The organism is Aeromicrobium piscarium, assembly GCF_007421815.1.
Lineage (GTDB): Bacteria > Actinomycetota > Actinomycetes > Propionibacteriales > Nocardioidaceae > Aeromicrobium > Aeromicrobium piscarium.
The window spans coordinates 344345-399271 of the sequence record NZ_VLNT01000001.1; the positions used below are offsets into that span (position 1 = coordinate 344345).

The 54927-nt window shown below is 68.8% G+C and carries 64 protein-coding genes, 1 tRNA gene and 1 riboswitch (2 of these 66 only partly in view); of the genes, 40 read left to right on the forward strand and 25 right to left on the reverse strand.

The features are described 5' to 3' along the window. The 3 genes from FNM00_RS01750 to FNM00_RS01760 form a co-directional block, all read left to right on the forward strand. Window positions 1–2762 carry the 3' portion of an RHS repeat-associated core domain-containing protein gene (locus FNM00_RS01750; RefSeq protein ID WP_143911291.1) on the forward strand. Its footprint begins 544 nt before the window's first position, so only the last 2762 of its 3306 coding nucleotides appear in the window; its start codon lies off the left edge, out of view; the stop codon is at window positions 2760–2762. 296 nt (window positions 2763–3058) lie between these two features. Beyond that, complete coding sequence (locus tag FNM00_RS01755; RefSeq protein ID WP_143911292.1) at window positions 3059–3271, forward strand: hypothetical protein; 213 nt, start codon at window positions 3059–3061, stop codon at window positions 3269–3271. Between the two features lie 453 nt (window positions 3272–3724). Continuing rightward, window positions 3725–4060, forward strand: a complete 336-nt coding sequence (locus tag FNM00_RS01760; RefSeq protein ID WP_143911293.1) for a hypothetical protein — start codon at window positions 3725–3727, stop codon at window positions 4058–4060. Window positions 4061–4219: 159 nt separating this feature from the next. On the opposite strand, the gene FNM00_RS01765 is transcribed toward FNM00_RS01760, so the two are convergent. After that, complete coding sequence (locus tag FNM00_RS01765) at window positions 4220–4594, reverse strand: META domain-containing protein (protein WP_143911294.1); 375 nt, start codon at window positions 4592–4594, stop codon at window positions 4220–4222. A gap of 147 nt (window positions 4595–4741) precedes the next feature. Between FNM00_RS01765 and FNM00_RS01770 the strand changes: the two genes are divergently transcribed. The 8 genes from FNM00_RS01770 (at window position 4742) to FNM00_RS01805 (ending at window position 12208) form a co-directional block, all read left to right on the forward strand. Then, on the forward strand, window positions 4742–6703 hold the full coding sequence (locus tag FNM00_RS01770; RefSeq protein ID WP_143911295.1) for a S1 family peptidase: 1962 nt from the start codon (window positions 4742–4744) through the stop codon (window positions 6701–6703). Between the two features lie 111 nt (window positions 6704–6814). After that, complete coding sequence (locus FNM00_RS01775) at window positions 6815–7615, forward strand: sugar phosphate isomerase/epimerase family protein (RefSeq protein WP_143911296.1); 801 nt, start codon at window positions 6815–6817, stop codon at window positions 7613–7615. A gap of 34 nt (window positions 7616–7649) precedes the next feature. Then, window positions 7650–8468, forward strand: a complete 819-nt coding sequence (gene proC / locus FNM00_RS01780; protein WP_246065025.1) for a pyrroline-5-carboxylate reductase — start codon at window positions 7650–7652, stop codon at window positions 8466–8468. Then, a complete protein-coding gene (locus FNM00_RS01785; RefSeq protein WP_143911297.1) occupies window positions 8465–9652 on the forward strand; it encodes an acetoin utilization protein AcuC in 1188 nt (395 codons plus the stop codon). The genes proC and FNM00_RS01785 overlap by 4 nt, the downstream gene beginning before the upstream one ends. Before the next feature lie 88 nt (window positions 9653–9740). Next, the gene (locus FNM00_RS01790) at window positions 9741–9926 is read left to right on the forward strand and encodes a helix-turn-helix domain-containing protein (protein WP_143911298.1); all 186 of its coding nucleotides are present in this window, start codon (window positions 9741–9743) and stop codon (window positions 9924–9926) included. A 66-nt stretch (window positions 9927–9992) separates the two neighbouring features. Beyond that, entirely contained in the window at window positions 9993–10094 is a 102-nt protein-coding gene (locus tag FNM00_RS01795) for a 30S ribosomal protein bS22 (protein WP_012359487.1), read from the forward strand. A gap of 12 nt (window positions 10095–10106) precedes the next feature. Continuing rightward, window positions 10107–11081 carry an NAD-dependent epimerase/dehydratase family protein gene (locus tag FNM00_RS01800; RefSeq protein WP_143911299.1) on the forward strand — a complete coding sequence of 325 codons (975 nt, stop codon included), beginning with the start codon at window positions 10107–10109 and terminating at the stop codon, window positions 11079–11081. Further along, window positions 11078–12208, forward strand: coding sequence for a lysophospholipid acyltransferase family protein (locus FNM00_RS01805; RefSeq protein ID WP_143911300.1), 1131 nt, complete (start codon window positions 11078–11080; stop codon window positions 12206–12208). The genes FNM00_RS01800 and FNM00_RS01805 overlap by 4 nt, the downstream gene beginning before the upstream one ends. Window positions 12209–12372: 164 nt before the next feature. On the opposite strand, the gene FNM00_RS01810 is transcribed toward FNM00_RS01805, so the two are convergent. The 3 genes from FNM00_RS01810 to FNM00_RS01820 are packed head-to-tail and all read right to left on the reverse strand — an operon-like array spanning window position 12373 to window position 15177. Further along, a complete protein-coding gene (locus FNM00_RS01810) occupies window positions 12373–13491 on the reverse strand; it encodes a DUF5667 domain-containing protein (protein WP_143911301.1) in 1119 nt (372 codons plus the stop codon). Window positions 13492–13547: 56 nt separating this feature from the next. Then, the gene (locus FNM00_RS01815; RefSeq protein WP_143911302.1) at window positions 13548–14243 is read right to left on the reverse strand and encodes a sigma-70 family RNA polymerase sigma factor; all 696 of its coding nucleotides are present in this window, start codon (window positions 14241–14243) and stop codon (window positions 13548–13550) included. Between the two features lie 49 nt (window positions 14244–14292). Then, a complete protein-coding gene (locus FNM00_RS01820) occupies window positions 14293–15177 on the reverse strand; it encodes an HAD family hydrolase (RefSeq protein ID WP_143911303.1) in 885 nt (294 codons plus the stop codon). 52 nt (window positions 15178–15229) lie between these two features. Between FNM00_RS01820 and FNM00_RS01825 the strand changes: the two genes are divergently transcribed. Next, the gene (locus tag FNM00_RS01825; RefSeq protein ID WP_143911304.1) at window positions 15230–16765 is read left to right on the forward strand and encodes a class I adenylate-forming enzyme family protein; all 1536 of its coding nucleotides are present in this window, start codon (window positions 15230–15232) and stop codon (window positions 16763–16765) included. After that, window positions 16762–17013, forward strand: coding sequence for a glutaredoxin family protein (locus FNM00_RS01830; protein ID WP_246065026.1), 252 nt, complete (start codon window positions 16762–16764; stop codon window positions 17011–17013). The genes FNM00_RS01825 and FNM00_RS01830 overlap by 4 nt, the downstream gene beginning before the upstream one ends. Before the next feature lie 159 nt (window positions 17014–17172). Here the strand turns inward: FNM00_RS01830 and FNM00_RS01835 are convergent, their stop codons facing one another. Both FNM00_RS01835 and FNM00_RS01840 read right to left on the reverse strand, forming a co-directional pair. Next, a complete protein-coding gene (locus FNM00_RS01835) occupies window positions 17173–17871 on the reverse strand; it encodes a hypothetical protein (protein WP_143911305.1) in 699 nt (232 codons plus the stop codon). A gap of 186 nt (window positions 17872–18057) precedes the next feature. After that, window positions 18058–19416 (reverse strand): cryptochrome/photolyase family protein, encoded by a 1359-nt coding sequence (locus FNM00_RS01840; protein ID WP_143911306.1) that lies wholly within the window; start codon window positions 19414–19416, stop codon window positions 18058–18060. Between the two features lie 75 nt (window positions 19417–19491). On the opposite strand from FNM00_RS01840, the gene FNM00_RS01845 reads away from it, so the two are divergent. Together FNM00_RS01845 and sigJ are read left to right on the forward strand one after the other, a co-directional pair. After that, window positions 19492–20181, forward strand: coding sequence for an iron-dependent transcriptional repressor DtxR (locus FNM00_RS01845; protein WP_143911307.1), 690 nt, complete (start codon window positions 19492–19494; stop codon window positions 20179–20181). A gap of 7 nt (window positions 20182–20188) precedes the next feature. Continuing rightward, window positions 20189–21109 carry an RNA polymerase sigma factor SigJ gene (gene sigJ / locus FNM00_RS01850; protein ID WP_143911308.1) on the forward strand — a complete coding sequence of 307 codons (921 nt, stop codon included), beginning with the start codon at window positions 20189–20191 and terminating at the stop codon, window positions 21107–21109. Here the strand turns inward: sigJ and FNM00_RS01855 are convergent. Then, entirely contained in the window at window positions 21042–21626 is a 585-nt protein-coding gene (locus FNM00_RS01855) for a carboxymuconolactone decarboxylase family protein (RefSeq protein ID WP_143911309.1), read from the reverse strand. The two genes, sigJ and FNM00_RS01855, sit on opposite strands and share 68 nt — an antisense overlap. Window positions 21627–21701: 75 nt before the next feature. Continuing rightward, window positions 21702–22991 (reverse strand): SAM-dependent methyltransferase, encoded by a 1290-nt coding sequence (locus FNM00_RS01860; RefSeq protein WP_143911310.1) that lies wholly within the window; start codon window positions 22989–22991, stop codon window positions 21702–21704. Between the two features lie 65 nt (window positions 22992–23056). Between FNM00_RS01860 and FNM00_RS01865 the strand changes: the two genes are divergently transcribed. Next, window positions 23057–23554 carry a PGPGW domain-containing protein gene (locus FNM00_RS01865; RefSeq protein WP_143911311.1) on the forward strand — a complete coding sequence of 166 codons (498 nt, stop codon included), beginning with the start codon at window positions 23057–23059 and terminating at the stop codon, window positions 23552–23554. Here the strand turns inward: FNM00_RS01865 and FNM00_RS01870 are convergent. Both FNM00_RS01870 and FNM00_RS01875 read right to left on the reverse strand, forming a co-directional pair. Next, the gene (locus FNM00_RS01870; protein WP_143911312.1) at window positions 23497–24489 is read right to left on the reverse strand and encodes a DNA topoisomerase IB; all 993 of its coding nucleotides are present in this window, start codon (window positions 24487–24489) and stop codon (window positions 23497–23499) included. The two genes, FNM00_RS01865 and FNM00_RS01870, sit on opposite strands and share 58 nt — an antisense overlap. A 1-nt stretch (window position 24490) precedes the next feature. Next, a complete protein-coding gene (locus FNM00_RS01875) occupies window positions 24491–25579 on the reverse strand; it encodes an acyltransferase family protein (protein WP_185972919.1) in 1089 nt (362 codons plus the stop codon). Between the two features lie 78 nt (window positions 25580–25657). Beyond that, window positions 25658–25721: riboswitch (guanidine-III (ykkC-III) riboswitch) on the forward strand. A gap of 9 nt (window positions 25722–25730) precedes the next feature. Between FNM00_RS01875 and FNM00_RS01880 the strand changes: the two genes are divergently transcribed. The 3 genes from FNM00_RS01880 (at window position 25731) to FNM00_RS01890 (ending at window position 28313) form a co-directional block, all read left to right on the forward strand. Continuing rightward, window positions 25731–26051, forward strand: a complete 321-nt coding sequence (locus FNM00_RS01880) for a DMT family transporter (protein WP_143911314.1) — start codon at window positions 25731–25733, stop codon at window positions 26049–26051. Between the two features lie 142 nt (window positions 26052–26193). Further along, window positions 26194–27816, forward strand: coding sequence for an MDR family MFS transporter (locus FNM00_RS01885; protein WP_143911315.1), 1623 nt, complete (start codon window positions 26194–26196; stop codon window positions 27814–27816). Between the two features lie 2 nt (window positions 27817–27818). After that, window positions 27819–28313 (forward strand): MarR family winged helix-turn-helix transcriptional regulator, encoded by a 495-nt coding sequence (locus tag FNM00_RS01890; RefSeq protein ID WP_246065039.1) that lies wholly within the window; start codon window positions 27819–27821, stop codon window positions 28311–28313. An 18-nt stretch (window positions 28314–28331) separates the two neighbouring features. On the opposite strand, the gene FNM00_RS01895 is transcribed toward FNM00_RS01890, so the two are convergent. The 3 genes from FNM00_RS01895 to FNM00_RS18965 are packed head-to-tail and all read right to left on the reverse strand — an operon-like array spanning window position 28332 to window position 29324. Continuing rightward, a complete protein-coding gene (locus tag FNM00_RS01895; protein ID WP_143911317.1) occupies window positions 28332–28790 on the reverse strand; it encodes a hypothetical protein in 459 nt (152 codons plus the stop codon). Further along, complete coding sequence (locus FNM00_RS18710) at window positions 28787–29104, reverse strand: RNA polymerase sigma factor (protein WP_185972920.1); 318 nt, start codon at window positions 29102–29104, stop codon at window positions 28787–28789. Before FNM00_RS18710 ends, FNM00_RS01895 begins: the two co-directional genes overlap by 4 nt. Beyond that, window positions 29019–29324: an RNA polymerase sigma factor gene (locus FNM00_RS18965; RefSeq protein ID WP_221933558.1), complete on the reverse strand. Its 306-nt coding sequence runs from the start codon at window positions 29322–29324 to the stop codon at window positions 29019–29021. The genes FNM00_RS18710 and FNM00_RS18965 overlap by 86 nt, the downstream gene beginning before the upstream one ends. Before the next feature lie 143 nt (window positions 29325–29467). On the opposite strand from FNM00_RS18965, the gene FNM00_RS01905 reads away from it, so the two are divergent. From FNM00_RS01905 to FNM00_RS18720, 6 genes are read left to right on the forward strand one after another with little or no spacing between them, the layout of a single operon-like run. After that, complete coding sequence (locus FNM00_RS01905; RefSeq protein WP_143911319.1) at window positions 29468–29908, forward strand: Asp23/Gls24 family envelope stress response protein; 441 nt, start codon at window positions 29468–29470, stop codon at window positions 29906–29908. After that, complete coding sequence (locus tag FNM00_RS01910; protein WP_143911320.1) at window positions 29889–30182, forward strand: Asp23/Gls24 family envelope stress response protein; 294 nt, start codon at window positions 29889–29891, stop codon at window positions 30180–30182. The genes FNM00_RS01905 and FNM00_RS01910 overlap by 20 nt, the downstream gene beginning before the upstream one ends. A 31-nt stretch (window positions 30183–30213) precedes the next feature. Continuing rightward, a complete protein-coding gene (locus tag FNM00_RS01915) occupies window positions 30214–30393 on the forward strand; it encodes a DUF2273 domain-containing protein (protein WP_185972921.1) in 180 nt (59 codons plus the stop codon). Continuing rightward, window positions 30386–30775 (forward strand): Asp23/Gls24 family envelope stress response protein, encoded by a 390-nt coding sequence (locus FNM00_RS01920; RefSeq protein WP_185972922.1) that lies wholly within the window; start codon window positions 30386–30388, stop codon window positions 30773–30775. The genes FNM00_RS01915 and FNM00_RS01920 overlap by 8 nt, the downstream gene beginning before the upstream one ends. Then, complete coding sequence (locus FNM00_RS01925; protein WP_143911323.1) at window positions 30772–31293, forward strand: DUF6286 domain-containing protein; 522 nt, start codon at window positions 30772–30774, stop codon at window positions 31291–31293. Before FNM00_RS01920 ends, FNM00_RS01925 begins: the two co-directional genes overlap by 4 nt. After that, window positions 31290–31883, forward strand: a complete 594-nt coding sequence (locus FNM00_RS18720; protein WP_185972923.1) for a hypothetical protein — start codon at window positions 31290–31292, stop codon at window positions 31881–31883. The genes FNM00_RS01925 and FNM00_RS18720 overlap by 4 nt, the downstream gene beginning before the upstream one ends. A gap of 45 nt (window positions 31884–31928) precedes the next feature. Here the strand turns inward: FNM00_RS18720 and FNM00_RS01935 are convergent, their stop codons facing one another. After that, window positions 31929–32330 (reverse strand): cyclic nucleotide-binding domain-containing protein, encoded by a 402-nt coding sequence (locus tag FNM00_RS01935; RefSeq protein ID WP_143911324.1) that lies wholly within the window; start codon window positions 32328–32330, stop codon window positions 31929–31931. Between the two features lie 112 nt (window positions 32331–32442). On the opposite strand from FNM00_RS01935, the gene FNM00_RS01945 reads away from it, so the two are divergent. Beyond that, on the forward strand, window positions 32443–33969 hold the full coding sequence (locus FNM00_RS01945) for an adenylate/guanylate cyclase domain-containing protein (RefSeq protein ID WP_143911325.1): 1527 nt from the start codon (window positions 32443–32445) through the stop codon (window positions 33967–33969). Window positions 33970–34333: 364 nt separating this feature from the next. Here FNM00_RS01945 and FNM00_RS01950 read toward each other — a convergent pair. After that, window positions 34334–34406 (reverse strand) — tRNA-Arg (locus tag FNM00_RS01950). 69 nt (window positions 34407–34475) lie between these two features. On the opposite strand from FNM00_RS01950, the gene FNM00_RS01955 reads away from it, so the two are divergent. From FNM00_RS01955 to FNM00_RS18725, 4 genes are read left to right on the forward strand one after another with little or no spacing between them, the layout of a single operon-like run. Continuing rightward, window positions 34476–35405, forward strand: a complete 930-nt coding sequence (locus tag FNM00_RS01955) for a CE1 family esterase (protein WP_143911326.1) — start codon at window positions 34476–34478, stop codon at window positions 35403–35405. 14 nt (window positions 35406–35419) lie between these two features. Then, window positions 35420–36205, forward strand: coding sequence for an HAD-IIA family hydrolase (locus tag FNM00_RS01960; protein ID WP_205196626.1), 786 nt, complete (start codon window positions 35420–35422; stop codon window positions 36203–36205). A gap of 4 nt (window positions 36206–36209) precedes the next feature. Next, window positions 36210–37106: an NAD-dependent epimerase/dehydratase family protein gene (locus tag FNM00_RS01965; RefSeq protein ID WP_143911328.1), complete on the forward strand. Its 897-nt coding sequence runs from the start codon at window positions 36210–36212 to the stop codon at window positions 37104–37106. Continuing rightward, window positions 37099–37269 (forward strand): hypothetical protein, encoded by a 171-nt coding sequence (locus FNM00_RS18725; protein ID WP_185972924.1) that lies wholly within the window; start codon window positions 37099–37101, stop codon window positions 37267–37269. The genes FNM00_RS01965 and FNM00_RS18725 overlap by 8 nt, the downstream gene beginning before the upstream one ends. Before the next feature lie 6 nt (window positions 37270–37275). On the opposite strand, the gene mscL is transcribed toward FNM00_RS18725, so the two are convergent. The 3 genes from mscL to FNM00_RS19505 form a co-directional block, all read right to left on the reverse strand. Next, window positions 37276–37707, reverse strand: coding sequence for a large conductance mechanosensitive channel protein MscL (mscL, locus tag FNM00_RS01970; protein WP_143911329.1), 432 nt, complete (start codon window positions 37705–37707; stop codon window positions 37276–37278). Window positions 37708–37775: 68 nt separating this feature from the next. Then, window positions 37776–38345: an SAF domain-containing protein gene (locus FNM00_RS01975; protein ID WP_143911330.1), complete on the reverse strand. Its 570-nt coding sequence runs from the start codon at window positions 38343–38345 to the stop codon at window positions 37776–37778. 67 nt (window positions 38346–38412) lie between these two features. After that, the gene (locus FNM00_RS19505; protein ID WP_143911331.1) at window positions 38413–38751 is read right to left on the reverse strand and encodes an FmdB family zinc ribbon protein; all 339 of its coding nucleotides are present in this window, start codon (window positions 38749–38751) and stop codon (window positions 38413–38415) included. A gap of 70 nt (window positions 38752–38821) precedes the next feature. Between FNM00_RS19505 and FNM00_RS01985 the strand changes: the two genes are divergently transcribed. The 5 genes from FNM00_RS01985 (at window position 38822) to FNM00_RS02005 (ending at window position 44850) form a co-directional block, all read left to right on the forward strand. Further along, complete coding sequence (locus FNM00_RS01985) at window positions 38822–40222, forward strand: hemolysin family protein (protein WP_246065027.1); 1401 nt, start codon at window positions 38822–38824, stop codon at window positions 40220–40222. Then, entirely contained in the window at window positions 40219–41271 is a 1053-nt protein-coding gene (locus tag FNM00_RS01990) for a hemolysin family protein (RefSeq protein ID WP_143911332.1), read from the forward strand. The genes FNM00_RS01985 and FNM00_RS01990 overlap by 4 nt, the downstream gene beginning before the upstream one ends. After that, complete coding sequence (locus FNM00_RS01995) at window positions 41268–41750, forward strand: GNAT family N-acetyltransferase (protein WP_143911333.1); 483 nt, start codon at window positions 41268–41270, stop codon at window positions 41748–41750. Before FNM00_RS01990 ends, FNM00_RS01995 begins: the two co-directional genes overlap by 4 nt. Window positions 41751–42084: 334 nt before the next feature. Further along, window positions 42085–43650: a glutamine-hydrolyzing GMP synthase gene (gene guaA / locus FNM00_RS02000; RefSeq protein ID WP_143911334.1), complete on the forward strand. Its 1566-nt coding sequence runs from the start codon at window positions 42085–42087 to the stop codon at window positions 43648–43650. Between the two features lie 147 nt (window positions 43651–43797). Then, complete coding sequence (locus tag FNM00_RS02005) at window positions 43798–44850, forward strand: glycerophosphodiester phosphodiesterase (protein WP_143911335.1); 1053 nt, start codon at window positions 43798–43800, stop codon at window positions 44848–44850. On the opposite strand, the gene FNM00_RS02010 is transcribed toward FNM00_RS02005, so the two are convergent. The 3 genes from FNM00_RS02010 to FNM00_RS02020 are packed head-to-tail and all read right to left on the reverse strand — an operon-like array spanning window position 44783 to window position 46550. Next, window positions 44783–45022 carry a PspC domain-containing protein gene (locus tag FNM00_RS02010; RefSeq protein ID WP_143911336.1) on the reverse strand — a complete coding sequence of 80 codons (240 nt, stop codon included), beginning with the start codon at window positions 45020–45022 and terminating at the stop codon, window positions 44783–44785. The genes FNM00_RS02005 and FNM00_RS02010 overlap by 68 nt on opposite strands. Next, window positions 45019–45204 (reverse strand): hypothetical protein, encoded by a 186-nt coding sequence (locus FNM00_RS02015; protein ID WP_143911337.1) that lies wholly within the window; start codon window positions 45202–45204, stop codon window positions 45019–45021. Before FNM00_RS02015 ends, FNM00_RS02010 begins: the two co-directional genes overlap by 4 nt. Further along, window positions 45201–46550: a PspC domain-containing protein gene (locus tag FNM00_RS02020; protein WP_185972925.1), complete on the reverse strand. Its 1350-nt coding sequence runs from the start codon at window positions 46548–46550 to the stop codon at window positions 45201–45203. The genes FNM00_RS02015 and FNM00_RS02020 overlap by 4 nt, the downstream gene beginning before the upstream one ends. Window positions 46551–46682: 132 nt before the next feature. On the opposite strand from FNM00_RS02020, the gene FNM00_RS02025 reads away from it, so the two are divergent. The 3 genes from FNM00_RS02025 to FNM00_RS02035 all read left to right on the forward strand — a co-directional run bounded on the left by FNM00_RS02025 (window position 46683) and on the right by FNM00_RS02035 (window position 49106). Further along, window positions 46683–47927: an ATP-binding protein gene (locus FNM00_RS02025; protein WP_143911339.1), complete on the forward strand. Its 1245-nt coding sequence runs from the start codon at window positions 46683–46685 to the stop codon at window positions 47925–47927. Further along, a complete protein-coding gene (locus tag FNM00_RS02030) occupies window positions 47920–48561 on the forward strand; it encodes a LuxR C-terminal-related transcriptional regulator (protein WP_143911340.1) in 642 nt (213 codons plus the stop codon). The genes FNM00_RS02025 and FNM00_RS02030 overlap by 8 nt, the downstream gene beginning before the upstream one ends. A 218-nt stretch (window positions 48562–48779) precedes the next feature. After that, window positions 48780–49106, forward strand: coding sequence for a helix-turn-helix domain-containing protein (locus FNM00_RS02035; RefSeq protein WP_143911341.1), 327 nt, complete (start codon window positions 48780–48782; stop codon window positions 49104–49106). Between the two features lie 175 nt (window positions 49107–49281). Here the strand turns inward: FNM00_RS02035 and FNM00_RS02040 are convergent, their stop codons facing one another. The 3 genes from FNM00_RS02040 to FNM00_RS02050 form a co-directional block, all read right to left on the reverse strand. After that, window positions 49282–49875, reverse strand: coding sequence for a ClpP family protease (locus FNM00_RS02040; protein ID WP_143911342.1), 594 nt, complete (start codon window positions 49873–49875; stop codon window positions 49282–49284). Further along, entirely contained in the window at window positions 49872–50492 is a 621-nt protein-coding gene (locus tag FNM00_RS02045) for a ClpP family protease (RefSeq protein WP_143911343.1), read from the reverse strand. The genes FNM00_RS02040 and FNM00_RS02045 overlap by 4 nt, the downstream gene beginning before the upstream one ends. Window positions 50493–50623: 131 nt before the next feature. Continuing rightward, a complete protein-coding gene (locus FNM00_RS02050; protein WP_143911344.1) occupies window positions 50624–50971 on the reverse strand; it encodes a GntR family transcriptional regulator in 348 nt (115 codons plus the stop codon). Between the two features lie 130 nt (window positions 50972–51101). Between FNM00_RS02050 and pcrA the strand changes: the two genes are divergently transcribed. Together pcrA and FNM00_RS02060 are read left to right on the forward strand one after the other, a co-directional pair. Continuing rightward, entirely contained in the window at window positions 51102–53435 is a 2334-nt protein-coding gene (gene pcrA / locus FNM00_RS02055) for a DNA helicase PcrA (protein ID WP_143911345.1), read from the forward strand. 87 nt (window positions 53436–53522) lie between these two features. After that, window positions 53523–54701, forward strand: a complete 1179-nt coding sequence (locus FNM00_RS02060; protein ID WP_185972926.1) for an MFS transporter — start codon at window positions 53523–53525, stop codon at window positions 54699–54701. Window positions 54702–54790: 89 nt separating this feature from the next. Here the strand turns inward: FNM00_RS02060 and FNM00_RS02065 are convergent, their stop codons facing one another. Beyond that, a protein-coding gene (locus FNM00_RS02065; protein ID WP_143911347.1) for a sulfate/molybdate ABC transporter ATP-binding protein crosses the window boundary here: on the reverse strand, window positions 54791–54927 show its 3' end. It continues 832 nt past the right edge of the window; the window shows 137 of its 969 coding nt (coding positions 833–969); the start codon falls outside the window, past its right edge; its stop codon occupies window positions 54791–54793.

Here is a 54927-nt window from a genome sequence, read left to right on the forward strand (position 1 = left end):
ACTTCACCGAGGCTGACGGCGGCTGGCAGACGCCCCCAGGGTTGCAGGCCGATCTCGCCCAGCAGGACAACGGCGAATGGGTGGTGACGTACCGTCAGAACGGCGAGCGGCTGGTGTTCACCGCGGGCGGATTCCTCCTGCGAAACGAGGACCGTAACGGCAATGCGCTGACCTATGCCTACGGAGCGAACAACCGCGTCGCCTCGGTGACGGATGCTGCCGGGCGTGTGACGAGCTATGAGTACACCGGCGTGCGGGTTTCGACGATCACCGACCCCGCGGGCCGGGTGTTCGAGTTCGGTTACGACGACGACCAGCGGCTCACGAGCGTGAAGGGCGCCGACGGCGCGACCCGTCACTATGGCTACGACGACTCCGGACGGCTCACTCGTATCACGACTGCCGAAGGCTCGGTGACGTCCTTCGGGTACGACGATCGGAATCGTGTCAGCTCAGTCGACCGTCACCTCACATCCGGTGAACCGGACAGCACGGCTGCGACGACGAGCTTCTCGTATGCCGCTGGTCAGACGACGCTGACCGACCCCGATGGCAACGACTCGACCATCGAGCTCGATGACGACGGCCGGGTGACCTCGGTGACCGACCCGTTGGGACGGACGCGTTCACAGGAGTGGACCCCGAATTCGCAGGTCGCGACGCAGACCGATGCGATGGGCGGCGGCACGGGTGAGGGCAATGTCACCAGCTACAGCTACGACGATGCCAACAACCCGACCCAGGTCCAGCTGCCGACTGGCGCTGCGGCGAATGCGACCTATGGGATCGACGACGGCTGTGCGTCGCCGACATCGGGCCATCCGCACCTGGTCAAGTGCTCGACCGACCCGGAGGGCGGTCAGAAGACTTTTGCCTATGACGGGCCCGGGAATCTGACGCATCAGACCGACACGACGAACGATTCCGGAGGGCAGGAACTGTCCTACACCCACCACGGCATCGACGGTGCGAGCTGTGGCGGGAAGCAGGGGCAGCAGTGCTCGTCGACCAATGGCAACGGTCACACCACGCAGTACACCTACGATGGCGACGGCAATCTCGCCACCGTCACGCCGCCGGGGCCTGTCGCGCCGACGACGTACAGCTACGACTCTGTCGGGCGCGTCACGCAGACCGAGCAGGGCGATCAGGTCATCGGATACGTGTACGACGCGGCCGATCGGCTGGTTCAGCAGACCGAGGAGGTCGCCGGTGAGGGAGCCTGGGAGTCCGACACGGTCTACGACTTCGACAACGACGGCCAGCTGACTGCCGAGGTGCGGTCGGGGGAACCGATCGGCGGGGGAGCCTACGGTGCCCAGTCGCGGCGCGACCACAGTTACGACACTCGAGGCAACACGACAGCGGTGCAGACGCGCGTTCCCGCGGACGGGTCCGAGTTCGATGTGACCATCGCGATGGGTTACGACTCGCGGGGCAACATGACGAGCCACGATGACGGGGTCACGGGTGCTCGGACCTATGCCTATGACGCGGCGAGCCAGTTGACGCAGCTGACGGACCCGGGTGGATCGGTGACCTTCACCTATGACGACAACGGGAATGAGACCGGCCGATCCCTGCCCGGTGGCGCGAGCATCAGCAAGGAATACGACGATTCCTCGCGCCCTACCCGCATCAGCTCGGTCGACGGAGATGAGGAGTCCGTGTCGGACTATTCCTATTCCTTCGATGACGACGGGGTGGACCGCAGCAAGATCCAGGCCCGCACCGACCATGTCGGCATCCACGCCCCGACCGGCTCCACGATCAGCTATAGCTACGACAGTCTCGGCCGACTCGTCGACGCCAATGAGAGCGGTGGTGAGCACTGGACCTACGAATACGACCTCAACGGAAATAGAACCAAGTCCGGCGGTGCGACGACAACGTACAACGAGGCCGATCAGATCACCGGCGAGGATAGCAACTCGACGACACAGTTCGCCTACGACAACCGCGGCAACTTGGAGCAGGCATTCATGACCGGTAGCTATGGTTTCGCCAGTAGCAATCAACTCGACGCCGTAGGCTACGTGGGTAGCTCGTGGGCGAGTGACTATTTCGCCTATATCGACAGCAGCAATACATCACGTGTGAAGGTCGAGGAGATCACTCGGTGGCCTTTCCAGCGTTCGGATGTAACCTACGAAGCAGAATCATCGCTGGGTCTTGCTCGTACGAGCACTCTTCTTCATGGCGAGAATGAGCCGAGTCACGAGTCGATTACGCGATCGCCGGACGGATCAGTGATATCGGTGGCACGTGACGGCGATACGCGCTATACGGTTTCGGATCACCAAGGTTCGACGGTGGCGGTAATTGATAACGCAGGTGAGGTCGCGGAACGCTATGCCTACGATCCCTTCGGGCAGGCCCGTGGCGGCGTTGCGCAGGACTCGCTCGCGGGATATGCGGGCGGGCAGACCGGCCCACTGGGAACGATCAAGTTCGGGGCCCGCTACTACGTGCCGACCTTCGGAGTTTTCAACCAGATGGACCCCGCAGGCGAGGAGCAGAACCCCTACCTCTACGCCGCCGGCGACCCCATCAACAACGTCGACCCGACGGGGCTGGATACGGATTGGGCGTCACTCAGTCAGATGGCTGGTTCGTGTCTGACTGCTGGAGAAATCGGCGCTGCCGCTGGTGGCTGGGCCGGAACCTGGGTGTTCCCAGGCTTGGGTTCGGCCGCGGGTGCGACGATTGGTGGACTCTACGGCTGCGGTACCGGCATGCTGATTACCGGTGCTACCTCCTGAAGTGAGGATATTTCTCTTGTCGAACAAAGAATACGTGCGTTCGTCGCGTGCAAAGCTCCACCGGTTATTTCTGATCGTTACGGCGCCGTTTCTGATGCTCTGGGCGTGCATGGTTGATAACCAAGGGGCTCGCATCGTTATTGGACTTGGTGCCCTTGTTTGGCTCGTGCTAGGTATCATCGACTCGCCTGGTCGAATTGAGAAGAAGCAGTTCTATAACGATCAGAAACGGAATTCATAGCGGGCTCCCGCCGTGGAGCGGCGGATTTGTCAGTGGTAGCGGATAGATTGAATGTATGTTGATCGCTACCGCTGATGCCGGGCTCGTTGAGCTTCTCGGTGTGCGCCGGCAGAGCGTGGTCGCTGACTTTCACCGGATCGATGCGATCTTGCGGTATGTCGATGGGATCGAGGCGACGGGGTATGAGTTCGCTGCCCTAGCGTCGACGGTGGCGCAGGCATTGGGCTGGTCGGAGAACGTCGTCCAGAACCGCGTCTGTGAGGCGTAGACGGTGCGCGAGAACCTCCCTCTGACGTGGGCGGCATTCGGTGAGAGTCGTCTCGATGGTCAGCGGATCACCGAGATCGGCCGCGAGGCGAGCAAGCTCGAATTATGTCGAGTCGTTCGAGCGGCTCGATTAACGCATCGCTCGTTACGCGGAGACTCATACCGTCGCCCAGCTCCGGTGGTGGTTGAAGCGTCGGGAGGCGATGGCTGAGCCCGAGCATGCGGCCGAACGGTACGAGAGCATCTACGGTGAGCGGGTCGATCCGGGTCACCCACTCCATCGCGGCTACGCCCCCACTGCGATGGCTCCATTGACGACGGCACGGGTGATCTGCATGCGAATCATCTGCCGTCGATCGTCCTCGCGGACATCGAGGCCGGCTGGATCGGGCCGAAAGCGATCGTCGATCTGGAGGACGATCGGACTCTGGATCAGAAGCGTGCGGATCTGTTCGTGGGCGCGCTCACCGAGATCGGCCCCGCCCACGACCGAGCGAAGACGCCAGCTCTCGCTATTGGGGTCTTGGTCCCCGCGTCCACGTTGGCTGGCGTGGATGATCAGCCGGTCGTGAGCGCGGATCGCGAGTGGACGATCCCCGCCGACGCCGTCCGGGAGTTGGCGGTCAGTGCGAATCCGTTCTGGTATCGGCTTCTGGCCGACGAGACCGGTGAGAACATCCTGGAGACCGTCTACGCCGGCCGCTATCCACCCGATATCCGGGATGGCGATCCGGTTCAGAGACGGAACGTGCCGCTATCCGGGATGCCAGGTAGGCAGCTCGCGATGTGAGATCGACCATCGCGTCCCGGTGCCGGACGGACCCACCGCCGGATTCAACAACTGGTGCCTGTGCAAACGCCACCACGACCGCAAGACGTTTCGAGCAGCCCTACCCACCAACGATGGCGAATACTGGCTCATCGGCGACACCATCCTGAGTGACTGACCTCAGGCGGAGCGGTCCAGCGTGCCGATCTCGTCACCTTCGCGGTTGAACACCACCAGGACGTCGCCGTCGATGCGCGCGGACTTGAGCTTCGCCAGCCACGGATCGACACCGGGGCAGGCCATCATGGTCGACATCTTCATCGAGAAGGTGAGCTCGTCGCCGTCCATCTCATAGGTTCCGCTCAGGCTATTGCAGCCGTCGCTGCCCTTGACCTCGCCGTCGGCGATCTCAAGATATGGAGAACGCTCTGCCTTCACGCCCCAGGTTGCCTGTGGGTCGGCCGAGCCCCCGCTGGTTTCGCTGTTACCGCAGGCTGAGACGACCATGAGAGCAACCACAACGATTGCGACACGGCCCATCGTGAGCACTGACATCAGGGTTTCCTCCCGATCGTTCCGCCCGGGGGCGGGTGTGACTTTTTCTCAGGTTACAGATAGGTTGAGTGCGTTTGTGACAGAGAAGCTTGCACTCGGGGACCGGACGACGGGGACGCTGCGGGGTGCCAGCAGGAGAGGAAATGCATGTCGATCCACATGAAGCGAGGTGTCGCGGCCCTCGGAGTGGCGGCCCTGACCCTCACTACGGGGGTGCTGTCCGCGACGGCGGCCTCCGGCGAGGAAGGCGCACCGACCGTCACCGGTCTGATGAGCGCCCTCTCGGGTGACGACTCCATCCAGGCGATCGGGCAGGGCGAAGCCGGCAAGGTGGTGCTGGTCACCGACAAGGCAGAGGCTGAGCTCGAGGGAGCCGCTGCTGACGCGGCTGCGCACGACAACGTCGATGTCTTCGTGGTGCCGGACCGTTTCACCGCTTTCGCCGATACCGATGTCGTCGGCGGTGCCGGTTACTTCACGGCGCCCGCCGATGCCGAGGCCGGAGGCCTGTGCTCCATCGGTTTCACCGGCTGGAACTCTGAGGGCGAGCCGGCCGTCATCTCAGCGGGCCACTGCACGGATGACAATGCGTCTGACAACGCCGCATTGACCGTTCCCGCAGGCGATCCGTCAGGTGGAGGCGCCGCTGACAACTCGGATGTTGCGCTGCTGCACCCCCTCGGAGTGCTCGGCGCCTCCCAGTACGGTGGCCCCGGAAACAGCGCCGGAGCCGAGAACGATCCCGCGAGCGTCGATATCGCCGCGTACGACGTCACCAACGACGAGCTGAACCTTCTTCCCGAGGTGACCGACTGGTCCAACACCTCGGATCTGTCCGCATCCACGACTCCGGTCAAGGCCGTGGGCACTGCCGCCGTCGGCGACACCATCAACCGTTCGGGCCGTACCACTCGGCCCTCGAGCGGCCAGGTCGTCATCGAGGATGGCTGGGCGCAGATCTCCAAGCCCGGTGATCCCTCGGACGTGCGCTGGGTCCACGGCTTCGGCGTGCTCGGCATGGCAGCCACGTCGGGCGACTCCGGCGGCTCCATGGTGCGCGGTGAGACCGCGGTCGGCGTTCTGTCCGGTGGTGGCGAGACTGAGACGGGCGACCTGATGGTCTGGGGCGCCGATCTTCAGGGCGGCCTCGCCCAGCTCGGTGGCGACTACACGGTCGCTCTCGATCTCGACGAGCCCGCGCTGACGTCCCCCGAGGACGGTGGCACGGTCGGCCGCGGCGATGCCATCACCGGCACCGGCCCCGCGAACGGCGAGCTCACCATCACCTCCGAGGGTCGCGAGGACCAGACCGTCGATATCAACGGCGAGGGCAACTGGACCTTCAATGCCGTCGAGGAGCTCGGCACCTACGAGTTCAGCCTGACCGCCACGCGCGGTTTCGACACCTCCGACACGGTCGACTTCAGCGTCGAGGTTGCTGCGACCGGACCCGCGATCACCGCTCCCGAGAACGGCTCGACCGTCGTCGGCAGCGTGAACGCGATCTCGGGAACCGGCGAGCCGGGCGCTGAGGTCACGGTCGCCGGCGATGCCTCGGGCACCGCCACGGTCAACGGCGAGGGCAACTGGTCGGTTGAGGTCAACCTCGGCCCCGGTGAGTACCGCGTCAGCGCCACCCAGGTGGTCGACGGTGACGAGTCCGCTGTCACCTCCAGCAGCTTCACGGTGATCCCGGACGCCCCGGTCATCACCACGCCGGAGGACGGCGTCAACTACCGCGCCGCCACCGCCCCCGAGGGCGCTGAGGGCACCGGCATCGAGGACGCGACCATCACGGTCTTCCTGAACGACGAGGAGATCGGTGAGACCACCGTCGAGAACGGCGAGTGGAACGTGGCCTTCGAGGACGGGCTGAAGGCGGGCGACTACACGCTGCGCGCCGTGCAGACCGTCAACGAGCAGTCGAACGACGCCGGTGTGAGCTTCGCCCTCCTCGAGGACGCAGCCGCCCCCGGCCCGGGTGATGACCTCCCGCGGACCGGTATCGCAGCGATGCTGCCGTACATCCTCGGTGGCGCAGCGCTGCTCGCCGCCGGTGGAGCCGCGATGGAGATCCGTCGCCGCCGTGGTCTGGGCGACATCGCCTGATCCGGTAGCCGATTGAGCACGAAGGCCGTGCGTCCTACGGGGCGCACGGCCTTCGTGCTGTCCAGGCGGGCGTCACCTGTGCCGTGACCGGCGAACGACTAGCCTGGTGGAGTGAGTGACCACGAGCCGATCACGGTGTCGCTGTCGACATCATCGGTCTATCCCGACTCCACGGCGGCAGGCTTCGACGCCGCCAAGCGACTGGGATACGACGCCGTAGAGGTCATGGTCGGCATCGACGAGATCAGCACCGAGATCGACACCGTGCAGGCGCTCAGCGTCGAGCACGACATCCCCATCACCTCGATCCACGCCCCCTGTCTGCTGCTGACACAGCGCGTCTGGGGCCTCGACCCGTGGGGCAAGCTGCACCGCAGCGCGGAGATGGCCCTCGAGGTCGGTGCCGAGGTCGTCGTCGTGCATCCGCCCTTTCGCTGGCAACGCGACTACGCCCGCGGATTCGTCGACGGCATCCGCGACCTGGAGGAGAAGTACGATCTCGTCTTCGCCGTCGAGAACATGTACCCCTGGCGCAGCGGCAAACGCGAGTTCCAGGCCTACGCCCCCGGCTGGGACCCGCGCCTCCACGACTACGCGCACGTGACCCTCGACCTCTCGCACAGCGCCACCGCCCACGCCGACCCGCTCGCGATGGCCCGCGAGCTCGGCCCGCGCCTGCGCCACATCCACCTCGCCGACGGCAGCGGCTCGGGCAAGGACGAGCACCTCGTCCCGGGGCGCGGCAGCCAGCCCTGTGCGCAGCTGCTCGAGGAACTGGCGACCAACGGCTTCGACGGACAGGTCGTCGTCGAGATCAACACCCGCAAGTCCGCGGGCCCTGAAGGCCGGGAGAACGACCTCCTCGAAGCCCTCGCGTTCGCCCGCCTCCACGCTGCCGCCTTGCCCTCCTGACCCGTCGCTCGGGGCGTGATACTAGTCTCAGAGCATGAGCGATCTCATGTCTGGACTGCGCATCTCGGTGATCGGCGGAGGCGTGATGGGCGAGACGCTCATCTCCGCCTGGCGGGCGTCCGGCGTCCAGGACATCGCCGTCAGCGAACCGCGAGCGGAGCGAGCCGCCGAGCTCGTCGAGCGTTACGACATCACCAGCGCCGATGCCGAGACGGCCGTGACCGGCGCCAACGTGATCGTCCTCGCCGTCAAGCCGCACCACGTCGCCGAGGTGGCCGAGCAGATCGCCGGATCCGTGCGCTCCGATGCCGTGATCGTGTCCGTCGCCGCCGGCGTCACCACTGCCACCATGGAGAGCCGCCTTCCCGACGGCATCGCCGTCGTGCGGGCCATGCCCAACACCCCCGCGGTCATCGGGCAGGGCATGTTCGGAGTCTCGCCGGGATCGAGTGTCAGCTCCGAGCAGCTCGACCTCGTCGTGGAGCTGCTCGAGGGCGCCGGGAAGGTCGCGGTCGTCGACGAGAGCCAGCAGGACGCCGTGACGGCCGTCTCCGGCTCCGGCCCCGCGTACGTCTTCTATCTCGCCGAGGCCATGATCGACGGCGGTGTCGCGGCCGGTCTCGACGAGCCGACAGCCCGCCGGCTGGCCCAGCAGACCCTCCTCGGCGCCTCGGCCCTCCTCGCGGGCAGCGAGGAGTCGCCCGCCGAGCTCCGTCGCCGCGTCACGTCGCCCAACGGCACCACCCACGCCGCGATCACCACCTTCGACGAGCAGGGTGCCGGCGACGCCCTGCGCGCCGGCGTCGCCGCCTGCGCCGCACGCGCCCACGAGCTGTCCCAGGACGGGTCATGACGCAGCCGGAGTCGGATCGAGCCGCCGTCGTCTTCGACGAGCGGCTGACCGATTACGACTTCGGCCCCTCGCACCCGATGGCCCCGGTGCGGGTCAAGCTGACGATGCGCCTGGCCGAGGAGCTCGGGGTGCTCGACCACCTCGACATCGTGGGCGCCAGCTCCTGCACCGAGGACCAACTCGCCGAGGTGCACACCCCGCAGTACATCGAGAAGGTCCTCAAGCTCAGCAAGCACCCCACCCACGCTGACCCGTCCATCGGCCTCGGTACGGAGGACAATCCGCTGTTCGCCGGCATGCACGAGGCCAGCTCGCTCATCGCGGGAGCCAGCGCCGAGGCCGCGCGCCTGGTGTGGACCGGGGAGCGTCGCCGCGCCATCAACGTGAGCGGCGGCCTGCACCACGCCATGCCGGGCCGCGCGAGCGGCTTCTGCATCTACAACGATGTCGCCGTCGGCATCCGCTGGCTGCTCGACCACGGGGCGACCAAGATCGTCTACATCGATGTCGACGCCCATCACGGTGACGGCGTGCAGGCGATGTTCTATCACGATCCGCGGGTGCTCACGATCTCGCTGCACGAGTCGCCGCAGACGCTCTTCCCGGGCACCGGCTACTCGACGGAGATCGGCGCCAAGGGGGCCGAAGGATCGGCGGTCAACGTCCCGCTGCCGCCCGGCACGTCCGATGCGGGATGGTTGCGCGCCTTCCACGCGGTCGTCCCGGCGATCGTGCGCGAGTTCGATCCAGAGATCATCGTCAGCCAGCACGGCTGCGATTCCCACATGGACGATCCGCTCACCAACCTCATGCTCAGCGTCGACGGGCAGCGCGCCTCCTATCTCGCGGTGCGTGACCTCGCCGACGAGGTCACCGGAGGCAAGTGGATCGCCACCGGAGGAGGCGGCTACGCGGTCATCGACGTCGTCCCGCGGGCCTGGGCGCACCTGCTGTCCATCGTCTCGGGACGGGAGCTCGACCCACAGGTGGCGACACCGGAGCACTGGCGTGCCGAGGTCGAACGCCTGCGAGGCCAGCCCGCACCGGCCCGGATGACCGACGGGCGCCGAGCGGCGTTCCGTGCCTGGGAGGAGGGCTACGACCCGGCCAGCTGGCTCGATCGGTCGATCAATGCCACGCGCACCGAGGTCTTCCCGCTGCTCGGGCTCGACCCGCTGTACTGAGTCCCGCACTCCCAGATGAGACGTTCGCTTTAACTGTTCCCCGGTTCTCCACTAGGCTCGACCCACCCCCTCACGAGGATGGTGTCCGATGGCACAAGAACCGAAGTTCCTGACGGTGGCTGAGGTCGCCGAGCAGATGCGTGTGTCCAAGATGACGGTCTACCGCCTCGTCCACTCCGGTGAGCTCGCCGCCGTACGCGTCGGTCGCTCCTTCCGGGTGACCGAGAAGGCGCTGCGCGAGTATCTGGAGAAGTCCTTCTATCAGGCCGGATGAGGGGAGCTTGCCGGTGCGTCGTATCCTGAAGCGATCGTTCTTTTCCCAACCGACCAAAGGTGAATCGTGGGTTCTGTCATCAAGAAGCGCCGCAAGCGCATGTCGAAGAAGAAGCACCGCAAGATGCTCAAGCGCACGCGCGTCCAGCGTCGCAAGCTCGGCAAGTAAGAGCACGACCCGATGAGCAGGGTCGTCCTCGTCACGGGTGTCGCCGATGGTGCGGTGGCCCGGACGGCCCGGCTGATCGCCGAACGGGGTGCGGAGTCCGGCATCGAGAAGGTGGTCGGCGTCGACACGACGCTGCCCTCGCACGAGCTGGGCAGCGTCAAGTTCATCCGCGCGGACATCCGCACACCCGTCATCGGCAAGGTGCTCGCCGTGGAGGACGTCGATACCGTCGTCCACCTCGGGGTGGCACCGTCCTCCAGTCGGCTCAAGTCGACCAAGGAGCTCAACGTCATCGGCACGATGCAGGTGCTCGCCGCTTGCCAGCGCAGTGAGACGCTGCGCAAGTTCGTGCTCGGATCGTCCACCGCGGTCTACGGCACCTCGCCGCGCGACCCGGCCGTGTGGTCCGAGTCGGGCACCGCGCGCGGTGGTGTCCGCTCCGGCTATCCCAAGGACACCGTCGAGGTCGAGGGCTACACCCGCGGCTTCGCCCGGCGGCGACCCGATGTGCTGGTGACCATCCTGCGGATGTCCCAGATCCTCTCCCCGCGATCGAGCGCGCCGCTGGCCGCCTACTTCCGTGGTCCGGTGCTGCCCTCGGTGCTCGGCTTCGACCCGCGGCTGCAGTTCCTGCACCTCGCCGACGCGATGGAGGTCGTCCGGCAGGCCGCGAGCCATGATCGTCCGGGTACCTTCAATGTGGCCGGGGACGGCGTCATGCTGCTGTCGCAGTGTGCGCGCCTGCTCGGCAAACCCGCCGTTCCCTTGCCGCCGGTCGGCCTCGGGAGCGCCTTCGCCCGCGTCGCACGCCTCGTCGGAACCGAGACGAGCCCCGACCTGCACCGGCTGCTGACCTACGGACGCGTGGTCGACACTGCCGCCCTGCGGGACATCTTCGGCTACGAGGTCCGCCACTCCACGCGGCAGACCTTCTCCTCTTTCGCGGGCGCTCTGCGTCCCGGTCTCCTGCACGCGGGGGTGCGATGAACGACGACCTGCGCACGATCGGCTCCTCCGGGCGGCCAGGCCGCGGCAACCGGCGCACCTCGCCCTCGGCTGCGGCGCGCGGCCTCGCCGGTGGTGCTCCCGCTGGCCCCGCGCGCAAGAAGAACGCCGGCGAGCGTCCCCGGCTCAGATCCGTGACCGATGACGACGCGGCCGCCGCCGCGGCCGCGGCCGAGGAGACCGCGTCGGGTGCTGGCGGGCGCGACCACGAGCAGCGTGAGCCGCGCCTCGAGGAGCTGCTGAGCGCGCTGCTAGGCGGTGCTCAACGGCTGCTGGGCGAGGACTGGGACGACCGGCTCCACGGCCTCACCGCGGGGCTTGCGCACCGGCTCTCCGGCGACTACGCGATCGACGACTTCGGCTACGATCCCGAGGTCGTCGCCCTGCTCGACCATCTCATCGAGCCGATCGCCGAGAAGTGGTTCCGGCTCGAGGTCCGCGGCATCGAGAACATCCCCGCCGAGGGAGGTGCCCTGCTCGTGGGCAATCACTCGGGCACCGTGCCGATGGACGGTGTCATCACCGGTTTCGCGGTCCGCAAGCACGCGGAACGGTCGCTGCGTCCCCTGGGCGCCGATCTGGTCTTCTCACTGCCCTTCGTCAGCCAGCTCGCCCGCAAGCTCGGAGCGACCCTCGCCTGCGCCGATGACGCCGAACGGCTGCTCACCCGTGGTGAGCTGGCGGCCGTCTGGCCGGAGGGCTTCAAAGGAGTCGGTAAGCCCTACAGCGAGCGCTACAAGCTACAGCGCTTCGGCCGGGGCGGCTTCGTCTCCGCGGCGATGCGCGCACAGGTGCCGATCATCCCGGTGTCGCTCGTGGGGGCGGAGGAGATCTACCCCCTGGTGGGCAATGTCCCCTCGCTCGCGCGGCTGCTCGGCGTCCCGTACCTGCCGATCACGCCCTTCTTCCCGTGGCTCGGTCCGCTGGGGATGGTGCCGTTGCCGAGCAAGTGGATCATCGAGTTCGGTGAGCCGATCCGCACGGATGCCTACCCGGCCGAGGCGGCCGACGATCCGATGCTGCTGTTCAACGTGACCGATCAGGTGCGCGAGACCATCCAGCAGAACCTCTACACGCTGCTCGGCGACCGCGGCAACCCGTTCATCTGAGCGAGACCTATGCGCCAGCGGCTGGCGAGGTATCCCGCACCGCCGGGTGAGGGAGCGTCTCAGCCAGGCCCCGTGCACGAAGGATGTGCCTTGGTGGTCGCTATGACAACCGCAGAGGCACATCCTGCGTCGCTCCGCGGTGCGCGAACACACGAGAACGAAGGTCAGCGGCGCAGCCCGAGCACGCCCAGGACGCTCGGCACGAGGCCTTCCTGGCGGTCGTCGCCCAGGACCGCCCCGACGACCGGCGACAGCACGTCACCGACGCTGGAGGGCGGTTTGGCCTCGGGGAGCGCGATGATCGGCAGGCTCTCGATGGGCGGAGCCGTGGTCCGCGGCCGAGGCTGCTCCGAGGAGCCGGTGTCCCCGCCGCTCGGGGAACCCCCGCGGGTGGTGGTGCCGGGCTCGCCGGTGGCATCGGACTGCCGGCCGGGCTCGCCGCCGTCCTCGGTCCCCGCGGCGGGTCCGCCCTCGACGAGAGTGCGCTGAACATCCGAGAGCAGGTCGTCGACGGACTCGGCGACGCGCTCGGTGTCCCCGGTGCACTCGGGACACGCGGTCCCGATGTCGACGCCCAGATCCGCGAGCGTGCGGACCGCGCGCTCGGCGCTGCCCCGATCGGCGGGTGCCAGGCGCTCCAGCAGCGCATTGATCCGCACCGTGGAGTCCTCGGCGAAGGCGGCGACATAGTCCGCATCGGCTGGATCGACCTGACGTCCCGCGGTGCCCAGCAGGAGTGCGGAGCCGCGCTCGGCGCTGTCGGAGAAGGCATCCAGTGCCGAGCTGACCCGTGTGCGTGCGTTCGTGTTGCTCTGCTGGCCGAGGACCTCGGCCTCTCCCAGTCGCGTGCCGGCCTGCGTGAGGTAGAGCCTCCCGAGGCTCTGGTCGTCGCCGGCGAAGGTGCGCTCGACGCGCTCGGTGCCCATCTTGACCGGATACAGGATGTCGCCGGGGACGGCGCTGGCACTGGCGCTCACCGAGCCGACCAGCGCCAAGGTGGCGGCGACGACGGCCCCCGCCCAGCGGGCCCTGCGTCGTCCAGGGCTGAGGGGCTGGGGCTCGAACACGCGCCGGGGAGGTCCGGCGACCATCGTCTGCCCGGCTGAGGCCAGCAGCTGCTCGCGCAGACCGTCGCGGAAGACCGGATCGGGGTCCGCGGTGGCGCTGACCTCCACCCGCCGCGCCAGCGCCACGAGCGCGCTGACCTCCGCGTCGTCGGGGCGACGACGCGATCCCCAGGCATCGGCGAAGGCCTGGGCGGCGCGGCGGTGGCGGAGGAACACGTGGCGTGGACCTTTCGGATCGTCTGAAGTGATCTAACGACGGGATTCGGCGGAGGTTATGGCTCGGGACGCAGCTCCTGGGGCACGTTCTTGGCGAGATTGCGCAGCGCTCGCAACTGAAGCTGCTTGATGGCCCCCTCGCTTCGGTCGAGCGCCGCGGCGGTCTGGGCGATCGTCATGCCGGACAGGAATCTCATGACGATGCAGTCCCGCTGCTCGGGGGACAGCTCGCTGATCGCGTGATGGAGAGCATGATCGCCGAGATGCACGAGCGCCTCGTCCTCAGAGCTCTCGGCGGCGGGCCCACGCTCCGGTACGACATCGGAGGTCAGCTCCATCCGGACCCGGGCCGACTTGTAGTGGTCGGCGATCAGATTGCGCGCGATGGTGGTGAGCCACGCCCCGAAATCCTTGCCCTGCCAGTTGAACCTGCCGACGGCCTTCATCGCCCGGACGAAGGTGTCGCTCGTGAGATCCTCGGCCAGCTGCCGCGAGCCCACGCGGTAGTAGAGGAAGCGGTACACGGTCGTGACGTAGATGTCGTAGAGCTGGCCGAAAGCCTCGGCATCCCCGGTCCGCGCGAGCTCGACGAGGGCATGGACGCGTTCGGCGTGGGACTCATCGCGGTCCGGGGGAGTCCGCGAGGGCTGACCCGTTCCCGTGCGGGTCTGCGCGAGAGCGATCCAGAGTGCGGACACGTCGAAGGGCGGCGCCAGGACGGCGACGCCGATCGGATGCCTCGCTTCGGTCACGTTTTCCCTCCCGCAACTGCCACGACTCTACGGTCTGACATCGCAGATGTCACGAAAACGAGCGGCGATACAGCCGGCGGCCGAGGGCGACCGTCGTCCACACTGCGAGGACCGCCAGCGCCGCCCTGACACCGGTGAGCGCGAAGCGGCGCCCCACCCGGTAATCGCGGATGAGCCACCCCTGGCCTCGGGCATGGGCCCGGAGGCGGGCATCGGGGTTCACGGCGCACGGATGGCCGACGAGCTCGAGCATCGGGAGATCGTTGCTGGAATCGGAATAGGCGTAGCAGCGATCGAGGTCGAGGCCCTCCGCCGCGGCGAGGCCCCGCACGGCGACGGCCTTGCCCTCGCCATGCAGCATCTCCCCGACGAGGCGCCCGGTGTAGACGCCGTCGACCGACTCGGCCACGGTGCCGAGCGCGCCCGTGAGGCCGAGACGCCGGGCGATCACCTCGGCGATCTCGACCGGGGCGGCGGTGACCAGCCAGACCCGGTGTCCACGATCGAGGTGCCACTGGGCGATCGCCCGGGTGCCCGGCCAGATCCGCATCGCCATGAACTCGTCGAAGACCTCCTCGCCGATCTCGCGGAGCTCGTCGACCCGATGCCCGGCGACGAAGGAGAGGGCGGAGGACCGTGCGTCGTCGATGTGATCGCTGCGCTCACCGCCGACATATTGGAACCACACCTGCTTCCAGACGGCGGCGGCGATATCGCGGGTGGTGAAGAACTCCCTCCGGTGGAGCCCCCGCGCGAGGTGGAAGATCGAGGCGCCCTGCATGATCGTGTTGTCGACATCGAAGAAGGCGGCGGTACGCGGGTCGAGTGCGGGGGCGAGGGCCCGTTCCACCTCCGCCGAGGCGGCGGCCGCCTGTCCCGCCAACACGGAGCGCGCCTGGAGATTGCGCGGGATCTCGCGGCGGCCCGGTGACATGCAGCACAGCGTATCGGGCCGACGAAGACCAGTGGTGTGGTTGACTCGACTCGTGCCCGTGAACTTGAGCGACTACCTGCGCGAAGCGGCCCGCGAGACGCCTGACGCGGTCGCCCTCAGTGAGCCTCGAAGCCGTCGTGAGCTCACCTGGGCGGAGCTCGACGCCTGGGTCGACCGGGTGGCGCAGACCCTCCTCGGACAGGGCCTCGTCGCCGGACATCGCGTGGCCCTGGTGATGACCAACGGCATCGACCTGTGCGTGGCCTATCTGGCGGTCCTACGGGGCGGGCTGGTGGCCGTCCCGATCAATCCGCAGGCGCCCGCGCGCGAGATCGGCCGTGTCGTCGCGGACTGCCAGCCCAAGGTCATCGTCACCGACGCGGCCGCCGCCGCGCAGGTGCGCCAGGCGGACACCACCGGCGCGCTCATCGCCGTGCATCGGGTCGCGCCCGAGGCCGGGGAGCTGACCTTCGATGCACTACAGGAGCGGCGATCCGGTCAGGTGCCGATGGCACCGCCCGATGCCGAGTCCCTGGCCGTGGTGCTCTACACCTCCGGTGCCTCCGCCCTGCCTCGCGGCGTCCAGCTGACCCATCGAGCCCTGATCGCCAATATCGAGCAGGTCGGGCGCATCGAGCCCCCGGTGATCGGCCCGGGCGACGTGGTGCTCGGGCTGCTGCCGCTCTTCCACGTCTACGGTCTGAACGCGGTCCTCGGGCAGGCGCTCCGGGAACGGGCCCGGGTGGTGCTGGTCGAGAGCTTCGATCCCGATGCCGTGCTCCGCCTCATCGCCGACGAGCGGATCACGGTCCTTCCGGTGGCGCCGCCGGTCATCTCGGCCTGGGCGCGACACGAGAACGTACGCGAAGCCCTCGCTGGTGCCCGCGTGGTGCTGTCCGGTGCAGCAGCCCTCGACCCCGACCTCGCGCTGCGCTTCGAGGAGGTGTCCGGTCATCGGGTCGAGCAGGGCTACGGACTGACGGAGGCGAGCCCCGTCGTCACCACGACGCTCGTCGACATCGAGGCGCCCCGCGAGCCCTACACGGTCGGTTGGCCGGTGCCCGGCGTCGAGGTGGAGGTCCGCGACTCGCTCGGTCAGCAGGCCGATCCCGGCGACCCGGCGCAGGTGTGGATCCGCGGCGACAATCTCTTCTCTGGCTACTGGCCCGACGGCGCGGGCGGCCCGGGCGATGACGGCTGGTACGCCACCGGCGATATCGGCATCATCGACGCCCACGGTGCGCTGGCACTCGTCGACCGGCTGCGGGAGATCGTCATCGTGTCGGGGTTCAACGTGTACCCGACCGAAGTGGAGGAGATCGTGGCCCACACCCAGGGCGTCGCCCAGGTCGCCGTCGTCGGGATGCCCGATGAGCACACGGGTGAGGCCGTGGTGGCCTTCGTGGTGCCCGAGGAGGAGACCGCCGACGAGCAGGGGCTCATCGAGGCGGTCGAAGCGGTGTGTCGCGAGAATCTCGCGCGCTTCAAGCGGCCGACTCGTATCGTCGTCGCCGCGGGCCTGCCCCATTCGCCGACCGGCAAGGTGGCCAAGGGGCGTCTGCGCGAGCTCGCCCGGGAGACGCCGTGACCGGCGGGGCCGGACCGCGCGTGGTGGTCTACACCCGCGAGGGATGTCATCTGTGCGAGGCCGCCGAGGCCCAGGTGGCCGCGGTGGTGGCCGAGACGGGCGACGGGTGGGAGCGGATCGACATCGATGCCGACCCCGAGCTCGTGCGGCGCTTCGGCGAGCAGGTGCCCGTCACCTTCGTCGACGGCCGCCAGCACGACTTCTGGCGCGTCGACCCCGATCGGCTGCGGGCGGCTTTGGCCCGCTGACCGTTCAGCCGAGCCTTCAGTCGGCGGCAAGCGGCGACCTACGCACCTCTCTGCGAGCCAGCGGTGACGAAGCATCGATCGCGGCTCGGTCGACCGACCCCGCGACGCTGTCTAAGAGGGCAAAGGCCAAGCGTTCGCGTTCGACAGCAGAGGGCACCACTAGCCGAGGTCGATCTCGATCCAGACCTGCTCGGCGCGGCCGACGAGCTGCGCTTCAGGGGTGTAGAGCGCCGTCGAGGTGAAGAACTTGCGGCCCTCGCGGCGATCGAGCTGTCCCACCGCGTGGTAGCGCTGACCGGCCGCCGGTACCGCGTAGACCTCCGCCGTCATGGTGCCGAGGAGCATGGGCTGCTGGGAGAAGTCCGCCGCCCACCCCCCGGGGCAGTCGAGGGCCGCCCACGTCACCGGTTCGTCGATCGCGCCGTTCTCTCCCGCGAAACCTGCGTGAGCGTCCCAGGGGGCGGCGGTCAGCCCGTCGCCGATCGGGCCGGAGAAGATGCGCAGTCCGTCGCCCTCGCCGCGCTGCGTTCCGCAGGTGAAGCAGAGATCGAAGGGATGGTGTTCGAATCCGGGATATCCGGCCGCACCGGCCGCGATCTCCTCTGCCGAGGCGAAGCGCGGCGCGTCCCGCAGGAACCCACCGGGACGGGCATGCCCGACGAGGGCACCGCCGTGGGTGACGAGGCGGACCTCATCGTGGTCGTGCTCGTAGGTGAGCGGTGTGTCCAGCGGCGGCGGCGTCGTGAGCCGCACCTCCACCGGACCGTCGTGCTCGATGCCCGCGGCGATCACTCCGCTGGCATAGCCTCCGTTGCCCGAACCGGGGGGACCGTTGAACTGCCGCGCGATCGTCACCATGTCCTCACCGTAACGGTCGGCGGGGGCGCCCGGTCGTCCCCCTTCCGGCGGTAGCTGGTCAACGTCACGCCGGCGATCGGCCGGGACGGAGGTAGAACGTCAACCTCATCGCGCCTCGATAACGTTGCCGATCTACCGCTGCACGAGACGTGAGGTTGATGGCCTACCGCTACTGGCGGGCTGCGGCTATCGGGTGAGGGCCTCGAAGCGGCGGAGGGCCTCGAAGCGGCGGAGGGCCTCCCGCCGCTCCTCCGCATGATCGACCAGGGGAGCGGGATAGTCCTGCGGCGGGTCGGCCATCGTCCACGGCTCGTGCACGGCGGGCGCGGACACGCCGGCCAGCTCGGGCACCCACCGCCGGATGTAGGCGCCGTCGGGATCGAACTTCTTGCTCTGTGTGACCGGGTTGAAGACCCGGAAGAAGGGCGATGCGTCCGTCCCGCAGCCGGCGACCCACTGCCAGCCGTGCTGATTGGACGCGAGATCGGCATCGACCAGGCGGTCCAGGAAGTGCGCCGCGCCATGGGTCCACTCCAGATGGAGGTCCTTGACCAGGAAGCTCGCGACGATCATGCGGACCCGATTGTGCATCCACCCCTCCGCCAGGAGTTGACGCATCCCGGCGTCGACGATCGGGAAGCCGGTCTCGCCGCGCTTCCACGCCTCGAGGTCGTCCGCGGGCTCGTCGTACTGGAGATGCTCGAAGCGCCGGTCGTAGTAGCCGAAGGCCGAGTCGGGACGCTGGTGGAGGATATCGGCGTAGAACTCGCGGAAGGCGAGCTCGCGCCGGTACGCGGCGGCTCCGTCCGAGCCCAGCGGCGCCAGGTCGGCCAGCATCGTTCGCGGGTGGATGCTGCCCCACTTCAGGTGGACGGACATGCGCGAGGTCGTGTCGAGGCCCGGATGGTCGCGCTCGTCGGCGTAGTCCGTGACGTGGTCCTCGAGCCAGCGGCGCCAGTGCTCGCGTGCGGCCCGTTCGCCGATGGGAGGCAAGGTCACATCCTCCGGCACCCCGGCCTCGGGGATCCGGTGAGTACGGCCCTCCGGTCTCAGCCAGGGCACATCGCGTACCGCGGGTGCCGGATCGCGCCAGCCGTGATCGAGCCATCCCTTGTAGAAGGGCGTGAAGACCCGGTAGCCCTCGCCGTCGCCCTTGACCACCCGGCCGGGCGAGACGGCATAGGCCGATCCCGTGCGCACCAGCGGCACGTCGAGCGCCTTCTCGACCCTGTCGTCCCGGCTCGTGCCGTAGGGCGTGAAGGACGCCGACACGTGCACGCTGTCCGCTCCGGCCGCGTGAGCGACACGCGGGACCTCGCGCTCCGGAGGGCCGTGCACGACATGCAGTCCGCCGATGCGCTCGTCGAACTCGGACAGCAGCCGCGAGAGGTACGCCGTACGCACACCAGCTCCCCGTCCCCACAATCGGTCGTCGAGCACGTAGAGGGGAACCACCCCGTCCGGACCGGCCGCGACGGCCTCTCGCAACGCCGGCTGGTCTATCAGCCGCAGGTCGCCACGGAACCACATCACGGAGGTCGTCATCGCTCCATCGTCGTGCCGGGCCGCTGTGTTCGCACATCGGAACACGCTGTCGGTGGGACGTGGAACAATGGAGGGGTGAGCGACCTGATCGATACCACTGAGATGTATCTGCGCACCATCTTCGAGCTGGAGGAAGAGGGCATCGTGCCGCTGCGTGCCCGGATCGCCGAGCGCCTCCACCAGAGCGGGCCCACGGTGAGTCAGACCGTGGCCCGGATGGAGCGCGACGGCCTGCTCACCGTCGAGGGCGACCGTCACCTGGAGCTGTCGGAGAAGGGCCGTGCACTCGCCACCCGCGTGATGCGCAAGCACCGTCTCGCCGAGCGTCTGCTCACCGATGTGATCGGGCTGGAGATCGAGTACGTCCACGACGAGGCCTGCCGGTGGGAACACGTGATCTCCGAGCAAGTCGAGCGCCGGCTCATCGACCTGCTCCAGCAGCCCACCGAGTCGCCCTACGGCAACCCGATCCCCGGTCTCGCGGAGCTGGGTCAGGAGGTCGGGGAGGCGGACTTCCTCGCGGGTGTGCAGACACTGCCCAAGGCCATCGCCGGATCGTCGGAGCCGACGCGCCTGGTGGTGCGACGCATCGCCGAGGAGTTGCAGAAGGACACCGCGGTGATGTCGGTCCTTCGGCGCGTCGGCGCCCTTCCGGGTAACGACATCCTCGCATCGGCCGGGCACGACGGTGTCGTCGTCGCTCGCCAGGGGGAGACGGCCGAGATCGACACCGAGGCGGCCCAGCACCTGTTCGTCTCGAACTGATCGCCCGGTGTCCGGTGAGCTCGCCGCGTTCGAGGCTGAACGTGCGCGGCTCCTCGGGCTCGCGTACCGGCTGACGGGGAGCGTCGTCGATGCCGAGGACGTCCTCCAGGACGCCTGGCTCCGCTATGCCGCCGCTGACGGCATCGAACGCCCCGCCGCCTGGCTGACCACCATCGTCACGCGGCTGTGTCTCGACCACCTCGGTGCGGCGAGTCGCCGACGCGAGACCTACGCCGGCACCTGGCTTCCCGAGCCGATCGTCACCGAGCCGCACGACCCGGCCGATCTGGCCGTCGTCGCCGACGAGGTCCGCTACGCCGGACTCGTCCTGCTCGACCGGCTCCCGGCGGATCAGCGGGTCGCCTTCGTCCTGCACGATGTCTTCGACATTCCGTTCGCGCAGATCGCCGAGATCCTCGGCACCACGGCGGCGAACGCCCGGCAGCTGGCGAGTCGGGGACGACGGACGATGGCCGAGGCGCCGCGCGAGTCCCCGGCGGCGGAGCATCGGGCAGCGGTCGAGGGACTGCTGCGGGCGCTGGAGCGCGGCGACGCCGCGGGGGTCGCGGAGGCCCTGCATTCGGACGTGACCGCCTATGGCGACTCCGGCGGTCTGACCCCCACGGCGGGCCGTCCGGTCGTCGGACCCGAGCAGGTAGCGCGCTTCTTCCAGGGACTCGTGCGCCTGTACGGCGACGAGCGACTCGGCGCGATGCGGCTAGTGGAGGTCAACGGCCGGCTGGGACTCGTCACGCCGGGTACCGACGGCCGCTTCCCGGCCCGGGTGGCCGCCTTCAGCGTGGTCGAGGGGCGGGTGATCGGCACCTACGATGTGGCCCACCCGGACAAGCTCCGCGGTGTCAGGCTTGCGGACTGGCATCCCACGGCACCCGACACGCCGAGCCGTCGGAGAAGCCCTGGCCGGTGATGCCCAGGGCGTGGTTCATGCGCGCACGCTGGTTCTCGTGGGCGATCTGGTAGACGAGGTCCAGCACCCCGCGGTCGCCCAGTCGGTCCCGCAGAGGGGTCAGCAGCTCCGTCGCCTCGGCGGGCGGCGTGGCCGTCATCGCATCGGAGAGACGGATCACCTGTCGCTCGAGCTCCGTATAGGCCGGCGACGTCTCGAAGTCGTCGATCTCGCGCAGCCGGACGGTGTCCAGTCCGTCGAGACGTTGCAGCATCGCGCCGAAGTCGACACACCAGGAACAGCCCACGGTCCAGGCCGTGCGGTAGACGGCGAGCTGAACGAGGGCGCTCGGGGCAGCGCCGGTCGCGCGTTCGAGGGCAAGCTCGTGGACGAGATTCGTCCACAGCAGTCCGGTGTGCCGCGCCGCCACCGCGAAGGGCTCGGGGACTTCGCCGAACCGGCGACGAGCGATGCGGTACACGAGCCGGGTGAGCGGGTTCGCCTCCGCCGGCCGAAGAGCGGGGATGGTCGGGGTCATGGTGTCCTCCTCGAGATGTCACCTCCTTGACGACACAGCCTGCCCTGATGTGACAGCCAGGACACGACGGCGCCGTCAGCCGAGCCAAGCCAGCGGTGTCGCGGGCATCCCGCTCGACCCGTCGTCGGCGGGCTTGACCAGGAGGAGCTGATCGACACCCATGCGGTTCTGTTCGAAGGCCAGCGCTCCGCCCGCCAGGTAGAGCCGCCACACGCGTGCGGTCTCCTCCCCGAGCAGGTCGACGGCCTGAGACCAGCGGCGTTCCAGGTTGTCCGCCCAGAAGGCCACCGTCCGCGGATAGTGCTCGCGGAGGGCCTGGACATCGCGGATCTCCAGGCCGGCTCCCGCGAAGAGCTCCAGCGTGCGGTGCAGCGGCTTCATATGCATGTCCGGCGCGATGTACGTCTCGATGAAGGGGCCTCCGCCGGGATGCTCACCGGTGCGTGACATCTGCTGCACGAGGGCTCGCCCGCGCGGACGCAGATAGCGGTGGATGGCGCCGGCGAAGTCGACGTACTCCTCGTCTCCGACATGCTCGCCCATCTCGATCGACGAGACCGCGTCGACGCTGCCGGCCTCCAGCGCCAGATCGCGGTAATGGCGCAGGCTCACGTCCACCCGGTCGCCGATGCCCCGCTCGGCGGCGACCGCCGTGACGTGATCGCGCTGCTCGCTGCTGAGCGTCACTCCGGTCACGGTGACCCCGTAGTGCTCGGCGGCGTGCAGTGTCAGCGAGCCCCACCCACAGCCGATGTCCAGCAGACGCATGCCGGGTCGCAGGCCGAGCTTGCGGCACACGAGGTCGAGCTTCGCGCGCTGAGCTTCGGCCAAGGTCATGCCCTCCGCCGAGAAGTAGGCACACGAGTAGGCCATCGTCTCGTCCATGAGCAGGCGATAGAACTCATTGGAGATGTCGTAGTGATGGGAGATCGCGGCACGGTCGCGCTCGGCTGAGTGCACCTCGCCGGTCAGTGCCGACTCGGCCGCCGGGGGAGCGGGGCGAGGGCCGATCGCCCCGAGGCGCAGGGCGAGGACGGCGGCGCGTGCGACGGTACCGGGACGGACGCGGAGCCGCGCCGCGCGTGGATCCCGGGCGCGAGCTTCGTCGACGGCCGACCACACGTGGCGGAGGGCGTCGGCGAGCTCCATCCCCTCGACGTCCAGCTCACCGGTGACGTAGGCGCGCGCCGCCCCCAGCTCGCCGGGCCGGTAGAGCAGATGTCGTACGGCCCGGCGGGAATGGAGCACCACGAGCGGCGCGTCCGCGGGGCCGTGCTCCTGGCCGTTCCAGAGCCGGATCCGTAGGGGCGCCTCGAAGCCGAGGGCGTCGCTGAGCAGTCGGTACACGCGGGAGGCGGAGGACACCCGTCCATCGTCGGGGCAGAGCGTTCTCTTCGCATCTCCTCAGCTTCGCCTGGCATGCTGTCGTCATGGCTTTGCGTCCTCGCCTGCTCGGATGGTTCCACCGCACCGGCAGCGAGGTATTGGGCTGGACGCTGGTAGTGCTGGGACTCTTCATGCTCGTCCTACCCGGTCCGGGACTGCTCGGGCTCGTCGCCGGCGTGGCGTTGCTCGCCCGGCACTATCACTGGGCCCGCCGTTCCTTGGAGCCGCTGCACGCCAGGGCCATCGAGGCGGCCCGGTACGGGGTGGCCACCTGGCCGCGGATCATCCTCAGCGCGCTCGGTGCGGCCTGCGTGTTCGCGGTGGGGGTCGTGTGGTGGTCCGACATCCTCATCCCGGAGTTCTCGGTCTTCGGGCTCGAGTTCGGTCCGCGACTGCCCGCAGGGGGTCCGGTGACGGCCATCGGCATGTTCCTCTCAGCCGCGATCGCCTGGTTCCTGCTGGGCTACAGCGTGTGGAAGTACCGTTACGCGGTGGCCAGGATCGCGAGCAGGTCCCGCTCCGCCGAGGACGTCACCGACTGACCCGGCACGGGGATCCGGTGGCGCGGATCGAGCGTGACGCCCTGCTCGAACAGGTCGACGATCCGCGGATCCACATAGGAGGACTTCGCGATGGCCGGCGTGTTGCCCAGATGCTCGGCCACCTCGCGCATGGCCGCCGGCGCCGCGCGTCGCCGGGACGTGGCCGTGGACGTGTCGGCATGGGCCAGTGAGAGGGCGGCGATGACGGTGCCTCGCCAGGTACGGAAGTCCTTCGCGGAGAAGTCCCCGCGCAGGACCTGCTTGATGTAGTCGTTGACGTGCTCGGCATTGAGATCGTGCCAACCGGAGCCGTCCCGCCATGCCAGCAGCTCCTCGCCGCCGCTGCGGCGCCGCAGCATGGGCAGGAGCGCGTCGGTGATGAGCGGATCGCTGACGGTGACATTGACCTCCTGCCCGGACTTCGCGGCATAGTCGAAGACGAGGCCGTCGGGCGAGGCGTGGACGTGCTCCTTGCGCACGGTGGTCAGGCCGAACGATCCGTTCTCGTCGGCGTAGCGGTCGGAGCCGACGCGGAACATGCCGAGGTCGAGCAGCGCGAAGACGGCGGCCTGCGCCTTCTGCAGTCCTTCGGCCTCGCGAAGCTGGCGACGGACGACGCGTCGCCGACGCAGCAGCGCCTCGGCGAAGTCGAGCATCCCCGCGAACTTCTCCCGGTCGCGATGCTCACACCACGTCGGGTGATAGAGGTACTGCCGGCGCCCGGCATCGTCGGTCCCGGTGGCTTGGAGGTGTCCGTTCTCGACGGGGCAGATCCACACCTCGCTCCAGGCCGGTGGTATGACCAGCTTCTTGCACCGCTCGACGTCGATCCCCGCGAGCGCCCGTCCGTTCTCGTCGAGGTAGCGGAAGCCCCGGCCCTGACGGACCCGTGTCCACCCCGGCATGGACGCCGAGACCCGACGCAGCCGGGTCATCTCAGCGATCCCTCGACGCGGGGACGAGAGAGCGGAGCTGATGCTCGACGGCACGGCGTAGCCGGCCGCTGAAGGGCACGTCGACGCATCGGTAGAGGAGATAGGCCGCGAGGAACACCACGGCGACGGCGGCGAGCATGGCCGGCCACGCGGCCCAGTCGTGGCGATGGAGCACCTCGATGACGTACCAGCCCAGACGCTCGTGGATGAGGTAGAGCGGATAGGTCAGGGCCCCGGCCGTGGTCAGCCACCCCCAGCGGACGTATTGCAGCCGCGTGCACGAGAAGGCCCAGATCATGACCACGCCGAGCAGCAGGATCACCGCGATGATCCCGCCCCTGGCGGTGATGTCGTCCGTTCGCGTCATGAATGCCGCGTACGGGCCGTTGCTCTGGTAGGCCATGAAGGCGAGATTGAAGCCGAGCGCCAGGGTCGTGTCTGGCCGGAACCGGCCGTCGAGGTGGACGAGGTAGAGCACCATGCCGATCGCGAAGAGCGGTGCGTAGTGCGGCATGAGGATCTCGGCGAGGACGTCTCCGCCGTTCTGCTGGGCGAGCGCGCCGAGGACCGGCCAGATCAGGACGAAGGCGAGGATCCGGTGCCGGGTGATGCCGATGAGCATGAACAGGGCGATCAGCACGTAGAACTTGAGCTCCATGTAGAGCGTCCAGTAGATGCCGTCGATATTCTCCGCCCCGAAGGCGGAGTGCACCATCGTGAAGTTGAGCGCCCAGTCGTCCCATCCCAGATCCTCCGCCGGATCGGCGGGGAAGGAGGGACGGAGCGCGAAGACGATGAGGCCGGCGATGAGGACGGCGGCCCAGTACGTCGGGAACAGCCGGCCCACCCGTGAGCCGATGTAGTTCGGCAGATCTCGTCCCCAGGCGGTCATGAGGATGACGAAACCGCTGATCATGAAGAACAGGTAGACGCCGACGGCGGCATAGGTCGTGACGTGGGCGAACCACCCGAAGTCCTCGACCTGGCTCGGGTAGCGGCCCGTGTAGTGATAGAGGATGACCCCGATCGCGGCGGCGATTCTCAGTCCGTCAAGCAGTCTCAGCCGTGGAGCCGGGGTCGTCGTACTCACGATCCGACCCTACGGTCAGCGCCAAGACCGGGCTCGCTGAACGCGAGGCGACCGCGTGGGCCGCGTGTGCCATCCTGGAATCAGGACCTTCCCGGTCCCCGGACGAGGAGAGCCGTACCCGGAGTGCGACAAGACGGCCATCGAGGGAGTGATGGTCGTGTCGTGGCTGATTCTCGTGGTGTCCGGTGTCTTCGAGGCCGTCTGGGCGACGGCGCTCGGCAGGTCCGAGGGGTTCACCCGCCTGGTTCCCACGGTGGTCTTCGGCGTCTCGGTCGTGATCAGCATGGGCGGCCTGGCCTGGGCGATGCGTGATCTGCCGACGGGCACCGCGTACGCGGTCTGGGTCGGAGTCGGCGCGAGCCTGACCGTGATCTATGCGATGGCGACCGGCGTCGAGCCGGTGTCGTTGGCCAAGATCCTGCTGCTGCTCGGCCTCGTGGGCTGCATCATCGGGCTCAAGCTCGTGCAGTGAGCACCGCCGGTGGGCGTGGTCGACGTCATCCTCATCGCGCTTGGCGGGAGGGGCGTCGCGGCGTATGGTTGACAAAGGTCAATTATTGATCTTGATCAACTACTGAAAAGAGTGTGCTTTGGCTGAGTCGACGGCGCCATCGATGACGCATCGTGAAGTCCTGCGGGCCCTGTCCGGTCTGCTCATGGGAATGTTCGTGTCGATCCTCGCGGGGACGGTGGTCTCCACCTCATTGCCGCTGATCATCGCGGACCTCGGGGGATCCCAATCGTCGTACACCTGGGTGGTGACGGCGACGATGCTGGCGATGGCCGTGTCGACCCCGGTCTGGGGCAAGCTCGCCGACATCTTCAACCGCAAGCTGCTGATCCAGCTCGCGCTGACGATCTTCGTGCTCGGCTCGGCGGCGGCCGGCTTCTCGCACAGCACCGACTTCCTCATCGGGGCGCGCGTCGTCCAGGGACTGGGGGCCGGCGGCCTCGCCGCGTTGAGCCAGATCATCCTGGCCGACATCATCTCCCCGCGGGAGCGCGGTCGTTATGCGGGCCTGTTCGGGGCCGTCATGGCGGTCGGCTCGGTCGGCGGCCCGCTGCTCGGCGGCGTCATCACCGATGCCATCGGCTGGCGGTGGAACTTCTTCGTGGCGATGCCGGTCGCGATCGCCGCACTGATCATGCTGCAGCTGACGCTGCATCTGCCGAAGCACGACCGCCCCAAGCCGAAGATCGACTACCTCGGCGCCGTGTTCATCACCGCCGGCATCTCGATGCTGCTCATCTGGGTGAGCTTGGTCGACCACAACTTCGCCTGGGCGTCGGTCGAGACCGCCTGGATGGTGGGCGGCTCGGTGCTGCTGCTCGTGCTGGCCGTGGTCACCGAGCTGCGCGTGGCCAACCCGCTCGTGCCGATGACGATGTTCCGCAATCGCACGTTCACCCTCACGGTGATCGCCAGCCTGGCGGTCGGGGTCCTGATGTTCGGCACGGCCGTCTTCCTGGCCCAGTACATGCAGCTCGCGCGTGGCGCGACGCCGACCGAGTCCGGGCTCCTCACGATCCCGATGATGGTGGGTCTGTTCACTGCGTCGACGGTCTTCGGCCAGGTCATCACCCGCACCGGCCGCTGGAAGCCGGTCATGGTCACCGGTGCCGTCACCGCGATCGTCGGCTCGGTCATGCTGGGTCGCCTCGACGGGGACTCGCCGATGTGGTTCGTCTCCCTCGCGATGCTGGTGCTCGGAGCAGGCCTGGGCATGCTCATGCAGAACCTCGTCCTCGTGGTCCAGAACTCGATCGCCGTGGAGAACCTCGGCGTCGCGACGAGCGCGGTGACCTTCTTCCGCACGATCGGTGGCACGGCGGGAGTGTCCGTGCTCGGATCGGTGCTCGCGCTGCAGGTCAAGGACCGCATCGCCGAAGGCCTCGCCACCCTCGATCCGGAGCAGCAGGCGCAGGCCGCGCAGGCGCTCGGCGGCGGCACCGTGCCCAAGATCGCCGACCTCCCACCCTCGATCGCGAGCGTCGTGGAGCACGCCTACGGATCGGCGATCGGGCACGTCTTCCTGCTCACCGTGCCGCTCGCGCTCGTGGCGCTCATCGCGATCGCGCTGCTGCCCAAGCAGGATCTCGGCACGTTGACGGCGGTCCAGGCCCGCGCGCAGGCCGAAGAGGTCGCCGCAGACATGGCGGGTATCGAAGGACCGCAGAAGACCGAGGAGCGCCGGGTGGACGACGATGAGGCGTCGCCCGCGACAATGAGGTCGTGAACATGCCGACGCCCGATCCGCTCGCCCAAGCCGACCCGCGGGTCGCCGAAGCGGTCGTGGCGGTCGAGGACGCCATGAGCGCCCTGGGTAGCCGCGTCCGGATCATCCTGCGCGACGCCGCGGGCCAGGTCGACGAGAATCTGCAGCCCTTCGGGCTGCGGATCCTGCGGATGCTGGAGCGCCACGGCGCGCAGTCGGCCGGTCAGCTCTCCGAGTGCCTCGAGGTCGACCCCAGCTCGACGAGCCGGCAGGTCCGCCAGCTCGTCGACCTGCGGCTCGTGGAGGTGACGGCCTCGGCATCGGACCGCCGGTCGCGCATCGTCGCGCTCACCGACTACGGCCACGAGCGGCTCGCGGCCATCGGGCCGTCGAGCCGGATCCTCATGCAGCGCGCGTTGAGCGAGTGGGATCTCGACGACCTGCAGCAGTTCGCGGCGTATCTCGAGCATCTCACCGATGCGACGGTGCCCCTTCCGCCCGCCGGCGAGCGGAACTGACCCGGCCTGGGTGATGCGTCAGCCCGGTTCGACGATGTCGCTCACGACCACCTCGATCGACGAGGCCGTGAAATCAGGATCATCGCCGAGCATCTCCTTCACGCAGGACAGCGTTTCCTGGCGTGCCCGGTCGGCGGTCTCCAGCAGCTCATCGCCGTAGCGACCGGTGATCGTCAGGATCACCGCCACGAGACGATCGTCGACCACCTCTAGCTCCACTCCCTCGGGGCGCAGGGCGGAGCGCTCCATATGCCGGCGAAGGACCGCGATCAGGACGCGTCCCGCGACGAGGACCCGCGAGAAGCGGGGGCCGTGCGCGGGCGACCCGTCGGCGCTGAAGGCGATCATCGGCGCCGACGGGCGGACGATGCGGCGGACCCGTCGCATGATGTCGTCCGACAGGGTGAACCAGCCCTCCGGCGTCGGCTCCTCGCGGGCAGCCCGGATGGCGGCGCTGGTCTGGTCGCCGGGATTCATCGCCAGGCCTCCATCCTGTCGGCGACGTGACGTCGCGCGCGGTACAACTGGCCCCGTACGGCGTCCGGGCTCATCGAGAGCGCCTCGGCGAGCTCGTCGTAACTGAGCTCCTCGATCTCCCGCAGCACCCAGACCGCCCGTTGTCGCCACGGCAGTGAGGTCAGCGTCGTCTGCAGTGCGGCGAGGAGGTCGTGCTCCAGGACCACCCGAGAAGGGTCGGCCAGTGCGTCAACGGTACGCCCCGCCAGGATCTCGTCGTCGGTGGGCGTCGGACGCCGGCGTCGTCGGATATCGGCCGCGCGCCGGTGGGTCAAGCTGAACAGCCAGGTGCGGAGCGCACGAAAGTCCCTGGAAAGACTCGATGTTCTTCCACGCGGAGATGAAGGCGTCCTGAACCGCCTCGCCCGCGTCGTCGTCATCGGCCAGCATTCGCCGCGCGAAGCGGAACATGCTCGGGCCGTGCCGATCCACGATCGCCGCGAAAGCCGCGTCATCGCCGAGGACGGCGGCACGTACCAGACTGGCATCGTCCACATTCCGATCGTCTCCCCGCGAGGTGGGAAGCGCTCGTCGAAGAATGTGATGCGCATCACGTCGTCTGTCGCGTGAGGAATACCCGCCTCGGACCGACTCACCTGATGTCAACCCATCGACCATTTGCACAGAAGGGGCACATCATGGCTGAGAAGACCACGACGGATGTGGAGAAGCGTGGCAGCACCGGAGCTCTGGTGACGGAGCTGGGACGGACGACGATCGCGGACTCGGTCGTCTCCAAGATCGCGGGGATCGCCGCGCGAGAGGTCGCCGGCGTACACGACCTAGGTGGCGGTGCCGCTCGCACGGTCAGCGCCATTCGCGAGCGAATCCCCGGCGCGTCGGTGGATCGTTCGCAGGGCGTGGCAGTGGAGGTCGGCGAGCGGCAGACCGCGGTCGACATCGATCTCGTCGCCGACTACGGCGTCTCCATCGCCGACCTCGCGGCGGCGGTGCGTCGCAATGTCATCACGGCGGTCGAGCGGATGACGGGTCTGGAGGTCACGGAGGTCAACCTGACGGTCCACGATGTCTTCCTCGACGAGCCCGACGAGCGAGACGATGACCGACACGTCGAGTGACCCCAGCGCGGAGACGATCGCCGAGGCCGTCCAGGCCATCGACGGCGTTCACAGCCTGCACGGAGGGCTCTTCGGGGAGGTGGCGACCTATCTCCCCGGAGGCCGCGTCTCGGGCGTCCGGATCGGCGACGACGGCGTCGACGTCCACATCGTCGTGAGGACGGGACGGCCCGTGCTGCCCGTCGCGGAGGCGGTCCGCGCCGCCGTCGAGGCGATCACCGTCGGACCGACCCATGTGACGGTCGAGGACCTCGCCGACGTCACCGGCGACTGACCCCGCGAACTATCGGAGCGAAGGACAGATCATGAACAGTTCGACTGCCGGCCTCATCGCCGGACTGCTGATCGCGATAGCGATCACGACCGGGGGATTCCTCGGATTCCTGCTAGCGATCGTGCTCGGCGGTGGAGGCCTGCTCATCGGGCGCCAGCTCGCCGGGGAGATCGATCTCGGCGACGTCTTCGCGGGTCGTCGCCGTGAGTGACCTGCTGTATACCGCCGCCGACGCCCCCGGCACCGGCGCCGATCGCCCACCCGAGGACCGTGGCGACCTGCACGTGCACGATCGGGTCGTCGAGAAGATCGTCCGGCGGAGCGCCCTCGAGGTTCGCGGTTCGGTCGCCGGGCACTCCGGCCTCGCCGTGGTCGGGACCGACTACCCGTCGGTCCGGGTCGATCTTCGAGCGGGGCACGCGTGGATCAGTGTCGACATCGCCGCCGGCTGGCCCGCGCCCGTCGAGCAGATCGCCGAGAGGGTGCGCGACCGGGTGCGGCAGCGGACCGAGGAACTGTCCGGCGTCACCGTCCAACGGGTCGACGTCACGGTTCATGTCGTCGAGTCGTCGTCCCCGAGGAGGGTGCAATGAGCAGCTCCCTGGTGCCGACGGCCCGTCCGTCGGCGACACGCGTCGTGGCCTTCTATGCGTTGCTGGGCATCGCGCTGGGTGTCGTGGCCGTGCGCGACCTCGCGGTGGCGCAGGGATGGGCCGCGGGGAAGCCCTGGTACGAGAGCGCGATCGAGGGGCTCGACGGTCTTTCGGCCAGCGCCGCGGCGACGGCCGTGGGCGTCGTCATCGGCGTGATCGGAGTGGTGGCGCTGATCGGCGCGCTGCTGCCGGCGCGCCGCACCCATGATCGCACCGAGGCGACTCCGGGCCTGTGGGTCAGCCGCCCCGCGATCGCCACGCTGGCCGAACACGCTGCCGAGCGCACGCCGGGGGTGTACGAGGCGTCGGCGGCTGTGCGCCGTCGGCGCGTGATGGTGCGGGTCGCCGATTCCGAACCGGAGACCGCCCAGCGGGTCGAGGACTCGGTGAAGCGGGCCCTCGACGGTCTGACCGACCGACGGATCGTCGTCAGACGACGGGAGGTGAAGGTCCCATGAGGCGGAAGGGACGTGTGACGGACCGCCTGCTCGCGGTCCTCCTGGGAGCGCTCACCACAGCCGCTGGGGCGGCGGTGGCGTTGTGGGGCCTCGATGCCGTGCCCCGCTGGCCGTCGACACTGGATCTCTCGCAGATCGACGATGCGGTCGTCGACACCGAATGGTGGCCCTGGGCATGGGCTGGCATCGGTGTGCTGCTCGCCCTGCTGGCGCTGACGTGGCTCCTGCGTCGTGCGCGCCCGGTGTCGCGTCCGCCGGCGCTCTCGCGTGCCAGCACCGACGCGGGAGCGGTGAGGGTGGATCTGGACTCGGTCGCCGCGACGGTCGCGCGCAGGCTCGAGGACATGGCCCCCATCAGCGCGGCTCGCGGCAAGGGTGTGGACGCGCGCGGCATCTTCCGGGTCGAGGTGCGCGCGGCGATCGACGAGATCTCCGACGGACCGGCGATCGCCCGGGCGATCGAACGCACGCAGCACGAGCTGGACGAATCCTTCGGCGACGGCCGGGCCGTGTGCCAGCTCATGGTGTCCGCGCCGAGTCGCTGGCAGGCCCTCCGGCGGCGCGGAGGCACGACGCCGCGGGTGCACTGACGATCTGGTGGGGCAGCGGTCACAGGCCGGGCCCCACCAGATCGGTCAGCCCTCGATGCGGTGCTTCGCGGCGTCGCGCAGCGCCTCCGCGAAGGCGGGATTGTGCGCGGCCAGCTGCTCGAACGCCTCGGCGGTGAAGTGCAGCGCCTGGACATCCGTGGTGGTGACCACCGTCGCGCTCCGCAGGCGGCCGGTCACCAGGGCGATCTCGCCGACGACATCGCCGGGCTGCAAGGTGGCGACGACGCCTCCGTCCTTGCGGATCTCCACGGAGCCGTCGAGCAGGATGTAGGCCTTGTCGGCGGGCTGGTGTTCGAAGATCATCGCCCAGTTTGCGGGGATGTGGACGGTCTGACCCGTGCTCGCCAACGCCTTGATGGTGGCGTCGTCGAAGTCGGTGAGACGCTGCAACGCCGAGACGACGTCGGCATCGGACTTTCGTGCCATGCTGGTTCCTTTCGGTGCGTTGAGCCCCACCGTAGGCCAGTTCCTGCTTTGATGTGGAGCGATGCGTCGAAGTTCAGACGTTCATCTGATGACCGCACAAGGAGCAACGGACATGGGACGCGCGGAGTCACGCATGTTCGGGTCGCGCCTCCTCGGTCCGCCGGACCAGTCGACGCGCCGGCTGCGGGTCCGGGTCCAACTGCTGCTGAGCATCCTCCTGGTCGGGACCCATCTCGTCGGCGTCGGCATCGTGGTGATGCTGTCGACCGTCGTGATCCCGGCTCCGCCCCCGAATCGCGCGATGTGGATCGCGCTGGCGATCGCCGTGCCGGTCTATGTCGCCGTCGCGATCGCCGTGGGTCTGGGGTGGGGCACGGCGAGGGCACTGTCGGCCTTGCAGTGGGCGCTGCGAGGCGAGGACCCCACGCCGCGCGTGCTCCGGCGATCGCTGCGGGTCCCGGTCGCCTTGACCACGACCCAGGCCCTGCTCTGGCTCGGCGGCGTCGTGCTGTTCACGCTCCTGGCGGTGATCATCCAACCTGATCGGGCGCTCATCACGGGATTCACCGTGGCGATCACGATGGTGATCGTCTCGGCCATCGCCTTCCTGTTGAGTGAGTTCGCGTTGCGCCCGGTCGCGGCGCGCGCGCTGGCGGCGGGCGCTGCCCCGCAGGCACGTCTCGGGGTCGGGGCCCGGATGCTGTTCTTCTGGACCCTCGGCACCGGGGTGCCGGTCGCGGGGCTGCTCACGGTGGCGTTGCTGTCGTTCATGCTCGACGACATCGACCTGCGGCTCATGGCGGTCACGACCCTCGTCATCGCCACGGTGGTGCTGGTGTTCGGCTTCTTCGTCACCTGGCTCAACGCGCGGGCGGTCACCGCTCCCGTGCGCACGGTCCGCGACGCCATGCGCGACGTGCAGTCCGGGCGTCTGGACGTCGAGGTCCCGGTCTACGACGGCACCGAGCTGGGCGCGCTGCAGGTCGGTTTCAACGAGATGGCGACCGGGCTGCGCGAGCGCGAACGGCTCCGCGATGTCTTCGGCCGTCAGGTCGGTCGCGATGTCGCCGAGGCCGCACTGGCCGATATCGAGCTGGGTGGCCAGTCCCGTGAGGCCACGGTGCTGTTCGTCGACCTGACCGGATCGACCGGCTTCGCCACCGACCGGGACCCTGCCGAGGTGGTCGACGTCCTCAACCGGTTCTTCGGGGTGGTCGTCCAGGAGGTCGACGCCCACGAGGGCCTCGTCAACAAGTTCATGGGGGATGCGGTCCTGGCGGTCTTCGGTGCTCCCGCCGAGCGGGAGGACCATGCGGCCCTCGCGTTGGCCGCGGCTCGGTCGATGGCGCTGCGACTGCCGCGCGAGATGTCCGAGATCGATTTCGGGATCGGTGTCGCCACCGGCCGTGTCGTCGCCGGATATGTCGGGCACGAGTCGCGCTTCGAGTACACGGTCATCGGCGATGCGGTGAACGCCGCGTCCCGGATCACCGACCTGGCCAAGCGGGTCGAGGGCCGGGCGCTGGCCGATGCGGCCAGTGTCGAGGCCGCCGGCGCCGAGCGCGAGTGGGTCGAGCACGAGACCGTCACCCTGCGCGGCAGGACCACACCCTCGCACCTCTTCGCACTCGCGGAGTGACCGGCTCGTCTTGCATCTCGCTCTGCGGAGTGCGTGTGGGGGATCGGCCCGCGAGTGGTGCGCATTCGGCCCGGAAACGCCGATCCGAGGGCGAATTCGCACCACTCGCAGTGCTCCGCGCAGGAAGGTACACCCTGAACACTCGCGACAGCGACCGGTGATGTCACATGCTCTAGACTAGAGAGCGAAAGCAGGGGCAGGTCTCCCTGTTCGAATCTCATCAAGGGCCCGGCGGTCGTCACCGCTCGGGCCCCTGGTCTTCTCCGGCCGCTGGTATGACGTCACCATTGCGCACCGGCCGGAAACACTGTCTGACCAGGCGTTTCGTCGGATGCAACCTGTTGCACGCACCCATGCGCCGTTGTGCCCCAGGCAGGATTCGAACCTGCGACACCCGCTTTAGGAGAGCGGTGCTCTATCCCCTGAGCTACTGAGGCGACGCGAACATCTTCCCACGACGGGCCGCCACCCTGAAGTCCGGCGTCGACAGTGGCACACTCGGGTGCGTGCTTCGCCGGATCATCGTGCTGCTCGTCCTGTGCGCATCGATGGTGGCGTGCGCGCGCGAGCCCGCTCCGGCGCCCCCGCCACCGCCCGCTCCCACCTGGAACGCCGGGCCGGAGGGAGCGTGCGAGGTGCCCGAGACCGGCGCCTCCGCGCACACGCTCGACATCGACGGCGAGAAGCGGCGCTTTGCGGTGGACGTCCCCGACGGGTTCAACGGCGAGCGTCTCCCCGTGGTCTTCGTCACGCACGGCCGCGGGGGCGAGGCGACCGCCGCGATGGCCTACACCGGGTTCCCCGAGTACGGGCAGCAGTACGGCTTCATCGTCGTCGCCCCGCAGGCCGAGGGGAGACCTGCTCTCTGGGACTTCTCCACCGGACCGGAGGTCGCGGGCTCGGACTTCGCCTTCATCGCCGCCCTGCGTGAGCATGTCGTCGAGAGCTGGTGCGGCGACGACGAGCAGGTCTTCATGACCGGCTTCTCCAATGGCTCGGCGATGACCTTCGCCGCGGCCTGTCTCCCGAGCCTGCGGTTCAAGGCCTTCGGGGCCGTCGCCGCTCCCGGCTACGTGCCCGAACGCTGCGACAGCGCACCTCCCGCCTCGATCATCTACGCCCACGGCACCGCCGATCCCGTGGTGCCCTTCGTCGGCGGGGAGACGGTCATCCAGTGGGTCGAGCCCGCCACCCAGGTGATGAACGCCTGGGCACTGCACGACGGGTGCGCGCACGTCGAACGCGAACAGATCGCCGAGGACGTCCAGGTCACCCGCTGGGATGTCTGCCGCGACGAGAGCAGACTCGTGTTCTACGTGATCGACGGCGAAGGGCACCACTGGCCCGGGGGTCCGTCGCTGCCCGGGCTCGGCGCCAGCACCCGCTCGATCAACATCACAGCCCTCATGACCGAGTTCTTCGGTCTGTCCGACTGAGCCGGTAGGCGACAATGGGTGACATGGACAAACCGATCGAGAACTGGCTGACCGACATGGACGGCGTCCTCGTGCACGAGGAACGCGCCATCGACGGTGCGTCGGAGTTCATCCGTGCCCTCCGAGATAGCGGTCGCAAGTTCATCGTGCTGACCAACAACTCGATCTACACGCCGCGAGACCTGCGCGCCCGGCTTCGCACGAGCGGCATCGACGTGCCGGAGGGCGCCATCTGGACGAGTGCCCTCGCCACGGCGAAGTTCCTCAGCGAGCAGCGCGAGAACGGCACCGCCTACGTCATCGGCGAATCCGGTTTGACGCAGGCGCTCTACGATGCCGGGTACACCATGACCTCCCGCGACCCCGAGTACGTCGTCCTCGGAGAGACCCGCACCTACTCCTTCGAGGCGATTACCCGGGCCATCCAGCTGATCGTCGGCGGCGCCCGCTTCATCGCCACCAATCCCGACACCACCGGGCCCTCGCCGACCGGACCGCTGCCGGCCACCGGCTCCGTCGCGGCGCTCATCACCCGCGCCACCGGGATCGAGCCCTACTTCGTCGGCAAGCCCAATCCACTGATGATGCGCAGCGCCCTCAACCAGATCCAGGCCCACTCGGAGACCACAGTCATGATCGGCGACCGGATGGACACCGACGTGCTCTCCGGGCTGGAAGCCGGCCTGCGCACCATCTTGGTGATGACCGGCTCCACGCGACGTGAGGAGATCGAACGGTTCCCGTACCGTCCCAGCCGCGTCGTCGACTCGATCGCCGACGTCGTCGACCTGGTGGGGTGAGGCCGTGCGCGTCTTCCTGACCGGTGCCAACGGCGTCATGGGTCTGGCCACCGTCGACGCCCTGGTCGAGGCCGGGCACGATGTCATCGGTCTGGTGCGCAGCCCCGGAGCCGCCGAGATCGTCGAGCGCCACGGCGGACAGGCGTGGTACGGCGATGTGTTCGACCCGACCGCGTTGCGCGCGGGGATGGACGGCTGCGATGTCGTGGTCAACTTCGCGACACGCATCCCGATCGGCGCGACCGCCTACCGCCCCGGTTCGCTGACGGCTGTCAACCGCCTGCGGCGCGAAGGCGCGGCGACCGTGGCCGAGATGGCGCGCGAGCTTCGAGTCGAACGGTTCGTGCAGCAGAGCCTCAGCTTCATCTACCAAGGGCGCGGCGACGAGTGGATCGACGAGTTCTCGCCGGTGGACGTCACCTGGGTCACCGAGGCCCTCGTCATCGCCGAGGATCACGCCCGGTCGATCGAGGAGACCGGCGGCGTGTCGGTGCGCTTGCGCTACGGGCTCATCGTCGGCGACGACCGAAACACGCGCTACGTGCTGAGCCGGGCCCGCCGCGGCAAGCCCTTCGCCCTCGGGGATCCCGACGGATGGATGCACGTCATCCATCCCGACGACATCGGCACCTCGGTGGTCGCCGCGCTCGGGGCACCCGCCGGGGCCTACAACGTCGGTGCGGAGCCGTTGCGCCGCCGGACTTACGCGGATCTGATCGCCCGCGCCGCCGGACGCGAGCACGGCGACTTCCTCGCTCCCTGGATCGTCGAGCTCGGCGGTGACAAGATGGAGATGCTGACTCGGTCGCACCGCGTCAGCTCAGCACTCTTCACCGAACGCACCGGGTGGCGTCCACGCCACCGCGAACTCACCGAGGACTGGTTTCCCGCTCGTGACTGACGAGACCGCGTCACAACGCCAGCAACGGCTGCGCCGCGCCGCCGAGCTGCTGGGCGACCTGATGCCCGAGACGACGAGCGACGAACGTGACCCGGGAGGCGACGACACCCGATCGCGCGAACGCGATCTGCTGCGCGACCGCCCCCCGCATCACGGAGGCTGACCGCGCTTACGGCCGGTCGGCGGGCGGAGTGTCGGGCGTGCGCTCGAAGTCGCCTCCGGCGAGGGCGTCGCGGATCTCGCGCAGCAGCAGGATGTCCTCGGTCGGGCCCTCGGGCTCGGGCTCTTCGCCGCGCTGTAGACGCTCCAGCAGCCGCTTCGAGGGCACGACGAAGATGAAGTAGACCACGGCGGCGGTGATGATGAACGTGATCACCGCGTTGATGAAGCCGCCGACGTTGATGAAGGTGTTCGGGTTGTCACCGAGGACCCGGAAGCCGAAGCCCTCGGCGTCGGCCCCGCCGAGCGAGGCGATGAGCGGGTCGATGAACGACGAGGTGAAGGCCGCGACCAGCGCGGTGAAGGCTGTGCCGACGACCACCGCGACCGCGAGGTCGACGATATTGCCGCGGAACAGGAAGTCCTTGAAACCCTTAAGCATGTCTGCGTTACCCCCTGGTGGAGAAAGCCATCAGGTGAACTGTATGCCCCAGCGCAGTGATGGACCAGTCATTCGAGGGAGTGGACGAGGGTGAGCCTGCCCACGAGGGCGGCGCGGGCGATCGCGGCGGCGGCCTCCGGAGCCGCCTGGATGCCGACGGCGGTTCCGGCGTCCCCTTCCTCGATGAGGAGGACGGAGGCGGCCGTGGCGAGGGTCAGCTCGTCGTCGTCGGCTCCGTCGGCGATCGCGAGGACGTCGACGCGATCACCGGGGCGCACCAGCGCCGCCACCTCCGGCTCGACGACCACGCTCGCGAGCACCGTGCCCTCGTCCAGGGACCGGGGATCGATCACCCGGCGATCGGTGAACGGCTCGCCCGCCCGCATCGGTCCGGCGACCTGGCGTCCGGCGATCTCCTCGGCGGGATGAGCCACGGCCGCGTCATCGGGAACCTCGATGACGCGGATGTCGTCGGCAGCCAGTCGGTGGCCGCTCGGCAGATCGTGTGCCGCGACCTCGACACGCGTGGTGGCGGGGGACTCCGTGAGCGCCGCGAGCGCGAAGAGGACCGCCAGCCCGGTGAGGACAGCACACAACGAGCGGCGGTGGTCGGCGATCAGACGTGACAGGCGCTCCATGCCGCGACACTAGGGCGAGGAGGTGGATCTGTCCCCGCTCGTCCACAGGGTCTTCGCGACCCGTGACTCAGCTGCTGGTCGAGGCGGTACCGCTCGAGGACGATGTGGAGGACGAGGTGGTCGAGGAGCTGCCCGAGGTGGAGGACGACGATCCCGACGAGTCGCCGGAGGAGGACGCGCTCGAGGACGAGCTGTTCGACGACGAGCCGTTCGAGGAGGATGACGATCCCGAACGGCTGTCGTTGCGGTAGAAGCCGGAGCCCTTGAAGACCACGCCGACGGCACCGAACACCTTGCGCAGGCGGCCCTGGCACGCCGGGCACTCGGTGAGCGCGTTGTCGGAGAAGCTCTGGCGGATCTCCAGGCCCTCCCCGCAGTCGGTGCACTGGTACTGGTACATGGGCACGGTAGGTTCTCTCCCCACGGTAGAAATGCTGCCATCTGAGGGTACAGTGGCGTCCTAGCGAACCACGAACGTGGGACGTGACGATCTGTCGACCGAGGACTTCACCGCCGTGACCGAATGGCTGCTGCTGGCCGCCTCCCTGTTGCTCATGATCGGCTGCGGCGTGTTCGTCGCCGCGGAGTTCTCCTTCGTCACCGTCGACCGCGCGACCGTCGATCGGCGTGCCGCGGCAGGGGAGCGCGGTGCGACGGGAACCCGCAAGGCGCTGACGACCCTGTCCACTCAGCTCAGCGGCGCGCAACTGGGCATCACGATCACCAACCTCGCCATCGGCTACTTGGCGGAGCCGGCGATCGGCCGGCTGCTGCACGACCCGCTCTCCGCCCTCGGCCTGTCCGGCGGGGGTCTGCGGGCCGCCGGCTATGGCTTCGCCCTCGCGCTCAGCACGATCGTCACGATGCTCGTCGGCGAGCTCATCCCGAAGAACTTCGCCCTCTCCTTGCCGTACCGCACCGCGGTCTTGACCCAGCTGCCGCAACGGTGGTTCACCCGGGCGATGGGCTGGCCGATCCGCGGCCTCAATCAGATGGCGAACAACACCCTGCGCTGGCTCGGCGTGGAGCCGCAGGAGGAACTGCGTTCGGCTCGGTCGCCGATCGAGCTGCGATCGCTCGTCCTGCGATCGGCCGATCACGGGGCCATCGACGACGAGACGGCCGACCTGGTCGCTCGCAGCATCGCCTTCGGCGACCGCACCGCCGCGGATGTCCGCACGCCCCGCGTACGGGTCCGCTTCCTGAACGAGCACGACACGGCCCTGGATCTCATCGAGGCGGCGCGGCAGACCGGGCACTCGCGCTTCCCGGTCATCGGCACGTCCCCGGACGACATCGTCGGCATCGCGCACATCAAGCAGGCGGTCGCCGTGCCGGTCGACCGCCGTCGTTCGGTCCGGGTCGAGGAGATCGCCGACCCGCCCACGACCGTGCCGGACTCGATTGAGCTCGATCCGCTGCTGTCGCTCCTGCGCGAAGAGGGTCACCAGATGGCGATCGTGCTCGACGAGTACGGCGGCACCGACGGGGTGGTGACGCTGGAGGATCTCGTGGAGGAGATCGTCGGCGACATCGCCGACGAGCACGACCGGCTCTCAGCGCACAGCCGCCACCGTCGCGACGGCACGTGGTCGCTGTCGGGTCTGCTGAGGCCCGACGAGGTCTTCGAGCGCACCGAGATCGCGCTCCCTGAGAGCGAGGACTACGAGACGATCGCGGGGCTGATCCTCGAACGGCTGGGTCGCCTCGCCGAACGCGGCGACCAGATCGTGCTGGAGCTCACCCAGACTCCGGACAGCGACGAGGAGTCGCTCGTCCCGCTGCTCGTCACGTTGACCGTCGAGCGGATCGAGGGACGCCGGATCGACCGCGTGTCGATGACCGTCGAGGAATCGATCGGCGGTGGCGAGCAGTGAACAACTGGTTCGCGATCGGCTTGACCTTCGTGCTGCTCGGGCTCAACGCCCTGTTCGTGGCCTCGGAGTTCGCGCTCATCTCCGCGCGGCGTACGCAGCTCGAGCCGCTCGCGCAGTCCGGCCGGCGCTCCGCGCGGCTCGCGCTCAAGGCGATGGAGAATGTCACGCTGGCGATGGCCGCGGCACAGCTCGGCATCACGATGTGCTCGCTGGGGCTCGGAGCGATCAGCGAACCGGCGATCGCCCACCTGCTCGAACCCGCTTTCGAGCTGCTGGACGTGCCACCCTCCCTCGTGCACCCGATCTCCTTCGCGATCGCGCTCACGCTGGTGGTGTTCCTCCACGTGGTCTACGGCGAGATGGTCCCCAAGAACCTGGCCCTCGCGGCTCCCGACCGCGCCTCGCTCGTGCTCGGCCCGTTCATGCTCGGGGTCATCGCGGTGCTCAAGCCGCTCGTCATCGCCCTGAACGCCATCGCCAACAGCGCGGTCCGGATCGTCGGCATCGAGCCCAAGGACGAGGTGGCCTCGACCTTCACGCACGACGAGGTCGCCGGTCTCGTCGAGGAGTCGCGTCGTGAGGGACTGCTCGACGAGGACGAGTACGACCTCGTCACCGGAGCGCTCGACTTCCACGACGCGACGGTCGCGCGCGTGCTCATGCCGCGCGACACGCTCGTGACGATCGGCCGGGAGGCGACACCGGCCGATGTGGAGATCGCCTGCGCGCGAACGGGCTTCTCGCGGTTCCCCGTCGTGGACGACGACGGGGAGCTGGTCGGCTACCTGCACATCAAGGACGTGCTGGAGACCGATGACGCCATCCGGACCGCCCCCATCGCCGACAAGTGGGTGCGCCCGCTGGCCACGGTGGGGTCGACTGTGGGCCTGCTGGATGCGCTGCGCACGATGCAGGCGCGAGGCTCGCACATGGCCCGGGTGGCGGACCAGGGATCCGGCACAGTGCTCGGCGTGGTCATGCTCGAGGACGTGCTCGAGGAGCTCGTCGGCGAGATCCGCGATGCCGGACGTCAGGGAAGCCGGCCGTGAACGACGCCCGCGCGATCGGTCTCGCCTCGGTCGGCGACGCCGAGGTGATCGCCCGTCTGCAGGTCGATTTCGCCGTCGAGTTCGACACCCCGACGCCGACCTATGAGCAGCTGCTCCCGCGTTTTCGGGCCCTGCTGGGCCATCCGTCGGCCTTCGTCCTGCTGTCCGGGCCGCCGGCCGATCCCACGGGCTATGCAGTGGTGACGCTGCGGCCCACCGTCTATTGCGAGGGCCCGCTGGCCGTGCTCGACGAGCTCTACGTCGTCCCTGCGCTGCGCGGCGGCGGCATCGGCACGTCGCTGCTGCAACGCGCCGTCGACGAGGTGATCGCCCGCGGCGGTGGCGAGATGCACATCAATGTCGACGAGATCGATGTCGACGCCCGTCGCTTCTACGAGCGGCACGGGTTCGTCAACATCGAGCCGGGCACCGACTACCGGATGCTGTGCTACCTGCGCGAGCTCGACGATCGCTCCTGACAGACGAGAACCCGACCCGAAGGGAGTGATCGGGTCGGGCTCTCTCACGCCGCGCGGGCGCGGGGTCCGGCCGGGAGGGAGGGAAATCGGTGCCGTACCCACTGTGCCCAACGACACGTCCGTGGCGAGGTTATGGCCGCCTCGGCACTTTCCGGACGAGGTGACTGATCGTGATGCTTCGTGGTCGCGATGGCGACCCGAAAGCATCGACATCGGTCCGCGGTCGGCGAGAAGTCGATGCTGTGCGGCTGCCATGACGACCACGAGGCATCATCATCGGTCCGCGACGCCGGGCGGGGCGAGGACGGCTGTGGCGGCTCCCTAGAATCGAGGGGTGAGCCCAGATCATGACCTCGTCCTCGTCGTCGACTTCGGCGCTCAGTACGCCCAGCTCATCGCCCGACGGGTGCGGGAGGCCAAGGTGTACTCCGAGGTCGTCCCCCATACGATGCCGGCCGAGGAGATGCTCGCCAAGGAGCCGAAGGCGATCATCCTGTCCGGCGGACCCTCGTCGGTCTACGAGCCCGGTGCGCCCGCGCTGGCGCCGGGTCTCGTCGATGCCGGGATTCCCGTCTTCGGCATCTGCTACGGCTTCATGGCCATGGCCCAGGCTCTCGGCGGCGAGGTCGCCAAGACCGGCCAGCGCGAGTACGGCCGCACCCGGGTGTCCGTGAGGGAGCCGGGCACCCTCCTCGAGGGGCTGCCCGAGGAGCTCGTGTCGTGGATGTCGCACGGCGACGAGGTGGTCGAGGCGCCCGAGGGGTTCACCGTCAACGCCACGTCGTCGCGCGCCACCGTCGCGGCCTTCGAGGATGTCGGCCGTGGTCTCGCGGGGGTGCAGTGGCATCCCGAGGTGCTGCATTCCGAGCACGGCCAGCGGGTCATGGAACGGTTCCTCCTCGAGATCGCCGGTTGCCGGCAGACGTGGACGAGTGTCAACATCGTCGACGAGCAGGTCGAGCGGATCCGTGAGCAGGTCGGCGACGCGCGGGTCATCTGCGCTCTCTCCGGAGGCGTCGACTCGGCGGTCGCCGGGGCTCTGGTCCAGCGCGCCATCGGCGACCAGCTCACCTGCGTGTTCGTCGACCACGGACTGCTCCGCGAGGGGGAGGCCGAGCAGGTCGAGCAGGACTTCGTCGCGTCGACCGGGGTCACGCTCAAGGTCGTCGACGCCGTCGACCGCTTCCTCGGGCACCTCGACGGTGTCTCCGACCCGGAGGAGAAGCGCAAGATCATCGGCCGCGAGTTCATCCGCGTCTTCGAGCAGGCCGAGCGCGAGGTCGTCGAGGCGGCACCGGAGGGCCAGCCGGTCCGGTTCCTCGTGCAGGGCACCCTGTATCCCGATGTCGTCGAGTCCGGCGGCGGCGAGGGCGCGGCGAATATCAAGAGTCACCACAATGTCGGTGGGCTTCCCGAGGATCTCGAGTTCGGTCTGATCGAGCCGCTGCGGACGCTCTTCAAGGATGAGGTCCGCGAAGTGGGCCGCCAGCTCGGGCTGCCCGCGGGCATCGTCGAACGGCACCCGTTCCCCGGCCCCGGCCTTGCGATCCGCATCGTCGGCTCGGTCGACGCCGATCGCCTGCGCATCCTGCGCGCCGCGGACAAGATCGTGCGCGAGGAGACCACCAGGGCCGGTCTCGACGCCGAGATCTGGCAGTTCCCGGTGGTGCTGCTGGCCGATGTGCACTCGGTCGGCGTCCAGGGCGACGGCCGCACCTACGGTCACCCGATCGTGCTGCGCCCCGTCACCAGCGAGGACGCCATGACGGCCGACTGGGGACGGCTCCCGTACGACGTCCTGGAGCGGATGTCCACGCGCATCACCAACGAGGTCGACGAGGTGAACCGCGTCGTCCTCGACGTCACCAGCAAGCCCCCGGGCACCATCGAGTGGGAGTGACCCTCGCGTCGTGGTGGTAGGCCATCAACCCTTCCGCGCTCGGTGGCGGTAGACCGTCAACCTCATCCGTAGCCCATAACGTTGATGGCCTACCTCCAGCGGAGGGGCGTTGCCGCGGGATCATGTCCGTTCCGTAGCGTGGGGGCCGTGAGCGCGCCGATCGTCATCGCGCACCGAGGGGTTCCCGGTGCGCGACTGGAGCACACCGCCGAGTCCTATCAGCTCGCCATCGAGCAGGGAGCGGACTACATCGAACCCGATCTCGTGATGAGCCGGGACGGCGTGCTCGTCGTCCGTCACGAGAACGAGCTCTCCTCGACGACGGATGTCGCCGACCGCGCGATCTTCGCCGACCGGAGGACCACGAAGGATGTCGACGGCGTGGCGGTCACCGGCTGGTTCAGCGAGGACTTCACACTCGAGGAACTCAGGTCACTGTGCACCCGCGAGCGGATCCCGGACGTGCGTCCGGGCAACCTCGGCCTGGCGGGGACGATCCTCACCTTCGAGCAGGTCATCGACATCGCCGAGGCCGAGAACGCGCGTCGCGGGCCCGGGGAGCCGCGCCTCGGCATCTACCCGGAGACCAAGCACCCGACGTACTTCAACGCGCTCGGATACGACATCACCGACCTGCTGTTGTCGACGCTACGAGGCCGCGATCTCGACACCGAGCGACCCCGGTTCCCCGTCATCATCCAGTCTATGGAGCCGGGCAATCTGCGCTGGCTGCGCTCGCGGACCTCGCTGCCGCTCATCCAGCTCCTCGAACACGGCGGCGCCCCGTACGACCATGTGCTCGCGGGAGACTCCCGGGACTACGCCTTCCTCGCCTCCGCTGCCGGTCTCGCCTTCATTGCGGAGTACGCCGACGGAGTCGGAGCCCACAAGAGCCTGGTGATCGCGCGTGACGCCGAGGATCGGCTCGCGGCGCCGACGGCGCTCGTCGGCGACGCCCACGATCTCGGTCTGGCCGTGCACGTATGGACCCTCCGCGACGAGAACCACTTCCTGCCCGCCGACCTGAGGAACGGCCAGGGCCCCGCCGATCATGGCGATGCCCTGGCCGAGTACCTCGCGTTCTACGACGCGGGCGTCGATGGCGTCTTCAGCGACTCCACCGCCCGTGCGATCACTGCACGGGACCGCTGGGAGCGTCGGTCCCCGTCTGCCACGGGGTCGCCGGCTCCTGGGGCATGATCACCCAGGCCACGATGTAGGCCACGACGCTCACCGGCAGCGTCACGAGGACCGCGACGAGAGCCACCAGCCGCACGAGCGTCGCGTCCCACCCGAAGTAGGCGGCGATGCCGCCGCAGACGCCCCCGAGCCACTTGTCCTGGGTCGAGCGGGTGAGCTTCTTGGCGGTCATGTTCTCCTCCTGAAGGTCAGGGCTACGCCGATCAGGCCGATCACGATGAGGGCGATCGGTCCGGCGAGCCGCAGTTGAGCGCCGGTCATGACGTCGTACTCGAGTGCTGTCCATCCTGCCGCGACGAGCAAGAACAGCACGCCGAACACGAAGGGTGTCACCCGGAAGGGATGGATGTTCATCGTCGGATCACCTCGATAGCTCCGGCCGAACTGTTGATGGATAGGTGGAAGACATCCGACCCGGGGTCGCCGTAGTCGAGATGCGGGCTCCAGCCGTCGGCGGTACGCTCGAAGACCTTCACCTGGCCCGCCCAGCGGATGGCGGCATCGACATGGACGTCGAGATCGCGGGGTACGACGACCCGCACCAGGCCGAGCCCGTGGTCGATCTCCACGGACTCCCCAGCGAGATCGCCCGGGACCGGGACATCGGTGAGGTCATAGGTCACCTGGCCGGCGCCGGTGTCGATCGCGCGGGTGGCCTGGCCGACCGATGTCGGGGTGAAGGTGAAGTCGCCGGCACGAGCATTCGGCAGCGCGGACGTCGCCGCGAGGACGACGCACAACACGAGACCGACCGGGACGAGGAGTCCGGCATTGCCGATCTTGCTGCCCACGAGCAGGCCCACAGCGGTGAGGACCAGGCCGGTGAGCGCGTAGACCTCGGGAACGACATTCGCGACCTGCTCGGACCAGAGCCACAGGCCACCCCAGGCGAGCAGGATGAGCGAGACGGTGCCGAGGAACAGAGCCGGCGACCAGGGAGTCCGCGGAGGCCCTGGGGGCGGGGGAGGACCGTGCATGAGGGGAGGCCCGGACGTGGGCGGCTGTGCGCCATCGTCCTCGTCGTCCGAAGCGATGCCGTCATCGCCCGACTCGTCGGCCGCCTTCTCGGTCGAGCCACCGGCGGGGGTTGGCCCGAGTGTCGTGGTGACGGAGTCATGTCCGGCCGGAGACGGGGTCGCGGCGAACGGCGGTGAGCCTGGACTCGGCGGGCCGTACGGGACCCCCGGAGCCGGTGGACCGTACGGAGTCCCCGGGGGCGGCGAGGCCTGGGTGCCGCGCCGGTGCCGTCCTGAGACGAACCAGTAGACCAGGGCGATGGGGACGGCGACCCAGAACAGCACCCAGAGCGTCACCCAGGCCCAGCCGCCGAGTCCCCAGGCGCTGTCGCCGAGGATCGCGGCGATGGCGATCGCCCCCGCGATCGCCAGGCCCACCATCCGGACCTGCTTCTCGTTCTCGCCGAGGCCGAACATCTCGCCCAACACGCTGCGGTCCTTGCCCTCCTCCGGCATGAGAAGCCAGCACGCCCCGTAGAGCACGAGGCCGGACAGCCCGACGAGGGTGAGCACGACGAAGCCGACGCGCACGATCACCGGATCGATGCCGAGCCAGCGGGCGATGCCGGTGGAGACACCGGCGATCATCCGATCCGAGCGCGGTCGGCGTGCGTTCTCGAAGTCCTGGAGTCGGCGTGGCGGCGAGGACGCGTCCCGCGGCGTCGATGTGTCCTGATCGTTCATGTCTCCATCGTGGCCGTCCGGCGCTCCGCCGACCATCGGGTGTTTCCCTGATTCCTCCCGGTGTCGTGTCAGGGCGATGCCGGGGTCGTCCCTGGTGGCGCGCTCACGCGGCCGCGTGTGAGGCTTGGTGCCGTGACCACCTCCGCCGCCCCGCCGCATCCCCGAGCGACGCGGCCCGTCGACCGGCGGATCGTGGGAGGCGTCGCGGCCGGGTTGTCCGACCACCTGAACGTGCCGGTGCTGTGGATCCGGATCGGGTTCGTGGTTGCGACGTGGTTCAACGCCGCCGGGATCATCGGCTATCTGCTGCTCTGGCGCTTCCTGCCGCTGTCCTCACCCGACGACACCCCCGGCATCGCCTCAGCCACACGGGCCGGCATGCGAGGTGCGGAACGGACCTCCGCCCGCGAGATCGCCCAGACGGTCGCGATCGGCGCGGTGGGGCTGGGTGTCTTCGCGCTGATCTCGATTCTCGGCGGCGGTGTGTCCTCCCGCCTGCTGATCCCGGTGCTCGCCGGCGCCCTGGGCGTCGCCCTGATCTGGCGCCAGCTCGACGACGCCACCTGGAGCTCCTGGCTGCGACAGACCCGAGGTGCCGGCTACTGGGCGCGTATCGCCGCCGGCCTCGGCCTCGTCGGGCTCGCCGCCGTCTATGTCATCTCCGAAGGCCGGGGCTGGAACGCCACCCTCGATCTCGTCGCCGCCGCGGTGGTGGCGGTCTTGGGCATCGGACTCATCCTCGGACCGTGGATCGGGAGCCTCTGGCACGATCTGGAGAGCGAGCGGCGCGAACGGATCCGCTCCCAGGAGCGCGCGGACATGGCCGCGCACCTGCACGACTCGGTGCTCCAGACCCTCGCGCTGCTGCAGAAGAACGCGGCCGACCCTCGTACGGTCGCCACGCTGGCGCGGCGGCAGGAACGTGAGCTGCGGACCTGGCTGTACGGCGATGAGATGCCCGGTGACGGCACGGCGGTGCACTCGTTGCGCACCGAGGCGGAGGACGTCGAGACCTCGCATCGCGTGGCGGTCGAGCTGGTGGCGGTCGGCGATCACCCGCTGTCGGCGGACGCGGTCGCGCTCGTCCGTGCCGCTCGCGAGGCGATGGTCAACGCCGCCAAGCACGCCGGTTCCGAGCGCGTCGACGTCTACGCCGAGTTCGCCGCCGACCGTGGCGAGGTCTTCGTGCGCGATCGCGGAGTGGGCTTCGATCCCGACGGAGTCGCCGACGACCGGCAGGGCATCCGCGGATCGATCGTGGAACGGATGCGTCGCCACGGCGGCGAGGCGACGGTCAAGAGCACACCGGGGGAGGGCACGGAGATCGTGCTGACGATGCCGTGGGACGATCCGGCCGAGGAGGACGAGGATGGATGAGTTGCGAGTCGTGGTCGTCGATGACCACGCGATGTTCCGGTCCGGCGTGCGCGCCGAGCTCGAACGCGTGGGAGCGGGACGGGTCCGCGTGGTCGCGGAGGCCGAGGACGTCCCCTCGGCGGTGCGGGTCATCGCCGACCATCGTCCGGACGTCGTGCTGCTCGACGTCCACATGCCCGGCGGGGGAGGCCCGGAGGTCATCGCCCAGGCGCCCGGCGCCACGTATCTCGCGCTGTCGGTGAGCGACGCGGCGGAGGACGTGATCGGTGTCATCCGGGCGGGAGCGCGCGGCTATGTCACCAAGAACATCGCCGCGGACGAGCTGGTGGACGGCATTGAGAGGGTCGCGGCGGGGGACGCGGTGTTCTCGCCGCGGCTGGCCGGTTTCGTCCTGGACGCCTTCGCCGGCACGATCGCCGTGGCCCATGTCGACGAGGATCTGGACCGGCTCACCGAGCGCGAGCGGGAGGTCATGCGCCTCATCGCGCGCGGCTATGCCTACAAGGAAGTGGCCAAGGAGCTGTTCATCTCGATCAAGACGGTTGAGACCCATGTCTCCAATGTGCTGCGCAAGCTTCAGCTCTCCAGCCGCCACGAGCTCACTCGCTGGGCCAGCGACCGCCGCCTCATCTGACCTGAAGGCTCGTCCGCGCGGCTGGAGGAGGGGCGGTGAGTTACGCACCTCTCGTTTCCCAGGGCGGTGGGTTGCGCACCTCTCACCGACCTCGAGAGGTGCGTAACCCACCGCCCCGGGTGGGCAGGGGTGCGTAACCCACCGCTCGAGTTCGGCGCGTGATTCTGCTGTCGGCAGAAGACGCGAAGGCAGGCGACAGGCCCGGCCTACGATGAAGCATGCCGGAAACTCCATCGTCCCCCGATCATGCGGCGGTGCGCGAGCCGCTCTGGCGCGAGGCGCTCGGCGCGCGGTTGCGTGACGAACGTCGACGTCGCGACGAGACCCTCGGCGATGTCGCCCGGCGCGCGGGCATCTCGCTGCAGTATCTGTCCGAGATCGAACGCGGGATCAAGGAGCCGTCGAGCGAGATGATCGCGGCGGTGGCCGGGGCGCTGGACCTGACGCTGCTCGATCTCACCGTCGAGGTCTCCCGGCAGCTGAGCGCTCCCGCGGCGGGCACGCCGCGCGGCGCCCACCGTGGTGCCTTCGCCCTGGCCGCCTAGCGACCGATGCGCGCCCAGCCGGGGGCGGTGGGTTGTCAACGTCTCCCTCCCCGGTGGAGGTAGCTGATCAACATCATCGGGGCTCGATAACGTTGATCAGCTACCGCCACCAGCGAGGAAAGGTTGACCAGCTACCGCTACCGGAACCTGCCCGGGGCGCTCCGCGGCAGCGCCGTCAGCCGTCCCGTTCCGCGAGCACGGCGTCGATGAGTCCGTAGTCGCGGGCGGCCTCGGCAGTGAAGACCCGGTCGCGGTCGGTGTCGGCGCGCAGCGTCGCGACATCCTGGCCGGTGTGCCGAGAGAGGATCCCCTCGATGTCCGTGCGGATCCGCACCACCTCGTCGGCCTGCAGGATCAGGTCGGGGATAGGGCCGCGTCCCTGCGCCGCCGGCTGATGCAGCACGATCCGCGCGTGGGGCAGAGCGGCCCGTGCCCCCGGGGCCCCGGCGGCCAGCAGCACCGCACCGACGGAGATCGCCTGGCCGACGCAGGTCGTGGCGACGCGGGGCCGCACGTACCGCATGGTGTCCTGGATCGCGAGCATCGCGCTCGGATCGCCGCCCTCGCAGTTGATATAGAGCTGGATGTCGCGGCTGGGATCGTCCGCCTCGAGATGCAGCAGTTGGGCGACGAGGGCGTTCGCCACCCCGGCGTCGATCGCGGTGCCCAGATAGACGACCCGCTCGGTGAGCAGGTGGGAGTAGACGTCCATGATCCGCTCGCCGCGCGGGTTCTGGGTGATGACATTCGGGATCGGGTAACTGCTCATCGTCTCGCTCCCGCTGCCAGGCCCAGCGGCTGCGGCTGCGTCGGAGAGATCGCGTCGAAGCTGCCCGCGATCTCATCGACGAAGCCGTAGTCGAGTGCCTCTTGGGCCGAGTACCAGCGGTCACGCAGGGAGTCGTTGAACACGCGCTCGATCGGTTGTCCGGTGTCCTGGGCGATCAGTCCGAGCACCGTGTCGCGGGTATGACGCAGGTCCTCGGCCTGGAGCTCCAGGTCGACGGCGGTGCCCGAGATACCCGCTGAGCCCTGGTGCATCAAGATGCGCGAGTGGGGAAGAGCCCGCCGTTTGCCGCGGCTTCCGGCCGACAGCAGGAACTGCCCGGCGCTGCACGCCATCCCCAGTACCAAGGTCGACACGTCGCAGGGGACCATCCGCATGACATCGCGGATCGCGAGCATCGCCGGGACCGAGCCGCCGGGGGAATGGATCCACAGAGCGATGTCCGCTCCCGGCCTCTCGGCGGCCAGGGTGATGAACTGGGTGGCGAGGAGGGTTCCGTTGTCGTCGTCGAGTTGCCCGTCCAGCACCAGTACGCGCTGCTGGTACAGCTCCCGGCGCGTGCTCTCGCCGAACAATCGAGGGTTCGTCTCATCGGTCATGTCTTCACTGTGAGTCCCTCAGACGGCGGAACGAAGCCCCTTCCGCCCTCGGCGGAGCCTTCCACCCTCAGCAGAACGAACCCAGAACCGGTTGAGTGTGGGGGCACCCCACACTCAACGGGTTCGCGGAGTCACCAGACGCTCTCGAAGAGGGTGACGGCCTCGGCACGACCCATGCCGCGGCTCTGCGCGGACTTGGCGAAGGCGATGGCCGCGTTGCGGGTGTCGTCGTGGGTCAGCGTGGTGCTGGCGATGAAGGACCCTCGACGTCCCTCGGTGCGGATCACGCCCATCGCCTCGAGCTCGCGATAGGCGCGAGCCACTGTGTTGACCGCGAGCCCCAGCGTCTCCGCCAATGCCCGGACCGTGGGGAGCCGTTCACCCTCCGGCAGTTCGCCCGAGGCGGCGGCCTCGGCGATCCGCTGACGCAGCTGCTCGAACGGCGGAGCCGTCGCGTCGGAGTCGATCGTCCATTCCATGCCTCCATTGTGCTGCGTCGGTGGTAATGACGCCGACCACCTCCCGGAATGATCGCTCTGGTTCGAGAGGGCCACTCGCCCGTGCCGCTCGGGCGCGGAAGCGTCGGCGCGAGCCACTAGTCTGGGGGTGATGACTCTGCCGTTCCCCGTGCCCTCCTCGCCGGCCTCCGAGCGCGCCCCGCGTGTGGCCACCTCGGACCGCCTCGTCGAGGGGCTCAACGATGCCCAGCGCGAGGCCGTGACCCATACGGGCGGGCCCCTGCTCGTGGTGGCGGGTGCCGGATCGGGCAAGACCCGGGTGCTGACCCGGCGCATCGCCTGGTTGATCTCGGCGCGCGGCGCCCATCCGGGGTCGATCCTGGCCATCACGTTCACCAACAAGGCCGCCGCGGAGATGCGCGAGCGGGTGGCCGAGCTCGTGGGCGGCCGGGCCCGGATGATGTGGGTCTCCACCTTCCACTCCGCCTGCGTGCGCATCCTGCGCCGCGAGGCGGACAAGTTCGGGTTCACGTCCTCCTTCACGATCTACGACGCGGCCGATGCGCGCCGGCTCATGACCCTCGTGTGCCGCGATCTCGACCTCGATCCCAAGAAGGTCAATCCGCGCGCGGTGCTCAACCACGTGTCGAACCTCAAGAACGAGCTGGTCGACCACGAGGCCGCGTCGAGCCGGGCGCAGACGCCCACCGAGCAGCAGTACGCCGAGTGCTATGCGCTCTACCAGCAGCGGCTGCGCGCGGCCAATGCGATGGACTTCGACGACCTCATCATGAACACCGTCCACCTGTTCCAGGGTTGGCCGGATGTCCGGGAGACCTATCGGCGTCGATTCCGCCACGTGCTCGTCGACGAGTACCAGGACACCAACCACGCGCAGTACGCGCTCATCCGCGAGCTGTGCGATGCGGAGTCCGATCTCATGGTGGTCGGCGACTCCGATCAGTCGATCTACGCCTTCCGCGGCGCCAATATCCGCAACATCCTTGAATTCGAGTCCGACTTCCCGGATGCGCACACCGTGCTGCTGGAGCAGAACTACCGCTCCACGCAGACCATCCTGACCGCCGCCAATGCCGTCATCAGCCGCAACGACGACCGCAAGGACAAGAAGCTCTGGTCCGCCGAGGGCGACGGCGACCAGGTCGTCGGCTATGTCGCCGACGACGAACGCGACGAGGCCCAGTTCATCGCCGACGAGATCGACCGACTCACCGACGACGGTGCGGCGCAACCCAAGGATGTCGCGGTCTTCTACCGCACCAACGCTCAATCGCGTGTCTTCGAGGAAGTGTTCATCCGGGTCGGCCTGCCCTATCGCGTGGTGGGCGGCGTGCGGTTCTACGAGCGCAAGGAGGTCAAGGACGCTCTCGCCTATGTGCGAGCCCTGGTCAACCCGCGGGACGATGTCTCGCTGCGCCGGATCCTCAACGAGCCCAAGCGCGGTATCGGCGATCGCGCGGAGAGCGCCCTGGATCGTTTCGCCCAGCGGCGGCAGGTCAGCTTCTGGGAGGCGATGCACCGCGCCGACGAGGTCGAGGAGCTCGCCACGCGGTCGCGCACCGCGGTTCGACAGTTCGCCGAGGTGATGGGCGGGCTCAAACAGCTCGCCGACTCCGGGGCGCCCGCCGATGCCGTGATCGAGGCTGCGCTCACGCGCACGGGCTATCTCACCGTCCTGGAGGAGAGCCGCGACCCGCAGGACGAGACCCGGGTGGAGAACCTCGCCGAGCTCGTCGCGGTGGCCCGGGAGTTCGTCGCCGGAGCGGCGACCTTGGCCGATGATGCCGAGACCGCCCCCGAGGATGTCGACGCCGGGGATCTGACGCCCGGCTCCCTTGCCGCGTTCCTGGAGCAGATCGCCCTCGTGGCCGATGCCGACGCGATTCCCGACGACGGCGAGGGGGTCGTGACCCTCATGACGCTCCACACCGCCAAGGGGCTGGAATTCCCCGTCGTCTTCCTCACCGGGCTCGAGGACGGCGTCTTCCCGCACATGCGGTCGATGGGCGATGCCAAGGAGCTCCAGGAGGAGCGCCGACTCGCCTATGTCGGCATCACTCGGGCCCAGAAACGGCTCTATCTGACGCGGGCGTCGGTGCGGTCCGCCTGGGGCGCGCCTGCCTACAACCCGCCTTCGCGGTTCCTCGAGGAGGTGCCCGATCACGTCATGGACTGGCGGCGCCTCGGCTCGCCGGCCACGCAGTGGACACCCAGCACACCCTCGGCATCCGCTCGGCGCGAGAGCGGCTCGTTCCGCTCGGCGAATGTCGCGGCGCGTTCCAAGCGGGCCACCCGCGACATCGTCGCGCTCGAACCCGGCGACCGGGTCACCCACGACACCTTCGGGCTCGGCACGGTCGTCGCGCTCGACGGCTCGGGGCAGAACTCGGTCGCGAGCGTGGACTTCGGCTCCCAGGGGGTCAAGCGGCTGCTGCTGCGGTACGCACCGCTCGACAAGCTCTGACTATGACAGTGCCCACATGCCGGTCCGATCGGGCCCGATCGTGGAACAGATGATCTCGATGCCACGTTGGCATCTTGCGTGACCACGATGACTCAGACCCGGCGCCCGACCCATCTCGGTCTCGCGATCATCGCGCTCGCCCTGGGCGGGTTCGCCATCGGCACGACCGAGTTCGTGACGATGGGGCTGCTCGCCGACATCTCCGAGAGCATCGATCGATCGATCCCGACGACGGGCCACATCATCACCGCCTATGCCTTCGGCGTCGTGGTCGGCGCGCCGCTGATCGTGTCGCTCGGGGCCAAACTGCCCAAGAGGGAGCTCGCGATCGGACTGGTCGTGGCGCTCGCCTTCGGCAATGCGCTCACCGCGCTGGCCTCGGGCTATCTGCCCGTCCTCGCTGCACGGTTCATCGCGGGCCTGCCGCACGGCGCGTACTTCGGTGTGGCCTCACTGCTGGCCGCCTCGATGGTGCCGGCTTCGATGAAGGGCCGGGCGGTGAGCCGCGTCATGATGGGCCTATCGGCCGGCACGGTCGCGGGGGTCCCGTTGAGCGCCTGGCTCGGTCTGCACGTCGGCTGGCGGTCCGCCTATGTGTTCGTGGTGGTCGTCTCGCTGCTCACCGCCGTGCTGATCTGGCTCTTCGTCGAGCGCGTTCCCGGCACGCCCGAGGCCACCATCCGGCGTGAGCTGGCGGCGCTCAAGCGACCGCAGGTGCTCCTCGCGGTCGCGGCGGGCATGATCGGCTTCGGCGGGATCTTCGCGATGTACTCGTATATCGCCCCGATCGTCACCGATGTCGCCGATCTGTCGCGGACCACGATCCCGTGGTTCCTGTTCGCCTTCGGCATCGGCTCGGTCGTCGGCACGTGGCTGGCGGGGGTGCTCGCGGACTGGGACAACGTGCGTCAGATCGTCGGCGGCTTCGCCGTGAGTGTCGCCGTGCTGGTCGGCTTCTATGCCGTCATGGACCGGCCGTTCTTCACGATGATCGGAGTCTTCGCGATCGGTGCCCTCGGCAGCATCGTCGCGGTGGGACTCCAGATTCGTCTCATGCACGCGGCGGGAGACGCGCAGATGCTCGGTGCTGCGCTGAACCACTCCTCGCTCAATGTCGCCAATGGGCTCGGCGCGTGGCTCGGTGGCATCGTCATCGCGGCGGGCTACGGCTACCGTGCGCCGAGCCTGGTGGGCGCCGGTCTGGCGGCGGGCGGCCTCGTCGTGGTCCTCATCGCCGTCGCCCTCGAACGCCGCACCCGCCCCTGACCCTCCGGGTCCGACTTTTGCCGGGTTCTGGCCCTCGACACGCCGGCGCGAAGGGCCAGAACCCGGCAAAAGTTGCGCCCCAGAGGGGCTCACGTCGCGATGGACTGGGCGCCGACGGAGGGACGCAGCCAGACGTGGTCACCCTGGTGGAGGTCCAGGGCGGTCGCCTCGCTGCGCGTCACGGTCACCTGGACCGGCTCGGTGTAGCGCGGATCGGTCGGCGTGA

Coding starts and splice junctions, on each gene's coding strand:
- FNM00_RS01890 (WP_246065039.1), top strand. CDS start 27,819: ATGCCGACGCCCGATCCGCTCGCCCAAGCCGACCCGCGGGTCGCCGAA.
- FNM00_RS02010 (WP_143911336.1), bottom strand. CDS start 45,022: ATGACCGCCAAGAAGCTCACCCGCTCGACCCAGGACAAGTGGCTCGGG.
- FNM00_RS01945 (WP_143911325.1), top strand. CDS start 32,443: ATGGGACGCGCGGAGTCACGCATGTTCGGGTCGCGCCTCCTCGGTCCG.
- FNM00_RS01820 (WP_143911303.1), bottom strand. CDS start 15,177: ATGTCACCGGGCCGCCGCGAGATCCCGCGCAATCTCCAGGCGCGCTCC.
- FNM00_RS02015 (WP_143911337.1), bottom strand. CDS start 45,204: ATGAACATCCATCCCTTCCGGGTGACACCCTTCGTGTTCGGCGTGCTG.
- FNM00_RS02045 (WP_143911343.1), bottom strand. CDS start 50,492: ATGACCGATGAGACGAACCCTCGATTGTTCGGCGAGAGCACGCGCCGG.
- FNM00_RS01880 (WP_143911314.1), top strand. CDS start 25,731: ATGGTCGTGTCGTGGCTGATTCTCGTGGTGTCCGGTGTCTTCGAGGCC.
- FNM00_RS01925 (WP_143911323.1), top strand. CDS start 30,772: ATGAGCAGCTCCCTGGTGCCGACGGCCCGTCCGTCGGCGACACGCGTC.
- FNM00_RS01800 (WP_143911299.1), top strand. CDS start 10,107: ATGAGCAGGGTCGTCCTCGTCACGGGTGTCGCCGATGGTGCGGTGGCC.
- FNM00_RS02050 (WP_143911344.1), bottom strand. CDS start 50,971: ATGGAATGGACGATCGACTCCGACGCGACGGCTCCGCCGTTCGAGCAG.
- FNM00_RS01960 (WP_205196626.1), top strand. CDS start 35,420: ATGGGTGACATGGACAAACCGATCGAGAACTGGCTGACCGACATGGAC.
- FNM00_RS01885 (WP_143911315.1), top strand. CDS start 26,194: ATGACGCATCGTGAAGTCCTGCGGGCCCTGTCCGGTCTGCTCATGGGA.
- pcrA (WP_143911345.1), top strand. CDS start 51,102: ATGACTCTGCCGTTCCCCGTGCCCTCCTCGCCGGCCTCCGAGCGCGCC.
- FNM00_RS01895 (WP_143911317.1), bottom strand. CDS start 28,790: ATGAATCCCGGCGACCAGACCAGCGCCGCCATCCGGGCTGCCCGCGAG.
- FNM00_RS02030 (WP_143911340.1), top strand. CDS start 47,920: ATGGATGAGTTGCGAGTCGTGGTCGTCGATGACCACGCGATGTTCCGG.
- FNM00_RS02035 (WP_143911341.1), top strand. CDS start 48,780: ATGCCGGAAACTCCATCGTCCCCCGATCATGCGGCGGTGCGCGAGCCG.
- FNM00_RS01755 (WP_143911292.1), top strand. CDS start 3,059: ATGTTGATCGCTACCGCTGATGCCGGGCTCGTTGAGCTTCTCGGTGTG.
- FNM00_RS01905 (WP_143911319.1), top strand. CDS start 29,468: ATGGCTGAGAAGACCACGACGGATGTGGAGAAGCGTGGCAGCACCGGA.
- FNM00_RS01785 (WP_143911297.1), top strand. CDS start 8,465: ATGACGCAGCCGGAGTCGGATCGAGCCGCCGTCGTCTTCGACGAGCGG.
- FNM00_RS02040 (WP_143911342.1), bottom strand. CDS start 49,875: ATGAGCAGTTACCCGATCCCGAATGTCATCACCCAGAACCCGCGCGGC.
- FNM00_RS01840 (WP_143911306.1), bottom strand. CDS start 19,416: ATGACGACCTCCGTGATGTGGTTCCGTGGCGACCTGCGGCTGATAGAC.
- FNM00_RS01870 (WP_143911312.1), bottom strand. CDS start 24,489: ATGACCCGGCTGCGTCGGGTCTCGGCGTCCATGCCGGGGTGGACACGG.
- FNM00_RS01770 (WP_143911295.1), top strand. CDS start 4,742: ATGTCGATCCACATGAAGCGAGGTGTCGCGGCCCTCGGAGTGGCGGCC.
- FNM00_RS18720 (WP_185972923.1), top strand. CDS start 31,290: ATGAGGCGGAAGGGACGTGTGACGGACCGCCTGCTCGCGGTCCTCCTG.
- FNM00_RS01790 (WP_143911298.1), top strand. CDS start 9,741: ATGGCACAAGAACCGAAGTTCCTGACGGTGGCTGAGGTCGCCGAGCAG.
- FNM00_RS01975 (WP_143911330.1), bottom strand. CDS start 38,345: ATGGAGCGCCTGTCACGTCTGATCGCCGACCACCGCCGCTCGTTGTGT.
- FNM00_RS01935 (WP_143911324.1), bottom strand. CDS start 32,330: ATGGCACGAAAGTCCGATGCCGACGTCGTCTCGGCGTTGCAGCGTCTC.
- FNM00_RS01910 (WP_143911320.1), top strand. CDS start 29,889: ATGACCGACACGTCGAGTGACCCCAGCGCGGAGACGATCGCCGAGGCC.
- proC (WP_246065025.1), top strand. CDS start 7,650: ATGAGCGATCTCATGTCTGGACTGCGCATCTCGGTGATCGGCGGAGGC.
- FNM00_RS02020 (WP_185972925.1), bottom strand. CDS start 46,550: ATGAACGATCAGGACACATCGACGCCGCGGGACGCGTCCTCGCCGCCA.
- FNM00_RS01855 (WP_143911309.1), bottom strand. CDS start 21,626: ATGACCCCGACCATCCCCGCTCTTCGGCCGGCGGAGGCGAACCCGCTC.
- FNM00_RS01805 (WP_143911300.1), top strand. CDS start 11,078: ATGAACGACGACCTGCGCACGATCGGCTCCTCCGGGCGGCCAGGCCGC.
- FNM00_RS02060 (WP_185972926.1), top strand. CDS start 53,523: ATGACTCAGACCCGGCGCCCGACCCATCTCGGTCTCGCGATCATCGCG.
- FNM00_RS01765 (WP_143911294.1), bottom strand. CDS start 4,594: ATGTCAGTGCTCACGATGGGCCGTGTCGCAATCGTTGTGGTTGCTCTC.
- FNM00_RS01835 (WP_143911305.1), bottom strand. CDS start 17,871: ATGGTGACGATCGCGCGGCAGTTCAACGGTCCCCCCGGTTCGGGCAAC.
- mscL (WP_143911329.1), bottom strand. CDS start 37,707: ATGCTTAAGGGTTTCAAGGACTTCCTGTTCCGCGGCAATATCGTCGAC.
- FNM00_RS01865 (WP_143911311.1), top strand. CDS start 23,057: ATGGCTTTGCGTCCTCGCCTGCTCGGATGGTTCCACCGCACCGGCAGC.
- FNM00_RS01915 (WP_185972921.1), top strand. CDS start 30,214: ATGAACAGTTCGACTGCCGGCCTCATCGCCGGACTGCTGATCGCGATA.